General features: G+C 70.5%; 50 protein-coding genes. 32 read left to right on the top strand and 18 right to left on the bottom strand.

The annotated features are described in order from the left end of the window. Positions 1–62 precede the first annotated feature (62 nt). Both KI385_RS20940 and KI385_RS20935 read right to left on the bottom strand, forming a co-directional pair. Positions 63–374 carry a hypothetical protein gene (locus KI385_RS20940; RefSeq protein ID WP_238573730.1) on the bottom strand — a complete coding sequence of 104 codons (312 nt, stop codon included), beginning with the start codon at positions 372–374 and terminating at the stop codon, positions 63–65. An 11-nt stretch (positions 375–385) separates the two neighbouring features. Next, positions 386–523 carry a hypothetical protein gene (locus tag KI385_RS20935; protein WP_238573729.1) on the bottom strand — a complete coding sequence of 46 codons (138 nt, stop codon included), beginning with the start codon at positions 521–523 and terminating at the stop codon, positions 386–388. A 197-nt stretch (positions 524–720) separates the two neighbouring features. On the opposite strand from KI385_RS20935, the gene KI385_RS20930 reads away from it, so the two are divergent. Further along, complete coding sequence (locus KI385_RS20930; RefSeq protein WP_238573728.1) at positions 721–1,164, top strand: hypothetical protein; 444 nt, start codon at positions 721–723, stop codon at positions 1,162–1,164. 367 nt (positions 1,165–1,531) lie between these two features. On the opposite strand, the gene KI385_RS20925 is transcribed toward KI385_RS20930, so the two are convergent. Continuing rightward, entirely contained in the window at positions 1,532–1,735 is a 204-nt protein-coding gene (locus KI385_RS20925; RefSeq protein WP_003984261.1) for a cold-shock protein, read from the bottom strand. A gap of 249 nt (positions 1,736–1,984) precedes the next feature. Between KI385_RS20925 and KI385_RS20920 the strand changes: the two genes are divergently transcribed. Further along, a complete protein-coding gene (locus KI385_RS20920; RefSeq protein ID WP_238573727.1) occupies positions 1,985–2,884 on the top strand; it encodes a menaquinone biosynthetic enzyme MqnA/MqnD family protein in 900 nt (299 codons plus the stop codon). A gap of 61 nt (positions 2,885–2,945) precedes the next feature. On the opposite strand, the gene KI385_RS20915 is transcribed toward KI385_RS20920, so the two are convergent. Further along, entirely contained in the window at positions 2,946–4,079 is a 1,134-nt protein-coding gene (locus tag KI385_RS20915) for an alpha/beta hydrolase (protein WP_238573726.1), read from the bottom strand. Between the two features lie 163 nt (positions 4,080–4,242). Here KI385_RS20915 and KI385_RS20910 point away from each other — a divergent pair, with 163 nt between their 5' ends. The 4 genes from KI385_RS20910 to KI385_RS20895 all read left to right on the top strand — a co-directional run bounded on the left by KI385_RS20910 (position 4,243) and on the right by KI385_RS20895 (position 8,929). Then, positions 4,243–6,156, top strand: coding sequence for a serine/threonine-protein kinase (locus KI385_RS20910; protein WP_238573725.1), 1,914 nt, complete (start codon positions 4,243–4,245; stop codon positions 6,154–6,156). A gap of 166 nt (positions 6,157–6,322) precedes the next feature. Continuing rightward, on the top strand, positions 6,323–7,522 hold the full coding sequence (gene mqnC, locus KI385_RS20905) for a cyclic dehypoxanthinyl futalosine synthase (RefSeq protein WP_238573724.1): 1,200 nt from the start codon (positions 6,323–6,325) through the stop codon (positions 7,520–7,522). A 7-nt stretch (positions 7,523–7,529) separates the two neighbouring features. After that, positions 7,530–8,081, top strand: coding sequence for a hypothetical protein (locus KI385_RS20900; protein WP_238573723.1), 552 nt, complete (start codon positions 7,530–7,532; stop codon positions 8,079–8,081). A 149-nt stretch (positions 8,082–8,230) separates the two neighbouring features. After that, the gene (locus tag KI385_RS20895) at positions 8,231–8,929 is read left to right on the top strand and encodes a demethylmenaquinone methyltransferase (protein ID WP_128508889.1); all 699 of its coding nucleotides are present in this window, start codon (positions 8,231–8,233) and stop codon (positions 8,927–8,929) included. A gap of 85 nt (positions 8,930–9,014) precedes the next feature. On the opposite strand, the gene KI385_RS20890 is transcribed toward KI385_RS20895, so the two are convergent. Next, a complete protein-coding gene (locus tag KI385_RS20890; RefSeq protein ID WP_238573722.1) occupies positions 9,015–10,364 on the bottom strand; it encodes an erythromycin esterase family protein in 1,350 nt (449 codons plus the stop codon). Positions 10,365–10,557: 193 nt separating this feature from the next. Here KI385_RS20890 and KI385_RS20885 point away from each other — a divergent pair, with 193 nt between their 5' ends. Then, the gene (locus KI385_RS20885; protein ID WP_238573721.1) at positions 10,558–13,080 is read left to right on the top strand and encodes a hypothetical protein; all 2,523 of its coding nucleotides are present in this window, start codon (positions 10,558–10,560) and stop codon (positions 13,078–13,080) included. A 43-nt stretch (positions 13,081–13,123) separates the two neighbouring features. Here KI385_RS20885 and KI385_RS20880 read toward each other — a convergent pair whose 3' ends face one another. Further along, positions 13,124–13,642 carry a GNAT family N-acetyltransferase gene (locus tag KI385_RS20880; RefSeq protein WP_238573720.1) on the bottom strand — a complete coding sequence of 173 codons (519 nt, stop codon included), beginning with the start codon at positions 13,640–13,642 and terminating at the stop codon, positions 13,124–13,126. Positions 13,643–13,714: 72 nt separating this feature from the next. Between KI385_RS20880 and KI385_RS20875 the strand changes: the two genes are divergently transcribed. From KI385_RS20875 to KI385_RS20860, 4 genes are all read left to right on the top strand, one after another. Beyond that, complete coding sequence (locus tag KI385_RS20875) at positions 13,715–15,079, top strand: geranylgeranyl reductase family protein (RefSeq protein WP_342593524.1); 1,365 nt, start codon at positions 13,715–13,717, stop codon at positions 15,077–15,079. 95 nt (positions 15,080–15,174) lie between these two features. After that, positions 15,175–15,630, top strand: a complete 456-nt coding sequence (locus KI385_RS20870) for a carboxymuconolactone decarboxylase family protein (RefSeq protein ID WP_238573719.1) — start codon at positions 15,175–15,177, stop codon at positions 15,628–15,630. 122 nt (positions 15,631–15,752) lie between these two features. Continuing rightward, positions 15,753–16,094: an alpha/beta fold hydrolase gene (locus KI385_RS20865; RefSeq protein WP_238573718.1), complete on the top strand. Its 342-nt coding sequence runs from the start codon at positions 15,753–15,755 to the stop codon at positions 16,092–16,094. Next, positions 16,091–16,573 (top strand): alpha/beta fold hydrolase, encoded by a 483-nt coding sequence (locus KI385_RS20860; RefSeq protein ID WP_238573717.1) that lies wholly within the window; start codon positions 16,091–16,093, stop codon positions 16,571–16,573. Before KI385_RS20865 ends, KI385_RS20860 begins: the two co-directional genes overlap by 4 nt. A 28-nt stretch (positions 16,574–16,601) precedes the next feature. Here the strand turns inward: KI385_RS20860 and KI385_RS20855 are convergent, their stop codons facing one another. Further along, positions 16,602–17,438, bottom strand: a complete 837-nt coding sequence (locus KI385_RS20855) for an ATP nucleotide 3'-pyrophosphokinase (protein WP_238573716.1) — start codon at positions 17,436–17,438, stop codon at positions 16,602–16,604. A 254-nt stretch (positions 17,439–17,692) separates the two neighbouring features. After that, complete coding sequence (locus KI385_RS20850) at positions 17,693–18,502, bottom strand: C40 family peptidase (protein ID WP_238573715.1); 810 nt, start codon at positions 18,500–18,502, stop codon at positions 17,693–17,695. Between the two features lie 727 nt (positions 18,503–19,229). On the opposite strand from KI385_RS20850, the gene KI385_RS20845 reads away from it, so the two are divergent. The 14 genes from KI385_RS20845 to nuoN are packed head-to-tail and all read left to right on the top strand — an operon-like array spanning position 19,230 to position 35,425. Beyond that, positions 19,230–19,589, top strand: coding sequence for an NADH-quinone oxidoreductase subunit A (locus KI385_RS20845; protein ID WP_128511492.1), 360 nt, complete (start codon positions 19,230–19,232; stop codon positions 19,587–19,589). Positions 19,590–19,598: 9 nt separating this feature from the next. After that, positions 19,599–20,171, top strand: coding sequence for a NuoB/complex I 20 kDa subunit family protein (locus tag KI385_RS20840; RefSeq protein ID WP_238573714.1), 573 nt, complete (start codon positions 19,599–19,601; stop codon positions 20,169–20,171). Beyond that, positions 20,168–20,932: an NADH-quinone oxidoreductase subunit C gene (locus KI385_RS20835; protein WP_238573713.1), complete on the top strand. Its 765-nt coding sequence runs from the start codon at positions 20,168–20,170 to the stop codon at positions 20,930–20,932. The genes KI385_RS20840 and KI385_RS20835 overlap by 4 nt, the downstream gene beginning before the upstream one ends. Next, on the top strand, positions 20,932–22,308 hold the full coding sequence (locus KI385_RS20830) for an NADH-quinone oxidoreductase subunit D (protein WP_238573712.1): 1,377 nt from the start codon (positions 20,932–20,934) through the stop codon (positions 22,306–22,308). Before KI385_RS20835 ends, KI385_RS20830 begins: the two co-directional genes overlap by 1 nt. Before the next feature lie 35 nt (positions 22,309–22,343). Beyond that, complete coding sequence (gene nuoE / locus KI385_RS20825; protein WP_238577772.1) at positions 22,344–23,195, top strand: NADH-quinone oxidoreductase subunit NuoE; 852 nt, start codon at positions 22,344–22,346, stop codon at positions 23,193–23,195. Beyond that, positions 23,195–24,577 (top strand): NADH-quinone oxidoreductase subunit NuoF, encoded by a 1,383-nt coding sequence (nuoF, locus tag KI385_RS20820; protein WP_238573711.1) that lies wholly within the window; start codon positions 23,195–23,197, stop codon positions 24,575–24,577. The genes nuoE and nuoF overlap by 1 nt, the downstream gene beginning before the upstream one ends. Then, entirely contained in the window at positions 24,574–27,078 is a 2,505-nt protein-coding gene (locus KI385_RS20815; RefSeq protein WP_238573710.1) for an NADH-quinone oxidoreductase subunit G, read from the top strand. Before nuoF ends, KI385_RS20815 begins: the two co-directional genes overlap by 4 nt. Then, entirely contained in the window at positions 27,078–28,469 is a 1,392-nt protein-coding gene (nuoH, locus tag KI385_RS20810; RefSeq protein ID WP_425357084.1) for an NADH-quinone oxidoreductase subunit NuoH, read from the top strand. The genes KI385_RS20815 and nuoH overlap by 1 nt, the downstream gene beginning before the upstream one ends. Then, positions 28,435–29,052, top strand: coding sequence for an NADH-quinone oxidoreductase subunit NuoI (gene nuoI, locus KI385_RS20805; protein WP_425356936.1), 618 nt, complete (start codon positions 28,435–28,437; stop codon positions 29,050–29,052). The genes nuoH and nuoI overlap by 35 nt, the downstream gene beginning before the upstream one ends. After that, positions 29,049–29,921 carry an NADH-quinone oxidoreductase subunit J gene (locus KI385_RS20800; protein WP_238573707.1) on the top strand — a complete coding sequence of 291 codons (873 nt, stop codon included), beginning with the start codon at positions 29,049–29,051 and terminating at the stop codon, positions 29,919–29,921. Before nuoI ends, KI385_RS20800 begins: the two co-directional genes overlap by 4 nt. Continuing rightward, entirely contained in the window at positions 29,918–30,217 is a 300-nt protein-coding gene (gene nuoK, locus KI385_RS20795; protein ID WP_227046425.1) for an NADH-quinone oxidoreductase subunit NuoK, read from the top strand. Before KI385_RS20800 ends, nuoK begins: the two co-directional genes overlap by 4 nt. A 13-nt stretch (positions 30,218–30,230) precedes the next feature. Then, on the top strand, positions 30,231–32,114 hold the full coding sequence (gene nuoL, locus KI385_RS20790) for an NADH-quinone oxidoreductase subunit L (protein WP_238573706.1): 1,884 nt from the start codon (positions 30,231–30,233) through the stop codon (positions 32,112–32,114). A 3-nt stretch (positions 32,115–32,117) separates the two neighbouring features. Then, entirely contained in the window at positions 32,118–33,776 is a 1,659-nt protein-coding gene (locus KI385_RS20785) for an NADH-quinone oxidoreductase subunit M (protein WP_238573705.1), read from the top strand. Next, on the top strand, positions 33,773–35,425 hold the full coding sequence (gene nuoN / locus KI385_RS20780) for an NADH-quinone oxidoreductase subunit NuoN (RefSeq protein ID WP_238573704.1): 1,653 nt from the start codon (positions 33,773–33,775) through the stop codon (positions 35,423–35,425). The genes KI385_RS20785 and nuoN overlap by 4 nt, the downstream gene beginning before the upstream one ends. An 85-nt stretch (positions 35,426–35,510) precedes the next feature. Here nuoN and KI385_RS20775 read toward each other — a convergent pair whose 3' ends face one another. From KI385_RS20775 to fahA, 3 genes are all read right to left on the bottom strand, one after another. Next, positions 35,511–35,996, bottom strand: a complete 486-nt coding sequence (locus tag KI385_RS20775) for a hypothetical protein (RefSeq protein WP_238573703.1) — start codon at positions 35,994–35,996, stop codon at positions 35,511–35,513. A 288-nt stretch (positions 35,997–36,284) separates the two neighbouring features. Next, complete coding sequence (locus tag KI385_RS20770) at positions 36,285–36,932, bottom strand: GOLPH3/VPS74 family protein (protein WP_238573702.1); 648 nt, start codon at positions 36,930–36,932, stop codon at positions 36,285–36,287. Then, positions 36,929–38,131, bottom strand: a complete 1,203-nt coding sequence (fahA, locus tag KI385_RS20765; protein ID WP_238573701.1) for a fumarylacetoacetase — start codon at positions 38,129–38,131, stop codon at positions 36,929–36,931. Before fahA ends, KI385_RS20770 begins: the two co-directional genes overlap by 4 nt. A gap of 400 nt (positions 38,132–38,531) precedes the next feature. Here fahA and KI385_RS20760 point away from each other — a divergent pair, with 400 nt between their 5' ends. From KI385_RS20760 to KI385_RS20735, 6 genes are all read left to right on the top strand, one after another. Then, the gene (locus KI385_RS20760) at positions 38,532–39,764 is read left to right on the top strand and encodes a carboxylate--amine ligase (RefSeq protein ID WP_425357083.1); all 1,233 of its coding nucleotides are present in this window, start codon (positions 38,532–38,534) and stop codon (positions 39,762–39,764) included. After that, positions 39,761–40,963 (top strand): FAD-dependent oxidoreductase, encoded by a 1,203-nt coding sequence (locus KI385_RS20755; protein WP_238573699.1) that lies wholly within the window; start codon positions 39,761–39,763, stop codon positions 40,961–40,963. The genes KI385_RS20760 and KI385_RS20755 overlap by 4 nt, the downstream gene beginning before the upstream one ends. Before the next feature lie 769 nt (positions 40,964–41,732). Then, positions 41,733–42,746, top strand: coding sequence for a polyprenyl synthetase family protein (locus KI385_RS20750; protein ID WP_238573698.1), 1,014 nt, complete (start codon positions 41,733–41,735; stop codon positions 42,744–42,746). 307 nt (positions 42,747–43,053) lie between these two features. Next, complete coding sequence (locus KI385_RS20745) at positions 43,054–44,319, top strand: LolA family protein (RefSeq protein ID WP_238573697.1); 1,266 nt, start codon at positions 43,054–43,056, stop codon at positions 44,317–44,319. 95 nt (positions 44,320–44,414) lie between these two features. After that, positions 44,415–45,443, top strand: a complete 1,029-nt coding sequence (locus KI385_RS20740; protein ID WP_238573696.1) for an ABC transporter ATP-binding protein — start codon at positions 44,415–44,417, stop codon at positions 45,441–45,443. Further along, positions 45,430–46,305 carry an ABC transporter permease gene (locus KI385_RS20735; RefSeq protein ID WP_238573695.1) on the top strand — a complete coding sequence of 292 codons (876 nt, stop codon included), beginning with the start codon at positions 45,430–45,432 and terminating at the stop codon, positions 46,303–46,305. Before KI385_RS20740 ends, KI385_RS20735 begins: the two co-directional genes overlap by 14 nt. Here KI385_RS20735 and rarD read toward each other — a convergent pair. The 7 genes from rarD to KI385_RS20700 all read right to left on the bottom strand — a co-directional run bounded on the left by rarD (position 46,295) and on the right by KI385_RS20700 (position 55,805). Then, positions 46,295–47,278, bottom strand: a complete 984-nt coding sequence (gene rarD / locus KI385_RS20730; RefSeq protein WP_238573694.1) for an EamA family transporter RarD — start codon at positions 47,276–47,278, stop codon at positions 46,295–46,297. The two genes, KI385_RS20735 and rarD, sit on opposite strands and share 11 nt — an antisense overlap. A gap of 165 nt (positions 47,279–47,443) precedes the next feature. Then, positions 47,444–48,310 carry an SDR family oxidoreductase gene (locus tag KI385_RS20725; RefSeq protein ID WP_238573693.1) on the bottom strand — a complete coding sequence of 289 codons (867 nt, stop codon included), beginning with the start codon at positions 48,308–48,310 and terminating at the stop codon, positions 47,444–47,446. A 265-nt stretch (positions 48,311–48,575) separates the two neighbouring features. Next, complete coding sequence (locus KI385_RS20720) at positions 48,576–49,670, bottom strand: 2-oxoacid:ferredoxin oxidoreductase subunit beta (protein ID WP_238573692.1); 1,095 nt, start codon at positions 49,668–49,670, stop codon at positions 48,576–48,578. Next, the gene (locus KI385_RS20715) at positions 49,663–51,615 is read right to left on the bottom strand and encodes a 2-oxoacid:acceptor oxidoreductase subunit alpha (protein WP_238573691.1); all 1,953 of its coding nucleotides are present in this window, start codon (positions 51,613–51,615) and stop codon (positions 49,663–49,665) included. Before KI385_RS20715 ends, KI385_RS20720 begins: the two co-directional genes overlap by 8 nt. Positions 51,616–51,909: 294 nt before the next feature. Continuing rightward, positions 51,910–52,569, bottom strand: a complete 660-nt coding sequence (locus tag KI385_RS20710) for a response regulator transcription factor (protein ID WP_128509981.1) — start codon at positions 52,567–52,569, stop codon at positions 51,910–51,912. A 453-nt stretch (positions 52,570–53,022) separates the two neighbouring features. Further along, complete coding sequence (locus KI385_RS20705) at positions 53,023–54,336, bottom strand: sensor histidine kinase (RefSeq protein ID WP_238573689.1); 1,314 nt, start codon at positions 54,334–54,336, stop codon at positions 53,023–53,025. Between the two features lie 236 nt (positions 54,337–54,572). Next, the gene (locus KI385_RS20700; protein WP_238573687.1) at positions 54,573–55,805 is read right to left on the bottom strand and encodes a sensor histidine kinase; all 1,233 of its coding nucleotides are present in this window, start codon (positions 55,803–55,805) and stop codon (positions 54,573–54,575) included. 230 nt (positions 55,806–56,035) lie between these two features. On the opposite strand from KI385_RS20700, the gene KI385_RS20695 reads away from it, so the two are divergent. Continuing rightward, a complete protein-coding gene (locus tag KI385_RS20695; protein ID WP_238573685.1) occupies positions 56,036–57,157 on the top strand; it encodes a ubiquitin family protein in 1,122 nt (373 codons plus the stop codon). The last annotated feature ends 347 nt before the right edge of the window (positions 57,158–57,504 follow it).

The following is a 57,504-nucleotide window of genomic DNA, read 5'->3' as shown; positions in this document are numbered from 1 at the left end:
GCTACGCATCAAGGCCGTTGTAGACAGGGCAACCAACTGCCGCACCCGTCACCGCGGTGGGCTCACCTCGGCGGCAGCGCCACCGCCGTCTGCATATCGCAGGAGTTGCACCAGAACGCCCAGCCATTGGCGTCGACGGACCTCGACCCGCATGCCAGACACGGGTCGCCCACGAAACTCGCCGCGACCCACGCACCGGCCATCGCCGCCCGTCGCCCCGCGGCCGCGCACTCCTCGGCATAGCAGGGGATGCACACGCCGCCCTGCCTCCCGGGCAGCTTCATCGACCGTATCCCGCAGGTCGAGCACGGCAGCTTGCCGACGTACTGCGCGTCCAGGCCGACCGGCTTGCCGTTCCTACTAAAGGCCGCCACGTCTGCCTCCTCTACGCCAGGACGGTTCCGGTGCCGCCGCATCCGGAGCACTGTGTGGTGACCTTGTCGCCGGTCGGCGTCTCCCAGTCCACGGTTCCTCTGCCACCGCAGTCGGGGCAGGGCTTCTGTGGGGGCATGTTCTCGCTCATCTTGCCCACCGTAGGCCGCGTCATGTTCCGATGTGACCACTTTCCGTGATCAGTTCGATACGCGTGATCCGCACACCTGCTCGATGCGCGTGCTCGGTGCCCGATCCTTGCTGTCTGCCGCGGGGTGAGTACGTGTCCGCACCTGGCTGAGTACGTGTCCTGATGGCACTCCGCGCCCTGGAGGGTTGACTGCCGCCATGACCCATGCGCCTGCTCGGCCGCCGCAGCCCGTCCCGTACGACCATGTGTCACGGCCTGTCGGCGCGAACCACGTTACGACCGCCACCGCGCCCCGGATTCCGGCCGTTCACCCGCCGGCGCAGAAGGCCCGTGACCGTGAGTGGTGGTGTCCGCCGCTGATCGCACTTTCCGTTGTCGCGAGCCTCTATCTGCCCGCCTTCTTCCTCTTGGGCTTCGCGACCATGGCTACGGACTCCTGTGGCCCCGACAGCTGCCCGGACAGTGTCATGGTCCCCCTGAAGAGCGCGCCCTACCTCTACCTGACCGGTATCGGCTTGGCCCTGCTCTCCTGCGTTTTCCCATGGAATCTGCGCTGGCGTACACCGCGTATCGCCCTGGCCATCGCCGGTGCCGCGGTCTCGGCCTCGGTTGTGCCCTTGCTGCTCACGGTCTTCTTCTGAGTCGCCGGCCTGTCCTCGCTCCGCAACTGGTGCGATTTCGTAAGCCGGAAGCGGGCGACCGCCACGGCAGCCCGGCGGCCGGATCTGTCATTGAGCGTCGTCATTGACCGTCATCGAGCGTGGCCCGATTGATTGCCTGGGCCCGCAAGGCCGCGCGGTGAACCGCCGGGTGGGCAATTCGGTGCCGAGTTACGCGTTACGCGCTGCGCAATGCGCCGGACGGTAAAAGTTCATGCAGTGGCCATTTATATGGTCGGTAAATCAGGCCGCAATCAAAAGGCAGGAGCCCCGCTCGCCACCGAAGTGGCGGAGCGGGGCTCCTTGGGTACTGCTTGGGGCGACCTGGAATTATTCCGGGCCGGGCAACTTAGACCGGCGTAACGTTCTCCGCCTGCGGACCCTTCGGGCCCTGCGTGACGTCGAAGTTCACCTGCTGGTTCTCCTCCAGGGAGCGGAAACCAGAGGCGTTGATCGCCGAGTAGTGGACGAAGACATCCGGGCCGCCGCCGTCCTGGGCGATGAAGCCGAAGCCCTTTTCAGCGTTGAACCACTTGACGGTTCCGGTAGCCATAAGCCCTCCTTGGGCCAAAGGGTTGCCCTGCTCCAGAACCTGCAAAGAAGTCTGAAACTACAAGAGCCTGCGGGGTCACATGCTCCGCAGGCTCTGTACTGCAAGGGAAACCAAACTGCAACTTGCGCTGAGCGTAGCATGGTGCGCTCGTGAGGCGGAAGAGCCAAAGATCACGTTTAACGGACCGCACTGACGTCCATACGCCGCCCCGCCGCGCCACCCCATGGGAGACGGGTCTAGCCTCCGCATGTGGACAATTCAACCTTCGGAGACGCACCCGCAGGAGCCGACGCCGATCAACGTCGCACCCGGCCGCGAGTGGGCCACATCCAGTTCCTGAACTGCCTGCCCCTTTACTGGGGCCTCGCCCGTACGGGCACCCTGCTCGATCTGGACCTCAGCAAGGACACGCCGGAGAAGCTCAGCGAGCAGCTGGTCCGCGGGGATCTCGACATCGCGCCGGTCACGCTCGTCGAGTTCCTGCGCGCCGCCGATGATCTTGTCGCCTTCCCCGACCTCGCGGTCGGCTGCGACGGGCCGGTGATGTCCTGTGTGATCGTCTCGCAGAAGCCGCTGGACCAGCTGGACGGCGCCCGGGTGGCCCTGGGCTCGACCTCGCGTACCTCCGTACGGCTGGCGCAGCTGCTGCTCGCCGAGAAGATCGGGGTGCAGCCCGAGTACTACACCTGTCCGCCGGACCTCGGCCTGATGATGCAGGAGGCGGACGCGGCGGTGCTGATCGGTGACGCCGCGCTGCGCGCCAATCTGCACGACGGGCCGCGGCTCGGCCTGGAGGTGCACGACCTCGGCCAGATGTGGAAGGACTGGACGGGGCTGCCGTTCGTCTTCGCCGTATGGGCGACCCGGCGCGACTACCTGGAGCGCGAGCCGGCCGTGGTGCAGAAGGTGCATGAGGCGTTTCTCGCCTCGCGTGATCTGTCGCTGGAGGAGGTCGGCAAGGTCGCCGAGCAGGCGGCGCGCTGGGAGACCTTCGACGAGCCGGTGCTGGAGCGCTACTTCACCACGCTGGACTTCCGCTTCGGGGCGGAGCAGCTGCGGGGCGTCACGGAATTCGCGCGGCGGGTCGGGGCGACGACCGGATTCCCGGCGGATGTGAAGGTGAAGCTGCTGGGCGCGGGCACCTGCTAGCGGCTTCCGCGGCCCGGTCGCTAAAGCGGCGGCCGCCGGGATGGCGTCAAAGCGGCGGCCACTAGGACGGCGTCGGGCCGCGCAGTACCTTGCTGATCGCCTCCAGGCTCGCGTCCCGCATACCGCGGACGTAGCCCTTGGCGTTGTGGCCGCCGTCCTGGATGACATGCAGTTCGGCCTTGACCGGGCCCTTGGCGTAGGTGCGTATGAAGCGCTCCAGGTTGGCCCGGCCGCCTTCCTTCGTGCCTATCTGGAACTGCAGGTGCACGTCCGGGGCGCCGGGGCGGGCCGCGAGGCGGGCGGCAAGCCGCTCGGGGTCGTTCGCCCGCATCTCCTTCTCGTGGCCGCGCCACAACGGGGAGTCCGGGCGGGTGTCGGGGCCGCTGGCGATCACCGCCTTGAAGCGGTCCGGATGCTGGAGCACCTGCTTGAGGCCGGCGAAGCCGCCGGACGAGGAGCCCATGAAGGCCCAGCCGTCGCGGCTGGTGTATGTCCGGAAGTTGGCCTTGACCAGGTCGGGGACGTCGTCGGACAGCCAGGTGCCCATCTTCGGCTGTCCCGGTATGTCGCTGCCGTCGTAGTAGTGGGCCTTGTCGGGGTTGAGCACCGGCATGACGAGGAGGAAGGGCTTGCCGCGGCCGAGTGCGGTGAGGTCGGCGAGGGTGCGCTGCAGTTTGAGGTCGGGGCGCGTCCAGTAGTTCACGGGGTAGCCGTGGCCTCCGGGCAGCGCGATCAGCACCGGGAAGGCGCTGTTGCGGTACCGCTCCTCGTAGTACTCCTCGGGCGCCCACACCCACACCTTGCCGGTGAACCCGGACTTCGTCCCCTTGAGCGTGGTCACGCCGATCTTGGTGCCGTCGCCGAGGGTGTCGGCCGTGCGGAAATCCGCCCGCGGGCCGGTCGGCATCCGTACGGACGGGTCGGCGGAGAGGGCTGTGTGGGCTGTGTGCCTCCCGGCGCCGCCGTCGCGGGCCGGCTGGTTGAACGACATGGGCTCGCCGATGCCGGAGCCCACGTCTCCGTATTTCAGGACGGGGTAGGCGAGTAGGGCCAGGGTCGTGAAGAGCGCCCCGGTGATCAGCGTCCGCCTTGTCGGCCTACGGCGTCCGGCGCGGGGCTCCTGGCGTGCGCCGGACGGGGGGTCGGTGAGGAGCCGGCCGGGGCGCGGGGGTGCTTCCTGGGGAGGGTGGTGCACGGACGCTTCTCCGGACGGTGACGCTGCCGCGGGGGCAGGGCTGCCGCGAGGGCAGGATGGTCGAGTTGCGCACTGTTTGAGGGCAAAGGCGGGGTGAAGGGTTCAACGGGCCGGGCATGACATGGGTCATAAGCTGGGTGCGCCGTATCGAGGGGGAGGCGCCATGGAGCCGCTGGCAGCGGACGATCCACGGGTTCTGGGCGGATACCGGCTGCTGGGGCGGCTCGGCGCGGGCGGGATGGGCCGGGTCTACCTCGGGCGCAGTGCGGGCGGGCGGACCGTCGCGGTGAAGGTCGTCCATGCGCACTTCGCCGTCGACGACCAGTTCCGGGCCCGTTTCCGGCGTGAGATCGAGTCCGCGCGGCGGGTGGGCGGGGTCTGGACCGCGCCGGTGCTGGACGCCGATCCGGACGCCGCCGTCCCCTGGATCGCCACCGGCTATGTCGCCGGCCCCTCGCTCGCCCAGGCCGTCGCCGAAGTCGGGCCGCTGGCCGAGCACTCCGTACGGGCGCTGGGCGCGGGGCTGGCCGAGGCGCTGGCCGCGGTGCACGGTCTCGGGCTGGTGCACCGGGACGTCAAGCCGTCCAATGTGCTGTTGACGCTCGACGGGCCGTTGCTGATCGACTTCGGGATCGCGCGGGCCACGGAGGGCACCGCGTCGCTCACCTCGACCGGCGTCTCCGTGGGGTCGCCCGGCTATATGGCGCCCGAACAGATCCTGGGCAAGGGGGCGGCGGGCGCCGCCGATGTCTTCTCGCTCGGCGCGGTGCTGGCCTTCGCGGCGACCGGCGCCGGCCCGTTCCCGGGTGACTCCTCGGCCGCCCTGCTCTACAAGGTCGTCCATGAGGAGCCGGAGCTGGGCTCCCAACTCACGGGTGAGCTACGGGAGTTGATCGCCGGCTGCCTCGTCAAGGACCCTGCGGACCGCCCCGCCCCCAAGGCGCTGGCGGCCCGCCTCGCGGGTGCGGAGAGCGGCGGCGCGGCGGGGCTGGTGCGGGCCGGGTGGCTGCCCGCCGCGCTGGTGGAGCGGGTCAGCCGGCAGGCGGTGGAGCTGCTGAACCTTGATGCGGGGCTTGAAGAGGGGGCCGGTGCGGGGCGCGATGCGGGGGAGCGGGCGGACACCGGGGCAGGGACGGAAGCGGGGGCGGGAGGCTGGGGCCCGGCTCCGGGCGGTGGCTCGGCGGGCGCGGGCCCGGTAGGCGCGGGCCCGGTGGACGCAGCCGGTGCGGGCGCGTCGCCCGGTGGGGCGTTCGGGCCGCCGGATCCCTCGTACGGGGCGGTGTCCGGGCTGGTGCCGTTCGATGCCCAGGCGCAGGTTCCGGGTGCCTCCGGAACCACCGGCAGCCCTGCCCGGCCGCCCGTCCCTCCGCCGCAGTCCCCGTCCTGGCCGGTCGCCGGCGGCCCGTCGGTCTCCCCGGCAACCGGGCCCGCGCACCCGCCGACCGCCCCCGCAATCGCCGACCTGCCGACCGGGGCGGCGCCGCCCACGGCCAGGGAACGGCGGATCGCGCTGTCCGGCGCGGTCGGTGGCAGGGACCGGCCGCGACGGGTGAGCTGCACGCTGGTGTTGTCGGTGGCCGGTGCGCTGGCCGCCGCGACGACCGCGGCGTTCGTCCTCCAGCTGATGCCGGGGGTGGGCGGCGACGCCGACAGCGGCGCGCAGGCCGGCGCCAAGCCGCCGTCCACGTCGGCCGAGCCGTCCGACCGGGGCGACGGCAGTGCGGGCGGGCCCACCGTGGCCAAGGCCTTCCTCGGCACCTGGACCGGCAGCATCACCACCTCGCACGGAATCCCCAACGGCACGTTGACCAGCGTCATCAAGGCCGGCGGTAAGGGCGATTACGTCATCCACACCACCTACGACGCGGTGCTGGTGCGCTGCGAGGCCAAGGCCAAGCTGGAGTCGGCCACCGACACCAAGCTGGTGCTCAAGGAGCGCTCGGACGGCAAACAGGGCCCCGGCTGCACGGGCAACACGTCCCGGGTGACGTACACGCTCGGCAAGGGCGGCACGATCGAGTTCACCTCGGACGACGTGGCGGGCGGGACGCCCAAGGCGACGCTGACGAAGCGGTAGAGGCGGCGCCGGGAGGTGGTGAAGGCGGCATCGGCGGACCGGTCTGCGGGGCGGTAACGGGAGCGGCTGGATCGCGTCGGCCGGTGGCCCGGCCGCCAGCGAGGCTGTCGGACCCCTGACGTACGCTGGTTCAGTCGTGATGCCCGCCTGCGAAAGGGACGCCCCGGTGACCGAGAACGCCGACCTCCAGTCCGTACTCGACCGTGCCGCCCAGGGCGGTCGCATCACGCCGGAGGAAGCGCTCGACCTGTACCGCTCCGCTCCGCTGCATGCGCTGGGCAAGGCCGCCGACGCCGTGCGCCGCCGCCGCTACGCCGGCACCGAGCACATCGCGACGTACATCATCGAGCGCAACATCAACTACACCAATGTGTGCGTGACGGCCTGCAAGTTCTGCGCCTTCTACGCCGCGCCCAAGGACACCGCCAAGGGCTGGACCCGCGACCTCGACGACATCCTGCGCCGCTGCGCGGAGACCGTCGAACTGGGCGGCACCCAGATCATGTTCCAGGGCGGCCACCACCCGGACTACGGCGTCGAGTACTACGAGAAGCACTTCTCGGCCATCAAGAAGGCGTTCCCGCAGCTGGTCATCCACTCCCTCGGTGCCTCCGAGGTCGAGCACATGGCCCGGATCTCCAAGGTCTCCGTCGAAGAGGCGATCTCGCGTATCCACGCCGCGGGGCTCGACTCCTTCGCGGGCGCCGGTGCCGAGCTGCTGCCGGCGCGGCCGCGCAAGGCGATCGCGCCGCTGAAGGAGTCCGGCGAGCGCTGGCTGGAGATCATGGAGGCGGCCCACAAGCTGGGCGTGGAGTCGACGTCCACGATGCTGATGGGCACCGGCGAGACCAACGCCGAGCGGATCGAGCATCTGCGGATGATCCGCGACGTCCAGGACCGTACGGGCGGCTTCCGCGCCTTCATCCCGTACACCTACCAGCCGGAGAACAACCACCTGAAGGGCCAGACGCAGGCCACCCTCTTCGAGTACCTGCGCATGATCGCCATCGCCCGGATCTTCCTCGACAACGTCGCGCACATCCAGGGCTCGTGGCTGACCACCGGCAAGGAGGTCGGCCAGCTGTCGCTGCACTACGGCGCGGACGACCTCGGCTCGATCATGCTGGAGGAGAACGTGGTCTCCTCGGCCGGTGCCAAGCACCGCTCCAACCGCATGGAGATCATCGACCTGATCCGCAAGGCGGGCCGGGTCCCGGCGCAGCGCGCGACGACGTACGAGCACCTGCTCGTGCACGACGACCCGGCCAACGACCCGGTCGACGACAAGGTCGTCTCGCATCTGTCCTCGACGGCGATCGAGGGCGGTACGGCACATCCGGAGCTGAAGCTCATCGAGGCCAAGTAGGCGACGGGTGCTGACCCTTCACCGTGTGCGCGGTGTCCGGCTGGTCCATGACGGCCGGCTGGATCCCGGGCATGCGGTCGTCGTCGACGGTGCCCGCCTCGCCGCCATCGGCCCGTACGAGGAGCTGTGGGCGGCCTACGGGGGGAAGGCGCGCGTCCGGGAGTGGGACGGCGTACTGACCCCCGGCCGCCAGGAAACCGAGGGCGCCGCGCTGTTGGAAGCCGCCTACCACCCCGACCCGCGCGAGGCCGATGAGCTCGGCGGCGAGCCGATCACGGGCGAGGCGCTCGCCGCCCTGGAGATGACCGAGACCCGCTGGGGCGCCAGCGCCCGCCGTGGTCTGCAGCGCCTCCTGGCCACCGGGACGACGGCGCTGACCGGGCCGTTCACCCGGCCCGCGGTCCGTACGGCCGTCCAGCGGTCCGGCCTCGTGGAGCTGCCCGCCGGCGGCCCGCGCGCACTGACCGTCGGGGGCGCGGCCCACTTCGCCGTCTTCGCCGACGACGGCAGCTGTCTGGCCACCGTCCTCGCCGGCCGCCTGGTCCACCGCCGCCGCTGAGCTCGCCCGCCGCGCCAGGGCCCGTAGGCCGCCGTTCCAGGGGCCCGTCCGAGGGGAACATACGGCCGTCCCGACCAACCTTCCGCCACTTCCGCCGCTGGGCCGTGCCCGGTGCGGGAGGCCGGCGCCGCACGGTGGACAATGGCCGGGTGACCCGAGCATCCCTGGACAAGCAGCCGCACGAAGTCGCCGCGATGTTCGACGACGTGGCGGCGCGGTACGACCTCACCAACGACGTGCTCTCCCTGGGGCAGGCGCGGCTGTGGCGCAAGGAGGTGGAGCGCGCGGTGGCCGCCCGGCCCGCCGAGCGGGTGCTCGACCTCGCGGCCGGCACCGGCACCTCCTCGCTGCCGTTCGCCAGGTCCGGTGCGTACGTCGTGCCGTGCGACTTCTCCGTCGGCATGCTCCAGGAAGGCAAGAAGCGGCACCCGTGGCTGCCGTTCGCGGCCGGTGACGGCACCCGGCTGCCGTTCGCGGACGAGGTGTTCGACGCCGTCACCATCTCCTTCGGGCTCCGCAACATCCAGGACACGGACGCCGCGCTGGCGGAGCTCTACCGCGTCACCAAGCCCGGCGGCCGGGTGGTGATCTGCGAGTTCAGCGAGCCGACCTGGGCGCCGTTCCGGACCGTCTACACCGAGTACCTGATGCGCGCACTGCCGCCGGTCGCCCGTGCGGTCAGCAGCAACCCGGACGCGTACGTCTATCTCGCCGAGTCCATCCGCACCTGGCCCAACCAGCCGGAACTCGCCGCCCGGCTCCAGGGCGTGGGCTGGACGAAGGTGGCCTGGCGCAATCTGACGGGCGGCGTCGTGGCGCTGCACCGGGGGACCAGGCCGGCCGGCTGAGCAGGGCTGGACGGGTAAGCCCGAAGTCCCGCCGTCTCCCCACGGGCGGGACTTCGGAGTCAAAGGTCCCGACAAGGTCCTGCCGTCACGGCTTCAGCTTGTCGGCCTCCCGGACGTCGTTGAGGTGGATGAGGACGTCGAAGGACTTGGCGAGCGCGACGTCGCGCGGCTCCACGGGGAACTGCGTGCCGATGTTGAGCGTGGGCCGGGCGGCGTTCAGCCAGTCGCGGGCGGGGGCCGGGGCGTTGCGGACGTCGAGGTAGAAGTCCCGGTAGCGGACCTGGTCGAGGGTGTGCTCGTTGCTGCCGGGCTTGGCGGCGCCCACGGTGAACTTCTTCCAGTCGCCGCCGAGGGCGGTGTCCTTCGACAGGAAGGAGCCCTGGTTGAAGGTGAAGCCGATGGGGAGGTAGTTCTTGCCCATCGTGTCGCGCAGGAACGACCCCTGCGTCTTGGGATACACCTCGGGATTGCTGGCGGCGTGGCCGACGTGGTCGTTGTGCGCCGACAGCAGGATCTTCTGGCCGGTGTGCTGCTGCCACCAGGCGACGTTCTGGGCCATTGCCTCGTCGCGGAAGCGCTGGAAGGTGGGCAGCGTGGCCGGGTCCTCGGGGTTCATGGTGAGGAACTTGGCGGTCTGGGCGATGGAGCGGGCGTTCTGCTCGGCCCAGTCGAACGCCTCGCCGGAGCCCTTCTGGCTGCTGACCAGTTCCAGGGCCTGCTGTGCCTTGGCGGCGAGCTGCTGCCGTTCCGCGAGCGGCTTGCGCAGGTAGGCGAAGGCATCGTCGATCGGGCGCAGGCCGGTGTAGAGCTCGTTGAGCTTCGGCAGCGCCTGCGGGTGGTTCTGTTGCACGTAGTCGGTCACCCGGCCGAAGAACGCGTCGTTCATCGAGGGGGCGCCGAGGTCGTCGCCCATGAAGTGGACGGTGCGGTCGGGGTGGCGGCTGTTGTAGTCGCGCATCCACTCGATGAGGCTGACGAACTCCTCGCGTTCCCAAGGGGAGTTGGTCAGCGTCTCCTTGGCGATCTTGCGGGCGTCGCCCTTGCCGGTCTGGAGGTAGTCGTCGACCTGGAGCCCGGCGGACCAGCTCAGTTCGAGGGCGAAGGTGGTGAAGCCCTTCTTCTCGACGAGGTAGCGGAACACCCGCTCCTTCATGGCGAAGAACTCGTGGGAGCCGTGGGTGGCCTCGCCGAGGCCGACCACCTTGGCGTCGCCGATCATCGAGCCCAGGGCTCCCAGGTCGGCCGTGTTCTTCCCCGGCTCGGTCGAGCGCAGCGGGTGGGCCGCCTGCTCCAGTGCGCGGACCGGGTCCTGCTTCCCGTCGGCCGCGTCGGCCGTGGCCGCCTGGACAGCCACAGGAGTGAGGATCGCTCCTATCGCGGCCACCGCCGTGACCAGCAGCCCCCGCCGGCCGATGCGCTTCCGGTGTCTCACCATGTTCGTAACCCCTCAACTTGCGTACGGCGACTTGAGAGAGATCATCGCCAGCGATGCCCCTGCCGGGCGCTGGAGGCAGCCACCGAACTCTTCCGGGGGTTACCCCCCCCCGGAGGGCATCCGGCACTTGGACTCGCTTGGGTAACGTCCCTTCACGGGGCGTCAACTACCGGGAACCATGCGTGCGACAGCGATGTCTGTACGTTCGTTCGCCCGCGGCAGCTGCGCGTGCTGCCCCTCGATCCTCCCGGAGTCCGCCTTGTCGTCGTTCTGCCCGGACTGTGGTTCTGCCTCGCCGCCGGAGGCGCGCTTCTGTATGGGCTGTGGCCGGGAGCGGCGGGCCGCTGCGCCTCCCGCTCCGGACGGACCGCCGCCCCCGGTTCCGGCGCAGCCTCCGGTCCCGGCCGCGCCGCCCGCTCCGTCGTACGCCGTGCCCGCCCGGCCCTCGCCCGTGGGCGCCCTGCTCACCCGTACGGCGAAGGGCGACTGGCCGGCGGCGCTGAAGGTCGCCGCCGGGCCGACGCTGATGCTGCTGGTGCTGGCGGGTGTGCTGGCGCTGTTCGGCTCGGACAAGACGGACGCGTCCGGGCTCGGCTGGGGCGTACGGATGCGGATCGCGCTGGCGCTGCTGCTGCAGAGCGTCGGGGGCGGGGTCAGCCTGTCCGGCAATGCCTCGGCATCCCTGGAGTCGTTCGGGGTGGGTATCGCGGGTGAGGCGACGCTGTCGTTGGTGCCGCTGGTGGTCACGGTGGCGTGGGCGGGTGTGCTGGCGTTCGCGGCCCGGCGGACTGCCGTGCGTTCAACTACTCTGACTCAGCCGGGAGTTCAGGGGGTGGTCGGTGCTCGGACCGCCGTGCTGGAGGCCGTGCTGCGGATCGCCGCGCTCTGCGGCGTCGGCACCTTCGCCCTCGGTCTGCTGGCCCAGCCGTCCTACGACGGCATCGAGTTGTCGTCCGCGCCGTTCCTCACGCTGCTGTGGTCCTTCCTGCTGGCGGCCGCGGTGTGCGGTGTGGTGCTGGGGCGCGGCGAGGCCGGGGCCTGGCTCACCGCCCGGCCCGGGTGGCAGATCGCGGTCGGGGCGCTGCGTACGGCGCTGATCGCGCTGCTGACCGTCGTCACACTGGCCGGTGTCGTCACCGTCGTTACGGTGCTCGCCACGGCGAAGGAGGCTTTCAGCGGCGGCGCGGTGGTCGCGATGCTGGTGCTGCTGCCCAACATCGGCGCGATGGCGCTCGCGATGGCCTGGGGCGCACCGGTGAACGCCGAGTGGAACCTGCCGAACATTCCGTTCCTGGACTCCGGCCGGCAGTCGATCGGCTATGGCGAACTGGGCCATCTCGGCGATGGCTGGGGGCTGTTCGGCGTGATCGTCGGCGGTCTGGTCTGTGCGCTGCTGGTCGGCTTCCTGGCCGTACGGCGCAGCGCCGACCGCCGCGAACAGCTGCTGTCCGCGGGCTTCTTCGTCGGCTCGCTGGTGTTCCTGGTGCTGGTCGCGGGCGCGAGCGTGAGCGCGACGTTCCATGGCGGGAGCGGCGGCGGATACGGCTACGGCGACGGCTACGGTGACGGATACGGCAGCGGCTACGGCGATGGCTATGGCGGCCGGCTCGCCGGTGCCCACGGTGAAGTCGCCGCCGGCGGCGCGGAGACGCTGCTGTTCGCGCTGCTGTGGACCTTCGGGGCGGTGCTGGTGGTGCCGTATCTGCTGAGGATGGTGGGGCGCGGTGGTGGGCCGGCCGGGCCGGTGGCTCCGGTCTTCCCCTACGGGGCCGCGGCTGCTGCGCCGTTCGCTCCTGTTGCTCCGGCCGCTCCTCCCGCCGCGCCGGTCGCCTCTCCCGTTGCCCCGGACGTCGCCCCGTCCGCCACCCCGGAGGTCGGCCCGGACGTCACCCCGCCCACCCCCACCGCCGCCGACCTGCCGCCCGTGCAGCTCGGTCAGCATCCGGTACCGGCGCCGCAGGTGGGCGCCGCCCCGCCCGGGGCGCCGTCCGAAGCGCCGCCCGCGCCGCGGCGTCGTGCCGTGAAGTGGCTGGCGCTGGCGCTGGCCGCGTTCCTGGTCGGCGGCGGTGCGACGGCCGGTGCGCTGTACTTCAAGAACCACCGGGGCGGCAGCGACACCAAGGCCGACAGCAAGGCCGACAGGCCGGCCGCGGTCAAGAGCGGACAGCCCACCCACGGCCCCACCCCGTCCGTGCCCCCGTCCCCCACGGTGACCCCGAGCGGCGAGCCGACCGGCACCCCTACGGGTGAGCCCACCGCGGGCCTTCCCGACGGCTTCGTCCAGAAGCACGACCCCTACGGGTTCTCACTCGCCGTGCAGCACGACTGGAAGCGTTCGACCAAGGGCACCCAGACCGACTACAAGGCGCCGGTCGGCAAGTCCTACCTGCGCATCGGCGTCATCGCCAACGCCCCGCAGTCCTCGTACGACAACTTCCTGAGCATGGAGAAGGGCGCCGAGAAGCGGACGAACTACCAGCGGATGGAGCTGCGGAAGAACACCTTCCAGAACAGCGCGGGCGCACGCTGGGAGTTCACCTACGTCAATGACACGGGGAACACCGTGCACGCCATCGACCAGGCGTATGTCGCCGCCGACGGCACCGAATACAGCATCTATTACGAGTGCCTGGAAGCCCTCTACGACCCGGAGAACGACAAGGTGTTCAGCACGGCGCTGAGCAGCTGGTCGGTCAGCGACGTGGACGTGGACTAGCGGGTCTGTCGGGCCCTCATGCCGCGCACGAGGGCCCGACGGCTCATACCTCCAGACGGTGGCAGTACGCCTCCCGCTGCCCCTTCGGCGTGATCACCGTCTCCGCCCGCCGCATCCCCAGTCGCCGGGTCACCGCGAGCGACCGCTCATTGCGTGCGTCCACCATCGCGACGACCTGCCGGACGCCGGCCGCCCGTACCGACTCCAGCGCGGCCTGCGCCGCCGCCGTCGCATACCCCTTGCCCCAGTACGCGCGGCCGAGCCGCCAGCCGATCTCGATCTCGCCGGCCGGGCCCCACTCCCACGGCCACGGCTGTGCGCCGGTGAACCCCATGACCGCGCCGTCCGCCGGATCCAGCAGTGTGTAGAGGCAGAAGCCCAGCTCCGCGTGGTGCCTGCGCTGGCGCGCGGTGAGCTCGTCGTACACCGAGAGTTCGGCGGGGGCGCCGCCGTGGAATTCCATGACATCCGGGTCGTTGAAGACCCGGTGCCAGTTCAGTGCGTCCTCCTCGGTGGGCACGCGCAGCTCGACGGCGGGGAGCGGTGTGGTCACAGGCTTCATGGGACAACCCTTCAGGTTCTGATCACCAAGGCCCCCATAGACTGCACATGCCCAGTGCCGGTCGGCACCCAGATATCCAGATATCGACTTCCGGGAGACACCGCCGTGACCGAGTCCGCGTCCGTGACCGATTCCGTGACCACAGCCCGCTCGGAGCACAGCGCGGACGTGATCGTCGTCGGTGCCGGGCCCGCCGGCTCGGCCACCGCCTACCACCTCGCCAAGTCCGGTCTGGATGTCCTCCTGTTGGAGAAGACCGCGTTCCCCCGCGAGAAGGTCTGCGGCGACGGGCTGACCCCGCGCGCCACCAAGCAGCTGGTCGCGATGGGCATCGACATCTCCGAGGAAGCGGGCTGGCTGCGCAACAAGGGCCTGCGGATCATCGGCGGCGGCTCCCGGCTCCAGCTCGACTGGCCGGAGCTGGCCTCGTACCCGGACTACGGACTGGTCCGTAAGCGCGACGACTTCGACGAGCAGCTGGCCCGGCAGGCGCAGAAGGCCGGCGCGCGACTCTACGAGCGCTGCAATGTGGGCGCGCCCATCATCAACGAGCTGACCGGCCACATCACGGGTGTCCACGCCAAGCTCGGCGAGCCCGGATCCGATTCCAAGGACACCACCCCGGTCACCTTCCACGCCCCGCTCGTCGTCGCCGCCGACGGCAACTCCACCCGGCTCTCGCTGGCCATGGGTCTGCACCGGCGCGAGGACCGCCCCATGGGCGTGGCCGTGCGGACGTACTTCACCTCGCCCCGGCACGACGACGACTACCTGGAGTCCTGGCTGGAGCTGTGGGACCGGCGCGGCGCCCAGGACCGGCTGCTGCCCGGCTACGGCTGGATCTTCGGCATGGGCGACGGCACGAGCAATGTCGGCCTCGGCATCCTCAACTCCAGTTCCGCGTTCCGGGAGCTGGACTGGCGCGAGATCCTCAAGGCGTGGTGCGCCTCGATGCCCGCCGACTGGGGCTACACACCGGAGAACATGACCGGCCCGATCCGCGGTGCCGCCCTCCCGATGGCCTTCAACCGGCAGCCGCACTACACCAAGGGCCTGCTGCTGGTGGGTGACGCGGGCGGTCTGGTCAACCCGTTCAACGGTGAGGGCATCGCGTACGCCATGGAGTCCGGCGCGATCGCCGCCGAGGTCATCGTGCAGGCGCAGGCCCGCGCCACCTACGCCCAGCGCGAGCTGGCGCTGCAGCGCTACCCGAAGATCCTCAAGGACACCTACGGCGGCTACTACTCGCTCGGCCGCGCCTTTGTGAAGCTCATCGGCAACCCCAAGGTCATGAAGATCGCCACCCAGCGCGGTCTGACCCATCCGCTGCTGATGCGCTTCACCCTCAAGATGCTCGCCAACCTCACCGACCCCACGGGCGGCGACGCGATGGACCGCATCATCAACGGCCTGAGCAAGGTCGCCCCGAAGGCGTGAAACCGCGGGCGAAAAAATTCTTGGCCGCTCCTGTCACATCCTCCGGCCGGGATCCGTCAGTGCAGTGACGACGAGATTTCCTAAGGAGCGCAGTGATGGAAGCACGCATGAAGAACCCCGCGGTGGTCATCCCCGAGGCCATGCAGCCCCTCCTCGACGTGGCCAAGGCGACGCGGAAGGGCGGGGTGCCGGAGTCGACGCTGGAGCTGGTGCATCAGCGCGCCAGCCAGATCAACGGCTGCAGCTTCTGCGTCGACGGGGGCGTCAAGAGCGCCCGGAAGAACGGCGTGAGCGATGAGCAGCTGTTCGCGGTCGCGGCCTGGCGCGAGGCGCCGTACTTCTCGGACGCCGAACGTGCCGCTCTCGCGCTCACCGAAGCCGTCACCCGGCTCGCCGACCGCTCCGACCCGGTGCCGGACGACGTCTGGGACGAGGCGGCCGACCACTTCGACGAGAAGCAGCTGTCGGCGATCATCCTGACGATCGGCCTCACCAACCTCTTCAACCGGCTCAACGTCACCACCAAGCAGCCGGCGGGCGCGGGCTGGTAACCGAGGCGGACCCCACTCGCCGGCCATGACCCGAGAGGTAATGGAGTCCTCCTCCGCCCGCCGCGAATCCTGTGAACGTCACGGACACCAGGTGGCACACGACCGGAACGGGAGGATGCGGCATGTTCTTCGAGACGCATGACGGGACGCGGCTGTTCTACGAGGACTACGGCCAGGGCGAGACGATCGTGTTCGTGGCCGGCGCCATGCTCAACACCGACATGTGGGAGTACCAGATCCCGTTCTTCGCGGAGCGCGGCTTCCGCTGCGTCGCGTTCGACCGGCGGGGCCACGGCCGCTCGGACCGCTCCTCGGCCGGATACGACGTCGACTCGACCGCCGACGATCTTGCCGCCCTGATGGCGCACCTCGCTCTGCGGGACGTCACCCTCGTCGGGCACTCCCTGGGCGGCGCCGAGATCGCGCGCTACCTGGCGCGGCACGGCTCGGCTCGGAGCGGGTGACCCGTGCGGTGTTCATCGCGGCGATGCTGCCGTTCCTGAAGCAGACGGACGACAATCCGCACGGCCTGCCGGAGGCCGCCCTGGCGGCGGCGATGGCGGAGATCGGGGCCGACCGGCCCAAGTGGCTGGCCCGCCAGGCGCAGGCGTTCTTCGCCACCCACCTCGGCAACGAGGTCTCGCCGGCCCTGATGGATCACACCATGGCGCAGTGTCTGTCCGCCTCGCCGTGGGCGACATTCCAGGTGCAGCGGGAGGCGCTGCACGCCGACCACCGGGCCGGGCTGCGCGAGATCGGCATCCCGACCCTCGTCGTCCACGGCGCGGCCGACTTCTCCGCACCGGTCGAGGTCACCGGCCGGCGCACCGCCGAGCTGATCCCGGGCACCACGTACAAGGAGTACCCGACGGCCGGCCACGGCATCTACGCCAGCCATCACGCCCAGTTCAACGCCGATCTGCTGGAGTTCATCAAGGCATGAGCCGCGGCCGGCAGGTGTCCCGGGTCCGTCAGCCCACGGGGACGGGGGCCGGAGCGGGGAGGTGGCGGGCCGGGTCCGGTGCCGGGAGGTGGCGGGCCGGAGCGGTCAGCCGCTCGGCGCCCGGCGGGACCGGCACCGCCGCGAAGATCGCGTTCTGCTGCTCCTGGAGCTCGCGCACCCTCTCGGGCGGAGTGCCGGGCAGCCGCTGCTCCTCGTACAGCTTGTGCGTCTCCAGCTGCGCCGCCTTGCTCTGGGGGGTGTGGAACTGGACCTCGAAGAGCTGGTGGGAGCGGGGCGCGCGCCAGGCGGAGTTGACCGCCTTGTAGCCGGCGGTCCGGTTCCAGGTGTTGGACCAGCGGGTGCTGTCGTTGCCCCAGGAGGACAGCAGCCCGGCCGCGGAGTCGACGCCCTGGCTGTACCTCCCGGCGGGCCACTGGAGGGTGAAGCGGACCGCGTCATTGATCTTGCCGAGCGAGGCGTCCACGGTCTGCCCCGGCGACTCCCGCATCGAGGTGGCGACCTTGCGCTTGAGCGAGTCCGGGGACTTCAGCCGCTGGTCGAAGCCGATCAGATCGGCGTGGCTGAGCCGGGCGGCCGCGCGGATCTGCGGCGTGATGGAGCGCTCGGCCCGCCGGGCGCGGGCGACGAACGCGTCCACCTTCTTGTTGTCCGCGGCGTTCAGCGCCAGCCCGTCCTGGTGCCAGCCGCCGTCGGGGTCGGTGTCGGCGAACGGGGCGAGGACCGGGGCGGCGGACGGCGCCGATGCCGTCGCGGTGTGGACCGCGCCCAGGCCGAGTGCGGTGGCCAGGGCGGCGGCCGTCGCGGCCCTGGTGACGATCCGGTGGGCGGTGCGATGGGTGTTCATCGGAGCGCGGAGTCCCTCTCTCTACGGGCGCCGCACGGGGCCCGATCGGCAGATGTGCGGCATATGGCGAGAGATGCAACGGCGCGCACCGGTCATCGGTGGCTCCACGGGCGGCCTTCGGCCCGTACCTGGCTTGATCGTGGCGCTGGACGGCGCGAATCGGCCGCCGGAGAGACCGGCCACTACGGCGAAGGACCGCCTCTCCCGGGCGGCGGGAGGGGCGGTCCTTCAGGGGTACCGGATGCGCGGCGGTCTCAGAGGACGCGCACCGCGCCGGTCGGCATGTCGTAGCTGAGCGGGCGCTCGACGATGCCGGTGCTCGGGTTCTGGGCGCCGATGAAGTTGCCGTTACCGACGTAGACACCGACGTGGTAGGCGCTGCCCGCGCTGCCCCAGTACAGGATGTCGCCGACCTGGAGGTTGTCCAGACCGACCTGGGTGCCGGCGGTGGACTGGTCCTGCGAGACGCGCGGCAGGTCGATACCGATCTGGCTGAACGCGGCCTGGGTCAGGCCGGAGCAGTCGTACGACGAGGGGCCGCTGGCGCCGAGCACGTAGGCCTTGCCCAGCTGCGCCTTGAGGAAGGCGACGAGCGTGGCGGTGCTGCCGGTGCCGGTGGAGGCGGACGCCGGGGCGGACAGGGTCGTCCGCTCGGAGGAGCGCGAGGCACGGGCCTGCGCGGCCTCCTTGGCCTCCTTGGCCTTGCGGGCCTCCTCGGCCTTCTTCTTGGCCTCGGCCTTGGCCTTCTTCACGGCCTCGGCCTTGTGCTTCTCCGCGGCCTTGGCGGCCTTGGTGAATGCGCTGTCCTGGAGCGCCTGACGCTCGTAGTTGAACGCGACCTGCTCGGCGGTGTCGGCGCTCCTGGCGGCGCTGGTTGCCAGCGCCGTCGTGATCGTCGGCATCTCCTGGGTCTCAGCGACGGGCTTTTCCGCGGCGTTGGCCGGCACGGTCGCGCCGGTCACCGCGAGGGTGAGGAAGCCACCGGTCACGCCCGCACGCAGGGCCCGCGAGGACGCGGAACGGCGGGGCTTCCGGTGGCTGGGTATGAGTGCGTTCGTGGACATGGCAATAACGGCTATCAGGAGCCAGAGGTTGCTGCCAAGAAAGGTGCAGTGCGCCACACTTGACGTGTACACGGCGAACAAAACGGACTTTTGTCCGCCCGTCGAGCCGACGGCGTGATGTCCGAATTTCGCGATCATGTTCCTACGCATGGCATTTGGCGCTCCATGCGGCCTCGGCGGGGGCCTATCACTTCCGCATCCGCCACGCCAAGGCTTCCCGGGCGTCAAGGGTCTAGTGCATGAAATCGCGTGACATAGGTCACTCTTGAGTGTCCGTTATGTTCCCGTGACCCGGCGCGGGCCATCCGCTCGTGAATCGGGGCACGCGCCGACGATCACGGTCGGGTCACGAGCGGATCGCATCTACGGCGTGCGCCTCATATAGCAGTTGGGCGCGTCCAGCGCCAATTTGCCTGTAGCGGCAATGACTTGGTATTGGCAACCCCGCCCTGACCAGCGGTAACCCGTGTGAATGTCACCTCTCGTGATCACTCGCGTGCTTCGCGTATGAAGATCACCGCTCATCCGACTTCATGATCCTTCGCCGGGTGGTGGAGATCACAAAGGCGTTGTTCGACCCCGTGTCGCAGATCACAGACCGGCGGGCATAAGATGCAGGCGGTTCGGGCTTGTGAACTGCCTCACATATGCACGATCTCTACGGGGGCAGTCACCGGGCCCGAGCGGACCGCCATCCAGTCATCGTCGACTGAAGGGAGCGAGGACGGTGAACGCTTACGCGCCCATCCTCGTACTGGGAGCCCTCGGGGCAGGCTTTGCGATCTTCTCCGTCGTCATGGCCACCCTCGTCGGACCCAGGCGCTACAACCGGGCCAAGCTCGAGGCGTACGAGTGCGGAATCGAGCCGACGCCACATCCAGCCGGTGGCGGTCGCTTCCCGATCAAGTACTACCTGACGGCGATGCTCTTCATCGTCTTCGACATCGAGATCGTCTTCCTCTATCCCTGGGCCGTCACCTTCGACGCCCTGGGGCTTTTCGGGCTCGTCGAGATGCTTCTCTTCGCGCTCACCGTCTTCGTCGCCTACGCCTATGTATGGCGTCGTGGCGGCCTGGAATGGGACTAGGGGTCACACATGGGACTTGAAGAGAAGCTGCCGAGCGGCTTTTTGCTGACCACTGTCGAGCAGGCCGCGGGCTGGGTGCGCAAATCATCGGTCTTCCCGGCGACCTTCGGGCTGGCCTGCTGCGCCATCGAGATGATGACGACCGGCGCCGGGCGCTATGACCTGGCCCGCTTCGGCATGGAGGTCTTCCGTGGTTCGCCGCGGCAGGCGGACCTGATGATCGTGGCCGGCCGGGTGAGCCAGAAGATGGCGCCCGTTCTGCGGCAGGTCTACGACCAGATGCCGAACCCGAAGTGGGTGATTTCCATGGGGGTTTGCGCCTCATCGGGCGGAATGTTCAATAACTACGCGATTGTGCAGGGTGTCGACCACATCGTCCCCGTCGACATCTATTTGCCGGGCTGCCCGCCACGTCCCGAGATGCTGATGGACGCGATTCTCAAGCTCCACCAGAAGATCCAGAACACCAAGCTCGGGGTCAATCAGCAGCAGGCCGCCCGCGAGGCGGAGGAAGCGGCGCTCAAGGCGCTCCCGCTGATCGAGATGCCCCTCTCGCCTGGAAAGAAAGGGCTGCTGCGGTGAGTGAGCAGAAGAACCCCGAGCGTCCCGGCGAGCCGAACGGCCAGGAGGAGGCCGTTCCGGCGCAGCGCGACGACACCGGCGAGGTGATCGGCACCCGCCGCGGCATGTTCGGCGCCAACAACGGCGGCGACACCACCGGCTACGGCGGCCTCGTACGGACCGTCCGGCTGCCCGGCGCGAGCCTGCGCCCGTATGGCGGGCCACGCGCCGAAGGAGCCTACGGAGAGTTCGACGAGATCGCCGACGAGCTGGAGGGCGCCCTCGACGAACAGGGCCTGATCCCCGAGAACGTCATCACCAAGACCGTCGTCGACCGCGACGAGCTGACGTTCCACATCGAGCGCGCGTATCTGCCGACCGTCGCCAAGACGCTGCGCGACGACCCCGCGCTGCGCTTCGAACTGTGTACGGGCGTCAGCGGGGTGCACTTCCCCGGCGACAAGGGCCGCGAGCTGCACGCCGTCTACCACCTGCGCTCGATCACCCACAACCGGCTCATCCGGCTGGAGGTCTCCGCCCCGGACGCCGACCGGCACATCCCCTCGCTCGTCGATGTCTATCCGACCAACGACTGGCACGAGCGCGAGACCTACGACTTCTTCGGAATCGTTTTCGACGGCCACCCGGCGCTGACCCGGATCATGATGCCGGACGACTGGCAGGGCTTCCCGCAGCGCAAGGACTACCCGCTCGGCGGCATCCCCGTCGAGTACAAGGGCGCCCAGATTCCGGCTCCCGACCAGCGGAGGTCGTACAGCTGATGACTACTGCACCGCACTCCCACTCCCCGAACGGCCACCGCACGTCGAGCGACTTCGACACGCAGGAGTCCCTCGCCCGCGAGACCACCGAGGGCACCGTCTACAACGTCTCCGGTGGTGACTGGGACGAGATCGCGGCCGCCGCCGTCAAGTCCGACGACGAGCGGATCATCGTCAACATGGGGCCGCAGCACCCCTCCACGCACGGCGTGCTCCGGCTGATCCTGGAGATCGACGGCGAGACCGTCACCGAGGCCCGCTGCGGCATCGGCTATCTGCACACCGGCATCGAGAAGAACCTCGAATACCGGACCTGGACGCAGGGCACCACCTTCGTGACGCGGATGGACTACCTCACGCCGTTCTTCAACGAGACGGCCTACTGCCTGGCCGTGGAGAAGCTGCTCGGCATCACCGACGACATCCCCGACCGGGCCACAATCATCCGCGTGCTGCTGATGGAGCTCAACCGGCTCTCCTCCCACCTGGTGTGCATCGCCACCGGCGGTATGGAGCTGGGCGCCACCACGATCATGATCTACGGCTTCCGTGACCGTGAGCTCATCCTCGACATCTACGAGCTGATCACCGGCCTGCGGATGAACCACGCCTACATCCGGCCCGGCGGCCTCGCCCAGGACCTGCCCCCCGGCGCCGTCGACCAGGTGCGCGCCTTCGTCAAGAAGATGCGCAAGAACCTCCCCGAGTACGACAAGCTCGCCACCGGCAACCCCGTCTTCAAGGGCCGCATGGAGGGCATCGGCTATCTCGACCTGGCCGGCTGTATGGCCACCGGCGCCACCGGGCCGATCTTGCGCGCCGCCGGACTGCCGCACGACCTGCGCAAGACGCAGCCGTACTGCGGCTACGAGAACTACGACTTCGAGGTGCCGACCGCCGACACCTGCGACTCCTACGGCCGGTTCCTGATCCGGCTGGAGGAGATGCGCCAGTCGCTGCGGATCGTCGAACAGTGCCTGGACCGGCTGGAGCCCGGCCCGGTGATGGTCGCGGACAAGAAGATCGCCTGGCCCGCGCAGCTGGCCCTCGGCCCGGACGGCCTGGGCAACTCCCTCGACCACATCAAGAAGATCATGGGCACCTCGATGGAGGCCCTGATCCACCACTTCAAGCTGGTGACCGAGGGCTTCCGGGTCCCGCCGGGACAGGCCTACGCCGCCGTCGAGTCACCCAAGGGCGAACTGGGCGTGCATGTGGTCAGCGACGGCGGCACCCGCCCCTACCGGGTGCACTTCCGCGACCCGTCCTTCACCAACCTGCAGGCCATGGCGGCGATGTGTGAAGGCGGCCAGGTCGCCGACGTCATCGTCGCCGTCGCGTCCATCGACCCCGTGATGGGAGGCGTCGACCGGTGAACGCCACTCCGGCAAACCACGACGTGCAGCTGGGGATGCCCGCACTCCCCGCCCCGGACTACCCGGCGGACGTACGGGCCCGGCTGGTAGCGGACGCCAAGGAGGTGATCGCCCGCTACCCCGACTCGCGCTCGGCGCTGCTGCCGCTGCTGCACCTCGTCCAGGCCGAGGAAGGGCATGTCACCCGCACCGGCATCCGCTTCTGCGCCGAGCTGCTCGACCTCACCACCGCCGAGGTCACCGCCGTCTCGACCTTCTACTCCATGTACCGCCGCAAGGCCGGCGGCGACTACCAGGTCGGGGTCTGCACCAACACGCTGTGCGCGGTGATGGGCGGCGACGCCATCTTCGAGGAGCTCAAGGAGCACCTCGGCGTCGGCAACGGCGAGACCACCGAGGACGGCACCGTCACCCTCGAACACATCGAGTGCAACGCCGCCTGCGACTTCGCCCCGGTCGTGATGGTCAACTGGGAGTTCTTCGACAACCAGACGCCCGGGTCCGCCCGGCAGCTCGTCGACGATCTGCGGGCCGGCCGGATCGTCGAGCCCACCCGCGGCGCACCGCTGTGCACCTTCAAGCAGACCGCCCGGATGCTCGCCGGATTCCCGGACGAGCGGCCGGGCGCCGTCGAGGCCACCGGCGGCGCCGGGCCCGCCTCGCTGATCGGGCTGCGGCTCGCCAGGGGCGAGGGCGCCCCCGGCCGCGGCGCCGACCACGTCATCGCGCCGCGCACCACCGCCGACGGCCCGACCGAAGAACCCCCCTCCGGCCACCCCTCCGGTCAGGCACCCCCGGGCCACCCGAGCTCACACGACGCACCACACGAAACCTCGGCCTCCGACGAGCAGCACCCGGCCGGCCCGAGCGCAGAGGAGGGGGAGTGATGACCGTGGCAGCCGAATATGGGGGTACCCCCCGGCCGGAGACCGGTGGAGAGTCGAGCCCCGAAAAGCTCCTCGTGCCCGTCCTGTCCGCCTTCTGGGACCAGCCCGAATCCTGGACGCTGGAGACCTACCGCCGGCACGAGGGCTACGAGGGCCTGCGCAAGGCGCTCGCGATGCCCCCCGACGACGTCATCGCCTACGTCAAGGACGCCGGGCTGCGCGGCCGCGGCGGCGCGGGCTTCCCGACCGGCATGAAGTGGCAGTTCATCCCGCAGGGCGACGGCAAACCGCACTATCTCGTGGTCAACGCCGACGAATCCGAGCCCGGGACCTGCAAGGACATCCCCCTCCTCTTCGCGAACCCGCACTCCCTCATCGAGGGGATCGTGATCGCCTGTCATGCGATCCGATCGAACCACGCCTTCATCTATCTGCGCGGTGAGGTCGTGCCCGTCCTGCGGCGGCTGCACGAAGCCGTACGCGAGGCGTACGCGGCGGGCTACCTCGGCAAGAACATCCTCGGCTCGGGACTCGACCTGGATGTGATCGTGCACGCGGGCGCCGGCGCGTACATCTGCGGTGAGGAAACCGCGCTGCTCGATTCCCTGGAGGGCCGTCGCGGACAGCCCCGGCTGCGTCCCCCCTTCCCGGCGGTGGCCGGCCTCTACGCCTGCCCCACTGTCGTGAACAACGTCGAATCCATCGCGTCGGTTCCCGCGATCATGAACAAGGGCAAGGACTGGTTCAGGTCGATGGGCAGCGAGAAGTCCCCGGGCTTCACGCTCTACTCGCTCAGCGGCCATGTCACCAACCCCGGCCAGTACGAAGCCCCGTTGGGCATCACCCTGCGCCAGCTGCTGGACATGAGCGGCGGCATCCGCCGCGGCCACCGGCTGAAGTTCTGGACGCCGGGCGGCTCCTCGACGCCGATGTTCACCGAGGAGCACCTCGATGTCCCCCTCGACTACGAGGGCGTCGGCGCGGCCGGCTCGATGCTCGGCACCAAGGCGCTCCAGTGCTTCGACGAGACCACCTGCGTCGTACGGGCGGTCACCCGCTGGACCGAGTTCTATGCGCACGAGTCCTGCGGCAAGTGCACGCCCTGCCGCGAAGGGACCTATTGGCTGGTGCAGTTGCTGCGCGACATCGAGGCCGGCAAGGGGCGGATGGACGACCTCGACAAGATCGACGACATCGCCGACAACATCAACGGCAAGTCCTTCTGCGCCCTCGGCGACGGCGCCGCCTCGCCGATCTTCTCCTCGCTCAAGTACTTCCGCGAGGAGTACGAGCAGCACATCACCGGCAAGGGCTGCCCCTTCGACCCCGCCAAGTCGACCCTCTGGGCCGACAACGACGCTCACCTGGGGGTGAACGCATGACCGTCACCACAACGGGGTCGAACAGCGGCTCCGCCGCGGTCCCCCCGGAGGACCTCGTCACCCTGACGATCGACGGCATCGAGATCTCGGTCCCCAAGGGGACGCTGGTCATCCGCGCCGCCGAACTCCTCGGCATCGAGATCCCGCGCTTCTGTGACCACCCGCTGCTGGACCCGGCGGGCGCCTGCCGGCAGTGCATCGTCGAGGTCGAGGGCCAGCGCAAGCCGATGGCCTCCTGCACCATCACCTGCACCGACGGCATGGTCGTCAAGTCGCAGCTCACCTCCCCGGTGGCCGAGAAGGCCCAGCGCGGGGTGATGGAGCTGCTGCTGATCAACCACCCGCTGGACTGCCCGGTCTGCGACAAGGGCGGCGAGTGCCCGCTGCAGAACCAGGCGATGCAGGTCGGCGACCCGGAGTCGCGCTTTGAGGGTAAGAAGCGCACCTTCGCCAAGCCGGTACCGATCTCCACCCAGGTGCTGCTGGACCGCGAGCGGTGCGTGCTGTGCGCACGCTGCACCCGCTTCAGCAACCAGATCGCCGGCGACCCGATGATCGAGCTGGTCGAGCGCGGCGCCCTCCAGCAGGTCGGCACCGGAGAGGGCGACCCCTTCCAGTCGTACTTCTCCGGCAACACCATCCAGATCTGCCCGGTCGGCGCGCTCACCTCCGCCGCGTACCGCTTCCGCTCCCGCCCCTTCGACCTGGTCTCCTCGCCGTCGGTGTGCGAGCACTGCGCGGGCGGCTGCGCGACCCGTACGGACCACCGGCGCGGCAAGGTCCTGCGGCGGCTGGCGGCCAACGACCCCGAGGTCAACGAGGAGTGGATCTGCGACAAGGGGCGGTTCGCCTTCCGCTACGCGCAGCAGCGCGACCGGCTGGAGCACCCCCTGGTACGCAACCGGGAGTCCGGTGAACTGGAGCCGGCGAGCTGGCCCGCGGCCCTGGAGGCGGCGGCCCGCGGACTGGCCGCGGCCAAGGGCCGCACCGGCGTGCTGACCGGCGGCCGGCTGACCGTCGAGGACTCCTACGCGTACGCCAAGTTCGCCCGGATCGCCCTGAACACCAACGACATCGACTTCCGGGCGCGGGTGCACAGCGCCGAGGAGGCCGACTTCCTGGCGGCCCGGGTCGCCGGCCGCGGCCGGGACCTGGACGGCCAGGGCATCACGTACACCGCGCTGGAGAAGGCGCCGGCCGTCCTGCTGGCCGGCATCGAGGCCGAGGAGGAGGCCCCCGGTGTCTTCCTGCGGCTGCGCAAGGCGCACCGCAAGGGCGGACAGCGCACCTACGGGCTGGCCGGTTACGCCTCCCGCGGGCTGATCAAGGCCGGCGGCACGCTGCTGCCGGCCGCGCCCGGCACCGAGACCGAATGGCTCGACGCGCTCGCGGGCGGCGTCGGCCTGGAGGGCGAGGGGCTCGCGGCGGCCGAGGCGCTGCGGGCGGACGGCTCGGTGATCATCGTCGGTGAGCGGCTGGCGTCGGTGCCCGGCGCGCTGACCGCCGCGCTCCGCGCCGCCACCGCCACCGGCGCCCAGCTGGTGTGGATCCCGCGGCGGGCGGGTGAACGCGGCGCCGTCGAGGCCGGCGCGCTGCCCGGTCTGCTGCCCGGTGGCCGGCCGGCCACCGACCCGCGGGCCCGCGACGAGGTCGCCGCCGCCTGGGGCGTGGCCGCGCTGCCGCACCAGCACGGCCGGGACACCGGACAGATCATCGAGGCCGCGGCGACCGGTGAGCTCAGCGCGCTCCTGGTGGCGGGCGTCGAGGTCGCGGACCTCCCGGACCCGGCCCGTGCGCTGACCGCCCTGGACGAGGTCGGGTTCCTGGTCAGCCTGGAGCTGCGGCCCTCGCAGGTCACCGACCGGGCGGATGTGGTCCTCCCGGTGGCGGCCGTGGTCGAGAAGGCCGGCACGTTCCTCAACTGGGAGGGCCGGGCCCGGCTGTTCGAGGCCGCGCTCAAACCGGACCAGATGACCCGCCGGAATCTGCTGCCGGACTCCCGGGTGCTGCACATGCTCGCCGACGCCCTCGATGTGCACCTTGCGCTGCCGGACATCCGCTCCGTACGCCGCGAACTGGACCGGCTCGGCGGCTGGCGGGGCCCGTACGCCGGCGAGCCCGCGGAGACCGGGCGCCCGCTGCCCCGCCCCGACACCGGCGAGTCCGTACTCGCCGGACACCGGCTCCTCCTGGACCAGGGCCTGCTCCAGGAAGGCGACGAGGCGCTGGCCGGCACCCGGCACGCCGCCGTCGCCCGGCTGTCGCAGGCCACCGCGCAGGAGACCGGCGTCAAGGACGGTGACCTGCTGGCGGTCACCGGACCGGCCGGCTCGGTCCACCTGCCGCTTCAGGTCACGCCGATGCCCGACCGGGTGGTGTGGCTGCCGCTCAACTCCACGGGCGGTGGCGTCGCCGCCGACACCGGGGCACACCCCGGTGACCTGGTGAAGATCTCCGCCGTCCCGGGCACGCCGGAGCCGGCCAAGGAGGTGGACGCATGATGCAGCAGCTCGATCAACTGGCCGCTGCCGGAAGCGCGCTGGCCCAGGAAGACCTGTCGATGTTCGGCCGCGACCCGTGGTGGCTCGTCGTCATCAAGGCCGTCTTCTGCTTCGCGTTCCTGATGCTGACGGTGCTGTTCTCGATCGTCTGGGAACGCAAGGTCGTCGCCTGGATGCAGCTGCGCATCGGCCCCAACCGGCACGGTCCCTGGGGGATGCTGCAGTCCCTCGCCGACGGCATCAAGCTGATGCTGAAGGAGGACCTGATCGTCAAACGGGCCGACAAGGTGGTCTACGTCCTCGCGCCGATCGTGGCGGCCATCCCGGCCTTCATGGCGATCGCGGTGATCCCCTTCGGCCCGGCCGGCAACGAGATCTCGATCTTCGGCGTCCGCACCCCGATGCAGCTGACCGACCTGCCGATCGGCGTCCTCTACATCCTGGCCACGGCCTCGGTCGGCATCTACGGCATCGTGCTGGCGGGCTGGTCCTCCGGCTCGACCTATCCGCTGCTCGGCGGTCTGCGCTCGTGCGCACAGATGATCTCGTACGAGATCGCGATGGGCATGTCGTTCGCGGCGGTGTTCCTCTACTCCGGATCGATGTCGACCTCGACGATCGTGGAGTCGCAGCAGAACAGGTGGTACATCCTGCTGCTGCCGGTGTCCTTCATCATCTACATCGTCGCGATGGTGGGCGAGACCAACCGCGCGCCGTTCGACATGCCGGAGTCCGAGGGCGACCTCGTCGGCGGCTTCAACACCGAGTACTCGTCGATCAAGTTCGCGATGTTCATGCTCGCCGAGTACATCAACATGGTCACCGTCTCGGCGGTCGCGGTCACCCTCTTCCTGGGCGGCTGGAAGGCACCCTGGCCCGTCTCCACGTTCTGGGAGGGCGCGAACCACGGCTGGTGGCCGATGCTCTGGTTCGTCATCAAGGTGCAGCTGCTGCTGTTCTTCTTCATCTGGCTGCGCGGCACCCTTCCGCGGGTGCGCTACGACCAGTTCATGAAGCTGGGCTGGAAGGTCCTCATCCCGGTCTCGATGGTCTGGCTGATGCTGGTCGCCACCGTCCGGGCGCTGAAGAACGAGGGTTTCAACTTCTCCCAGATCGTGCTGTACGTCGCCGGCGGCGCCGTCGCACTGCTGCTGATCTCCCTGGTCGTGGACTTCTTCCGGCGCGCCGAGCCGGAGGAGGAGACGGACGGTGACGGGGCCTTCGACCCGATGGCCGGCGGCTTCCCCGTACCGCCGCTGCCCGGGCAGAGCCTGCCACCGGTGCCGCGACGGCGCCCGCGCGGGGGAGACCGAGAGTTGATTGTCAGTGGTCGGGTGGACACTGTCAGTGACGGAAATGAGACCGACGGAAAGGGGGGCGACGGTGCCTGAGTTCCAGAACCCCGTGGCCGGCTTCGGCGTGACCTTCAAGGCCATGTTCAAGAAGCGGCTGACCGAGCAGTACCCGGAGGAGAAGAAGCCGACGGCGCCGCGTTTCCATGGCCGGCACCAGCTCAACCGCCATCCGGACGGGCTGGAGAAGTGCATCGGCTGCGAGCTGTGCGCCTGGGCCTGCCCGGCGGACGCGATCTATGTCGAGGGCGCGGACAACACCGACGAGGAGCGCTACTCCCCGGGGGAGCGTTACGGCCGCGTCTACCAGATCAACTATCTGCGCTGCATTCTGTGCGGCCTGTGTGTGGAGGCCTGCCCCACCCGCGCGCTGACCATGACCAATGAGTACGAACTCGCCGACAGCTCCCGTGAATCGCTCATCTACACCAAGGAAGAGCTGCTCACGGGCCTGCAGGACACCATGGTCGACAGCCCGCACGCGATCTACCCCGGCATGACGGAGAAGGACTACTACAACGGGCTGGTCACCGAGGCCGCGCCCGGCACGGCCCGTCAGGTCGCGGTCTCCAAGGGCGAGGAGCCCGACGAGAAGGCTCAGGGAAAGGAGGCGAACGCATGACCGGCCTCGCCGCCGCGGCCTCAGTGACCTCCTCGGGGGAGGCCGTGCAGTTCTGGATCCTGGGCATCGTCGCCGTCGTCGGCGCACTGTGCACGATTCTGATGAAGCGGGCCGTGCACAGCGCCCTCTCGCTCGCCGGGACCATGATCGTCCTGGCGGTCTTCTACCTCGCCAACGGCGCCTACTTCCTCGGCGTCGTACAGATCGTGGTCTACACGGGCGCGATCATGATGCTCTTCCTGTTCGTCGTCATGCTGGTCGGCGTCACCGCGGCGGACTCCCTCAAGGAGACGCTCAAGGGCCAGCGCTGGCTCGCCGCCGGCCTGGGCATCGGCTTCGGCATCCTGCTGATCGCCGGCATCGGCAACGCCTCGCTCAAGGAGTTCAACGGCCTGGGCGAGGCCAACGCCGGCGGCAATGTGCAGGGCCTGGCCGCGCTGATCTTCACCAAGTACGTCTTCGCCTTCGAAATCACCGGCGCGCTGCTGATCACGGCGGCCGTCGGCGCGATGGTGCTCACCCACCGGGAGCGTACGGAGCGCGCCAAGTCGCAGCGTGAGCAGTCCGAGGCGCGCATCCGCGAGGGCAAGCAGGTACCGCCGCTGCCGGCCCCGGGTGTCTACGCCCGGCACAACGCCGTGGACATCCCCGGTCTGCTGCCCGACGGCACCCCGTCCGAGCTGACCGTCAATCCGACGCTGCGGGAGCGCGGCCAGATCCGTGATGTCTCCGGCGAGTCGCTCGCCGAGCTCAAGGCGCTGGAACAGCGCTCCGAGGACTGGCTGGGCCGGGGCGCCGAGGACGAGCCCAAACCCCCGGCGTCCGGTGGCGCGGCGCCGAAGGAGCACAAGGAGGGGGCCAAGAAATGAACCCGGTCTACTACCTCTATCTCGCCGCCCTGTTGTTCACCATCGGCGCGGCCGGGGTGCTGATCAGGCGGAACGCCATCGTGGTGTTCATGTGCATCGAGCTGATGCTCAACGCCTGCAATCTCGCCTTCGTCACCTTCTCGCGGATGCACGGGAATCTGGACGGCCAGATCATCGCCTTCTTCACGATGGTCGTCGCCGCGGCCGAGGTCGTCGTCGGCCTGGCGATCATCGTGACGATCTTCCGCACCCGTCATACGGCCTCGGTCGACGACGCCAGCCTGATGAAGCTGTAAGGGGTCGCACAAAGTGGAGAACTTGATCGCGCTGCTTGTCGCGGCACCGCTGGTCGGTGCGGCCCTGCTGTTGTGCGGCGGCAAACGACTCGACCGCACCGGCCACTGGATCGGCTCGCTCCTCGCGGTGGCGTCGTTCGCCGTCGGGGTGGCGCTCTTCGCCGACATGCTCGGCAAGAGCGCCGAGCACCGCGCCCTGCATCAGCACCTGTTCAGCTGGATCCCGGTCGGCGGCTTCCGCGCCGATGTCGCCTTCCAGCTCGACCAGCTGTCGATGACGTTCGTGCTGCTGATCACCGGTGTCGGCTCACTGATCCACATCTACTCGATCGGCTACATGGAGCACGACGAGCGGCGCCGCCGCTTCTTCGGCTACCTCAATCTCTTCCTCGCGGCGATGCTGCTGCTCGTCATCGCCGACAACTACCTTCTGCTGTACGTCGGCTGGGAGGGCGTCGGCCTCGCCTCGTACCTCCTCATCGGCTTCTGGCAGCACAAGCCCAGTGCGGCCACCGCCGCCAAGAAGGCGTTCCTCGTCAACCGCGTCGGTGACATGGGCCTGTCCATCGCGATCATGCTGATGTTCACGACGTTCGGGACCTTCGCCTTCGGTCCGGTGCTCGCCTCCACCGGCGACACTTCCGAGGGCAAGCTGACCGCCATCGGGCTGATGCTGCTGCTGGCCGCCTGCGGTAAGTCGGCGCAGGTGCCGCTGCAGTCCTGGCTCGGCGATGCGATGGAGGGCCCGACCCCGGTCTCGGCCCTGATCCACGCCGCCACCATGGTCACCGCCGGCGTGTATCTGATCACCCGCTCCGGGGCGATCTTCAATGCCGCACCGGACGCGCAGACCGCTGTCGTCGTGGTCGGCGCGGTCACCCTCCTCTTCGGTGCGATCGTCGGTTGCGCCAAGGACGACATCAAGAAGGCGCTGGCCGGCTCGACGATGTCGCAGATCGGCTACATGATCCTGGCCGCCGGCCTGGGCCCGATCGGCTACGCCTTCGCGATCATGCACCTGGTCACCCACGGCTTCTTCAAGGCGGGCCTCTTCCTCGGCGCCGGCTCGGTGATGCACGGGATGAACGACGAGGTGGACATGCGCCGTTACGGCGGTCTGCGGAAGTACATGCCGGTCACCTTCATCACCTTCGGCCTCGGCTATCTGGCGATCATCGGCTTCCCCGGTCTGTCCGGCTTCTTCTCCAAGGACAAGATCATCGAGGCGGCGTTCGCCAAGGGCGGCACCGAGGGCTGGATCCTCGGCGGCGCGGCTCTGCTGGGCGCCGCGATCACCGCGTTCTACATGACACGGGTGATGCTGATGACGTTCTTCGGCGAGAAGCGCTGGGACCCGAGCGAGGTGCATCCGCACGAGTCGCCGAAGGTCATGACGATCCCGATGATCGTGCTGGCCGTCGGATCGGTCTTCGCGGGCGGACTGTTCAGCGTCAACGAGGCCTTTGTGAAGTGGCTGGAGCCGGTCACCTCGTTCGCGCACGGCCACTCCCCGGTCAGCGCGACCGTCGTCACCGCCTCGACCATCGTGGTGCTGCTCATCGGGGTCGGCATCGCCTGGCTGATGTACGGCCGCAAGCCCGTTCCGTCGCTCGCCCCGCGCGGCTCGCTGCTGACCCGGGCCGCCCGCCGCGATCTGCTCCAGGACGACTTCAACCACATCGTCTTCGTGCGCGGCGGCGACCACGTCACCAGCACACTCGTCCAACTCGACCGCTCCCTGGTGGACGGCGCGGTCAACGGTACGGCGGCCTGTATGGGCGGACTCTCCGGCCTGCTGCGCCAGTTGCAGAGCGGGTTCGTCCGCTCGTACGCGGTCCAGATGCTGGGCGGGGCCGCCGTTCTCGTCGCCGCGACCCTGCTGATGAGGGGTGTCTGAGCCATGTCGTTTCCCCTGCTGACGGCGACAGCCGTGGTGCCGGCGATCGGCGCGATCGCCACCGCCGCGCTGCCCGCCGCCAAGCGCACCGCGGCCAAATGGCTCGCGCTGCTCTTCTCGCTGGCCACCTTCGCACTGGCCCTGGTGATCGCGTTCCGCTTCGAGCCCGGCGCCAAGGGCCCGTACCAACTCACCGAATCACACGCCTGGATCCGGGACTTCGGGGTCCGCTACGAACTCGGCGTGGACGGCATCGCGGTCGCCCTGATCGCGCTGACCGCCCTGCTGATCCCGTTCGTCATCCTGGCGGGCTGGCACGACGCCGACCCCCTCGAAGAGGTCACGCCCAACCGGCGCTGGCGGCCCACCCAGGGCTTCTTCGCGCTGATCCTGGCCGTCGAGGCGATGGTGGTCATCTCCTTCGAGGCCACCGATGTGTTCCTCTTCTACATCTTCTTCGAAGCCATGCTGATCCCGATGTACTTCCTCATCGGCGGCTTCGGGGACGGTGCCGGACAGGGCGGCGAGGAGCGGGCGGCCGGCCGGCGGTCGTACGCCGCGGTGAAGTTCCTGCTCTACAACCTCGCCGGCGGTCTGATCATGCTGGCCGCGGTGATCGGGCTGTACGCCGTCACCGCCGACCAGCTGGGCACCGGCACCTTCTCGCTCCAGCAGATCGTCGAGGCGCGGGCCGCCGGCAAACTGGACATCGCCACCGGCACCGAACGGCTGCTCTTCCTCGGCTTCTTCTTCGCCTTCGCGGTGAAGGCGCCACTGTGGCCGCTGCACACCTGGCTGCCGGGCGCCATGGGCGAGTCGACCTCGCCGGTCGCGGTGCTGATCACCGCGGTGGTCGACAAGGTCGGCACGTTCGCCATGCTCCGCTTCTGCCTCCAGCTCTTCCCGGAGGCCAGCAGCTGGGCCACCCCGGTCATCCTGGTGCTCGCGCTGATCAGCATCGTCTACGGCGCACTGCTCGCGGTCGCCCAGCGGGACATCAAGCGGCTGATCGCCTACGCCTCGATCTCCCACTTCGGCTTCATCATCATGGGCATCTTCGCGATGACGTCCCAGGGCCAGGGCGGCGCGACGCTCTACATGGTCAACCACGGCATCTCGACCGCCGCGCTGATGCTGGTGGCCGGCTTCCTGATCAGCCGCCGCGGCTCGCGGCTGATCGCGGACTTCGGCGGCGTCCAGAAGGTCGCCCCGATCCTCGCCGGTACGTTCCTCATCGGCGGCCTGGCCACCCTCTCGCTGCCCGGCCTGGCACCGTTCATCAGCGAATTCCTGGTCCTGGTCGGCACGTTCAGCCGCTATCCGGTGATCGGCATCCTCGCCACCCTCGGCATCGTCCTCGCCGCCCTCTACGTCCTGGTCCTCTACCAGCGGACCATGACCGGGCCGGTGAAGGCCGAGGTGAAGAGCATGCCCGACCTCAGGGTCCGGGAACTGGTGGTGGTGGCGCCGCTGATCGCGCTGCTGATCTTCCTCGGGGTGTATCCGAAACCGCTCACCGACATCGTCAATCCGGCGGTCGACCACACCCTGTCCGTCGTGGACAAGAAGGATCCCAAGCCCACTGTGCAGGTGAACGCCGTGCCCGGTGGAGGCCGGCACGGCCACGCCGCGCCTGATCAAGACGTGGAGGCCGCGAAGTGACTTCCGTGGCAAGTGTCCACAGCCTGTGGACGGTGGCGGCCGGCGCACCGGGCAAGATCCCGGGGCCGCACATCGAGTACGCCCAGCTGTCGCCGACCCTGATCGTTCTCGGCGCGGCGGTGATCGGCATCCTGATCGAGGCGTTCGTGCCGCGCCGCAGCCGCTACTACTCCCAGCTGCTGCTGTCCGTGGTGTCGCTGGCCGCCGCGTTCGCCGCGGTGATCGGCCTGGCGGCCGGCGGCTTCGGCTCGTCCAAGGCGCATATCGCCGCGATGGGCGCCATCGCCGTCGACGGCCCCGCGCTGTTCCTACAGGGCACGATCTTGCTGGTGTCCCTGATCGCCGTCTTCACCTTCGCCGAGCGCCGGCTCGACCCGGCAGCGCACGGCAACCGTGTGGACTCCTTCGCCGCGCAGCCCGCGGCCGTGCCCGGCGGCGCGGCCGAACAGGCCGCGGTCAAGGCCGGGTTCACCACCACCGAGGTCTTCCCGATCGTGCTGTTCGCGGTCGGCGGCATGCTGGTGTTCCCGGCGGCCAACGACCTGCTGACGCTCTTCGTCGCGCTGGAGGTCTTCTCCCTCCCGCTGTACATCCTGTGTGCGCTGGCCCGCCGCCAGCGGCTGCTGTCGCAGGAGTCCGCGGTGAAGTACTTCCTGCTCGGCGCGTTCTCGTCGGCCTTCCTGCTGTTCGGCGTGGCCCTGCTGTACGGCTACGCGGGCACGGTGACGTACGCCGGGATCGCCGAGGTGGTCTCGGACGGCGCCAAGCAGATCGATCCGGCGCTGGCCGGCACGATGGGCAATGACGCGCTGCTGCTGATCGGCGCGGCGCTGGTGCTGATGGGGCTGCTGTTCAAGGTTGGCGCGGTCCCGTTCCACATGTGGACCCCGGACGTCTACCAAGGCGCCCCCACCCCGGTCACCGGCTTCATGGCGGCCGCCACCAAGGTCGCGGCCTTCGGCGCGCTGCTGCGTCTGTTGTATGTCGTCCTGCCGGGTATGCGCTGGGACTGGCGGCCGGTGATGTGGGGCGTCGCGATCATCACGATGCTGGGCGGTGCGATCGTCGCCATCACCCAGACCGACATCAAGCGGCTGCTGGCCTACTCCTCCATCGCGCACGCCGGATTCATCCTCGCCGGTGTGATCGCCACCAGTGAGGACGGCATCTCCTCGGTGCTCTTCTACCTCGGCGCCTACTCCTTCGTGACGCTCGGCGCCTTCGCCGTCGTCACCCTGGTGCGGGACGCCGGCGGCGAGGCCACCGCGCTGTCCAAGTGGGCGGGCCTCGGGCGGCGTTCTCCGCTGGTGGCCGCGGTCTTCGCGATCTTCCTGCTGGCCTTCGCCGGCATCCCGCTGACCTCCGGGTTCGCCGGAAAGTTCGCGGTGTTCAAGGCGGCGGCGCAGAGCGGCGCGGGGTGGCTGGTGGTGGTCGGTGTCATCTCGTCGGCCATCGCCGCCTTCTTCTACATCCGCGTCATCGTGCTGATGTTCTTCAACGAGCCCAAGGCCGACGGCCCGACCGTCGCGGTGCCCAGCCCGCTGACGAGCACGGCCATCGCCATCGGCGTCACGGCCACGCTGGTGCTGGGCCTGGCGCCGCAGTACTTCCTCGACCTGGCAGGCCAGGCAGGGGTCTTTGTGCGCTGAGGACCGGCATCCGCGTACGCCAACGGCCGCCGCCCGGCATCCCCCGAGGGTGCCGGGCGGCGGCCGTTGGCGCGCGGGCGCGCGGTCAGCTGTTGGGCATGCCGCTCGGCAGCTGCGGCATGTCGGGGATCTTGACGCCGCCGTCGCTGGACTTGGTGTACTTCTCGGTGGGGCCGCTCTTCCAGTCGACCGTCAGGCTCTTGCCGTCCGAGCCGGGCTTGAGGGTGCCCATGGTGCGGGTGGTGTCCCCGTCGGTGCACTTGAGGACCGCCATGGACACCCCGGCCATCTCCTGGACCTTGCCCAGACAGGCGGCCTTGTGACCGTTGCTGAACGCGACGGTGCCCTTGGTGATCACGAGGATCAGCGGGCTCTTGTCCGAGCCGGCCTTCCAAGCGCCCTCGACCGACGTGGGGCCCGCGGGCTTGTCGGCGTCCGACGGAGTCGACGGCGCGGCCTCCGGCGTCTTGCTCGGCTTGCTGTCGTTGCCGTTGTTGCCGCTGCTTCCGCAACCGCTGAGCAGCATCGCGGCGATGGCTGCCGCCCCGGCGATCTGCGCTGCCTTGCGCACGTACGTCTCCTCCGTTGTGGGACAGGGAGACGTGAGGCTAGCAAGCGGGCCCGGCGGCCTCCGAGCCCTCGCCCGGATTGCGGCAGCGCCGGTACGGAGTTGATGTGGGGCTGTGACGCGAAATCCGGATAGGGCGGGTGAAGAGGGGCGAGGCGGGCATATGGGGTGAGGGTGTGGGCTGGGGGCTGCGGCAGGGGCACCCGACTTCACTGCCTTCGGGGCCCTCCCCCCCCGCCCCCACCCCTCCCCACCCCCTCCGGCCGTTCTCGCTTTCCCCCGCCCCGCGACCTACCCCCCACCCCCCGCCGCGCTCTTGTCGTGCTCCACGGCGCGGTGTGCGGCCTGCGCGGTCCACTCCTCCTTGGTGAGGCGTTTGAGGTCGCGGCGCAGCGGGCGGTAGGCGCTGCCCGGCAGGAGCTTGGTGTCCAGGTCGGTCGCCGCGACGTACGCCGCCAGCAGACGGGCGCGCCGGTCGGGCAACCGGGCGTCCACGGCCGCCTTGAAGCGGGCCCTGGCCGGGCCCACCAGGTCCACCGGCCCCGCAGGAAAGCGCTCGTACGGGAAGAGGCCCAGGGCGCGATGGGCCTCCCTGCGCAGCGCGCCGCGCTCCTCCAGCCGGCGCAGGCACAGCTCCTGAACGGCACGGCCGGCGCCGCGCACCCAGCGGTGGGCCCTGGTGCTGCCGGCGCCCTTGGCTGGCCCGGGCAGCGTCGCCAGCGCGCCGTCGAGTATCGGGTCGCCGAGCGGCAGCGGATTGGCCACCCGGAACCGGTCGCCACGCTCGACGGCGATCCGCCCGGCCTCCTCCAGATCGGCCAGCGCCGCGCCGGCCAGCCCGTACCGCAGGTACTTGGGGTTGTTCAGGGGCCGGCCGCGGACCGGGTCGAGGGCGAGCAGCAGCAGCTCCTCCGGGAGGGTGAGCGGCGGGCCGGTCATGTCGCGGGCAGGACGCGGCCGGTGACCTCGCCCAGGCCGATCCGGGCGCCCTCGGGACCCGGCGCCCAGGCGGTGAGGGTGACCTCGTCGCCATCCTGGAGGTAGGGGCCCTTGCCCTGGGTGAGTTCGAGCAGGCAGCCGAGCTGGTCGGGGTCGGGCCCGGAGACCGTGCCGGAGGCGAACAGATCGCCGGTGCGCAGCGAGGCGCCGTTGACGGTCATATGGGCCAGCTGCTGGGCAGCCGTCCAGTACATGGTGGAGAACGGCGGCCGGGAGACCACCTCACCGTTGATGCGCACCTCGATCCGGATGTCGATGGCGCCGGGCTCCGCGGCCGCGTCGTCGAGGTAGGGCAGCAGCGGGAAGTCCCGCGCGGGCGGCGTCGTACGGGCCTCGTCGAGGGCGTCGAGCGGGGTGATCCAGGCGGAGACGGAGGTGGCGAAGGACTTGCCGAGGAACGGGCCGAGCGGCACATACTCCCAGGCTTGGATGTCGCGTGCGGACCAGTCGTTGACGAGGCAGACGCCGAAGACATGGTCGCGGAAGGCGCCGAGCGCGACGGGTTCATGGAGCGTGGAGGGCGCGCCGACGACAAAGCCGACCTCGGCCTCGATGTCGAGGCGGGTGGTCGGGCCGAAGGTGGGCGTCTCGTCCGCGGGGGCCTTGCGCTGGCCGTTGGGCCGGACCACCGGGGTGCCGGTGACGACGACGGTGCCCGCCCGTCCGTGGTAACCGATCGGCAGATGCTTCCAGTTCGGGGGCAGCGCCGCGTCGTTGGGGCGGAAGATTCGGCCGACGTTGGTGGCGTGGTGCTCGCTGGCGTAGAAGTCGACATAGTCGGCGACCTCGAAGGGGAGGTGCAGTGTGATGTCGGCCAACGGGTGGAGCAGCGGCGCCACTTCGTCGCGGTGTGTCGGGTCGGTCACGGCGCTGTGGACGGCCGCGCGGATCTGCTGCCAGACGGTGCGGCCGGCGGCCAGCAGCGGGTTGAGGTTCGGCGCAGCGAGCAGCTCGGCGTGCGGGTGGATCGCGGCCGGCAGGGCGCTGGGCAGAGCGCTCAGATCGAGGACGTGCGCGCCGTAGCGGACACCGATCCGGCGCTGTTCGGGCGCTTCGGTCGTGCTGAAGACGCCGTAGGGGAGGTTGTGCGGGCCGAAGGGATCGCCTTCCGCCAGGTCGAACGGGCTCTGCTCGGGCATGGACAGCTCCTCGCGTTCGTCGTCGCCGGTGGGCGGCCGGGCCGGCCGGGGCCTGCTGGTCCCCGGGCCGGTGGCTCTGTCGATCAGAGTACGGCCGGGCACGTCACGGCGAAGTGGCCTGTGGATAACTCTGCCGACGCGGTCGGCCGGACGAGTGCGTGCCGGCACATGACGAGCAGTCGGCGGCCCCGGAGCGCGAACAGGGCGGAGACGTACGAAGACGGTGGACGCCGCTCCGGCAGTACGCCCCAAGTCTGGGCAATGTCCGGAAAAGCCTTGCCGCACTACGCAATTCGGGCCTAGCTTCCTTTCCTGGCACGGGCCGGGGTGGGGCTGTCCATTGGGGGGACACGTGGCTCGCAATGGCGCACTTCTTGCTGTCGACCGGAGCGTTCCGGGGCTGATCGTGAAGATCGGGGCTTACCCCCTGCATCACGGCGGCGTGGGGGCGATCCGCAGCCTGGGACGGCTCGGCGTGCCCATGTACGCCGTCACGGAGGACCGTTTCACGCCCGCGGCGGCCTCCCGCTATCTCCGCGGCCGCTTCGTCTGGCCGACGACCGGGCGCGAGGAGCCGGGCCGGCTGGTGACGGGGCTGCTGCGGATCGGCCGGCGGATCGGCCGGCCGACGGTGCTGATCCCCACCGACGAGGAGGCCGCCGTGCTGATAGCCGAGCACGCCGAGGCGCTCGCCGGAGCGTTCCTCTTCCCCCGGGTGGCGGCCGGCCTGCCCCGCAGGCTGGCCAGCAAACAGGGGCTGCACGAACTCTGCGTCGAGCACGGCGTGCCCTCGCCGGCCGCCGCGTTCCCCACCTCGTACGAGGACATCGAGGCGTACGCCCGCAAGGCGCGCTTCCCGGTGGTCGCCAAGAACCGCGAGGCGTTCGTGCGGCGCAGACGGCCCGCGGTCGCCGGTACGACCCGGATAGAGGGACCGGACCAGCTGCTGGATCTGGCGCGCGACTGGGGCCCGCGGCCGGGCGTGATACTGCAGGAATATCTGCCGCGGGAGCAGGCCGAGGACTGGATCGTGCATGCCTGCTTCGGTGCGGGCAGTGCGCCGCTGGCGCTGTTCACCGGCGTCAAGGTGCGCTCCTGGCCGCCGCACGCCGGCATGACGGCCTGCGCGTATGTCGTCGACAACCCCGAACTCGCGGCCATGACCGCGCAGTTCATCAAGCAGATCGGGTTCACCGGGGTCGCCGACCTGGACTGGCGGTTCGACCGCCGCGACGGCCGCTACAAGCTGCTGGACTTCAACCCGCGGATGGGCGCGCAGTTCCGGCTCTTCGAGACCGCCGCCGGGGTGGATGTCGTCCGCGCCCAGCATCTGGACCTCACCGGGCGCGCCGTCCCCGAGGGCGCCCAGCGGGCCGGCCACCGCTTCGTCGTCGAGAACGTCGATCTGCCCGCACTGCTCGCCTACCGGCGCAGCGGCTCTCGCGCACCGCACGCTCCGGCGCGGGCTTCCGGCACCGAGCTGGCGTGGTTCGCCGGCGACGACCCGCTGCCGTTCTTCACGATGCTCGCGCGGTCCGTCGGGCCGGGCGCCAGACACCTGATGCAGCTACGCCGTACGGGTCGCCGTGCAGGCGCCGAGGCACCACACAAGCAGGGGGAGGAACCGAAGTGAGCACTCCGGTAGCGGTCATCGGGGCCGGCCCGTACGGCCTGTCGACGGCCGCGCATCTACGGGCCCGCGGCCTGCCGGTGCGGGTCTTCGGCCGGCCGATGGTGAGCTGGCAGGCGCAGATGCCCGCGGGCATGCTGCTCAAATCGACGCCCGCGGCCTCCCATATCGACACCCCGCGGGCCGGGCACACCCTGGGCGACTTCTGCGCGGCCACGGGGGAGCGGCGCTACGAGTCGGACTGGGACATCATCCCCGTCGAGACCTTTGTGCGGTACGGGCAGTGGGTGCAGCAGCAACTGGTCCCCGACCTGGAGCAGGTCCGGGTGGTCTCGGTCGACCGGCGGGCCGACGGCTTCGAGCTGAAACTGGACAGCGGTGAGCAGTTCGGCGCGCGGGCCGTGGTCGTCGCCACGGGCCTGAGCGGGCTGGCCCATCTGCCGCCCGAACTGGCCGCCGCTGTCCCGGACGGCCCGTCCGTCACCGGTCCCGTCTCGCACAGCTCGCAGCACCACGATCTGTCGGCGCTGGCCGGCCGGGACATCGTCGTGATCGGCGCCGGGCAGTCGGCGCTGGAGAGCGCGGTGCTGCTTGCCGAGGCGGGCGCGGCATCCGTACGGGTGGTGGCGCGCGGGCCCGCGGCGGTCGGCTTCGGGGCGCCGCCGGACCGGCAGCCCCGCCTGCGGCCGCCGTCGCCGTTCGGCAACGCCTGGTCGCTGTATGCGCTGAGCCACCACGCCGGGGCGTTCCGCCATCTGCCGGTGCCCGCGCGGCGGTATCTGGTGCGGCGGGTGCTCGGCCCGCTGGGCGCGTGGTGGCTGCGGGACCGTTTCGCCGGCCGGGTGCAGGTCACGCAGGGCCGGCGGATCGTACGGGCGAAGGTCCGTGACGGCCGTCCCGTACTGGCGCTGCGCGGCGCCGACGGGCAGGGCGGTGAGCTCGCCGCCGACCATGTGCTGGCCGCGACCGGCTACCGGATGGATCTGGCGGCGCTGGACTTCCTGGGCCAGGGGCTGCGCACCGAGCTCGTGGCGCGGGCCGGCGGGCCGCTGCTGGACGCCGGCTTCGGCTCCTCCGTACCGGGGCTCTACTTCACGGGGCTGACGGCGGCCGCCTCGTTCGGCCCGGTGATGCGCTTTGTGTGCGGCACGGAATTCGCCTCGCCGCGGCTGGCGCGGGCGGTGGCGCGGGCGTACGGGTGAGGCCGGGGGCGCCCGCGAAGGGCGCCCCCGCCCGTGGTCCGGTGCCTTGGCACATGGAAGTTGCCCTGGTCCGCGGCGATTTCGGCGGAGGCGGCTCCGTACGCACCGGTCCGGACCGGACCAGGCCGGACCGACCGGACCGGACCAGGCCGGGCGTCAAGCCGCCCACCGGACCCGACCGAGCGCCGTACCGACCGCTGCGGCCGAAAGCCTCGGGTGCCGGACCGGTTTCCGGCCGAGCCGGCCGATGACCGGTGGGGCGGGGAGGGCGCCGACGGTGGTCCCCATGTAGGGGAGGGCGCAACCGGCGTCGCGGCGCTCGTCGTCGGCGGCGTGGAGCCTGCCGACCCACCGGCCAACGTGGGCACATCCGGCCTGAGCGGGCCCGTACCGGCGATGAATCAGCCCCGAGCCGTCAGCCCCGGGCTGCCGTGGGCCACCTTGTCGGCGCAGAAGGCCAGAATGGCCTGAGCGGCCCGCATGGATGGCCGAAGAGTGAGTGGTCCGCGCGGATATTCAGCTCTCCGGTCACAACTGTGGATCCAGGAGCGTCCGGGGATTAGCTTGCCTCTGCTGTGCCCGCTCTCCCACGTCAACCCGCGTCAACAGGTGATCCGCAACATATCGGCCGGGGGGTCGCAGTGCTTCCCGGGTGGTTCGGGGGGCGGGCGCTCATGTTGATCGAACTGCGACCGGATACGCTGGCCAATGGTGGAGACAGCGACAGATCGACATTCCGTTTGATCGTCAGCAGACAGGAGTACCCCTCGTGACCGTCGTCGGGCCCTTTGGGCTGAGCGTGCGGGACCAGGCTCTTGAGGCCGATGTCCAGGCCGGGTTGGCGGCTGTCGAGGAGGGCCTGCTGGAGGCCACCAAGAGCGACGTGCCGTTCATCACCGAAGCCGCGCAGCACCTCGTGCGCGCGGGCGGCAAGCGGTTCCGCCCGCTGCTGGCCATGCTGGCAGCCCAATTCGGTGACCCCTACAGCCCGGGCGTGGTGCCCTCCGCCGTCGTCGTGGAGCTGACGCATCTGGCGACGCTCTACCACGACGACGTGATGGACGAGGCCGATGTGCGCCGTGGCGTGGCCAGCGCCAACGCCCGCTGGGGCAACTCCGTCGCGGTGCTGACCGGCGACTTCCTGTTCGCCCGTGCCTCGCACATCCTCGCCGACCTCGGGCCCGAGGCGGTCCGGATCCAGGCCGAGGCGTTCGAACGCCTGGTGACCGGCCAGATCCTGGAGACCGCGGGCCCGCGCGACGGCCGTGACCCCGTCGACCACTACCTGGACGTCCTCGCCGGCAAGACCGGCTCGCTGGTCGCCGTCGCGTGCCGCTTCGGCGCGATGATGTCGGGCGCCGAGGAGTCGACGGTCAACATCCTCACCCAGTACGGCGAGCGGCTGGGCACCGCCTTCCAGCTGGCCGACGACGTCCTGGACATCGCCAGCGACTCGCACGAATCGGGCAAGACGCCCGGTACGGACCTGCGTGAGGGCATCCCGACGCTGCCGGTGCTGCGTCTGCGGGCGCGGGCCGAGAGCAGCGCCGGCACGCCCGAGGACCGTGCGCTGTGCGAGCTGCTGGCCGGTGACCTCACCGATGACGGCCGGCACGCCGAGGCGCTGGCCGGGCTGCGCGCCCACCCCGCGCTCGAAGAGGCCCGCCGGGACACCGTGCGCTATGCGGAGGAGGCACGCACGACGCTGGCGCCGCTGCCGTCGTGCATGGCCAAGGAGGCCCTTGAGGGGCTCTGCGACGCCGTGGTGCACCGGGCGGGCTGAGCCGGGCGAGAGAGCCGGGCGGGCCGTTCCGCGGCCGGCCGGCGCCCAGGGTCTGTCCCCTTGTCCCCTAGGGCGCGCCCCCGTGTCCCCTAGGGAGTGATCAGACTCCCGTCGTACGGGGATCGTCCTGAGGTGACCCGGCGTCATCCCTCAGCAGTAGGACGAGTTGCTCCCGCGGGCTGACGTGATGTGCCGGGCAATTTGGTGAGATGGAAGGCACCAGAGCGCGGCGGACAGGTCACCATGAACCCCAGGGGTGGGCAAGTGGACAGCGCAGCAGCCGCCGCATACGACGGAGGTAGGGCAGATGCCACGGAACGAACCGACAGAGGGCACCGGCGAATGGGACGGGGGGCGCTCCCCGGGGCGCCGTAAAGCGGTGCGGTACGCCGTGCCGGTCGCGGTGGCAGGGGTGGCGGCGGCGACGATCGGGCTGGTCCCGGCGTTCGCCGGATCCGGTTCTCCGGACCTGCCGAAGATCTCGGCACAGGACCTGATAGCCAAGATCGCCAAGTCGGATGTCCAGCAGCTCTCCGGCACGGTCCGGGTCAGCACCGATCTCGGACTGCCGTCCCTGCCGGGCATCGGCGGCGGAGCCGGCGGCTTCGGCGGCGGCCCGGGCGGCGGCGAGAAGAGCAAGGACGGCGCCTCCGCGGAGCCCCAGAGCAAGCTGATGGAGCTGGCGTCCGGTGCGCACACGCTGCGCGTCGCCGCCGACGGCCCCGAAAAGCAGCGGGTGTCGATCGTCGACAAGACCGCCGAGTACAGCCTCATCCACAACGGCAACGAGGTCTGGGCGTACGACAGCGGCAGCAACACCGCCGTCCACAACACCGCGCCCGAGGGCCGGCACGGCAAGCAGCACCGGGCCCCCAAGGACCTGCCCGAGGACCTGAAGAACGCCACCCCGCAGGACCTGGCGAAGCAGGCCCTGAAGGCGGCCGGCGACACGACCTCGGTCACCGTCGACGGCACCGCCAGGGTCGCCGGACGGGACGCCTACCAGCTGCTGATCAAGCCCAAGCAGACCGCCTCGACGGTCGGCTCGATCCGGATCGCGGTGGACGCCGCCAACGGCGTCCCGCTGAAGTTCACCCTGACCCCCAAGAGCGGTGGCGCGGCCGCCATCGACGCCGGCTTCACCGCGGTCGACTTCGCCAAGCCCGCAGCGAACACCTTCTCCTTCACCCCGCCCAAGGGCGCCAAGGTCGTCGACGGCGACAAGGAGCGGGCGAAGGCGCAGCGCGAACACGGCAAGGACTTCACGTCCCGCAAGGACGTGAAGGACTTCAAGAAGGACATGGGCGGGCTGAACGTCCTCGGCAAGGGCTGGACGTCCATCGCCACGATCAAGGGCGCCGGCTCCGGCCTGCCCTCCGGCAAGGACCAGGGCCCCGGCGGCGACGCCGGCAAGTTCCTGGACAGCCTCGGCGACAAGGTGAACGGCTCCTTCGGCTCCGGCCGGATCTTCAGCACCCGCCTGGTCAACGCCCTGATCACGGACAACGGCACGATCTACGTCGGTGCCGTCGACAAGCAGGCCCTGATCGACGCGGCCTCCGCCGCCAAGTAACGGGCCACCGCAGTAAGCGAGGGACCGCCGCGCCACCCGATCCGCGGGTGGCGCGGCGCGGCCCGCAGGCCATCCGTACGACCTTGGGGGAGCCGATGCCACAGCCGCCCGCCACGGCGCCCGAGCGCCCACCGTCCGGGGAGCGGGCGATCGAGACGCGTGGGCTGACCAAGGCGTACCGCGGCGGCCAGCTCGCCGTCGACGGCCTGGACCTGGTCGTACCGCGCGGCAGCGTCTTCGGCTTCCTCGGCCCCAACGGCTCCGGCAAGACCACCACCATCCGCATGCTGATGGGTCTGATCGACGCGACCGCCGGCAGCGCCCGGGTGCTCGGGCAGCCGATGCCCGCCGCGAGCCGCCGGGTGCTCCCCAAGGTCGGCGCGCTCATCGAGGGCCCGGCGCTCTACGGCTACCTCAGCGGCCGCGACAATCTCCGGCGCTTCGACGCCGCCGACCCCGTAGCCGATCCCCGTACGCGCGGTGAACGGGTCGGCCGCGCACTGGAGCGGGTGGGCCTGGGGGCGGCGGCCGGCAAGAAGGCGCGCGCCTACTCCCTCGGCATGAAACAGCGCCTCGGGCTCGCCGCCGCGCTGCTCCAGCCCCGTGAGCTGCTGGTGCTCGACGAGCCGACCAACGGCCTGGACCCGCAGGGCATGCGGGAGATCCGCGCCCTGGTCCGCGAGTTGGCGGCGGACGGCACCACCGTCTTCCTCTCCTCCCACCTCCTCGACGAGATCGAGCAGGTCTGCACCCATGCCGCGGTGATGGCCCGCGGCCGGCTGATCACCCAGGGCACGGTCGCCGACCTCTCCGCCACGGTCCTCGACTCGCGCGGCCACGGCAGGCTGACGGTGACCACCCCCGACGCGGCGGACGCCGTCCGCGTGCTGAAGGAGCACGGTGTGACCGACCTTCAGGTCACCGACGACCGGGTGACGGGCGAGCTGCCGGCCCGCGCCGCGCCACCGGGTGGGCCGGACGACCAGGCGCCGCTGGAGCTGGCCGATCTCAACGCCGCGCTGGTGCACGCCGGCGTCCGGGTCCGCGCCTTCGGCACCGCGCGCGCCTCGCTGGAGGACGTCTTTGTGCAACTGACCGGGGAGGGCTTCGATGTCGCAGGCTGAGGCGGTGCCGCGCCGGCCCCGACCGCTGTGGTCGCTGGGTCTGCTGCGCAGCGAGATCGGCATGACCTTCCGGCGCTGGCGCACCCTCGCGCTGCTGGCGGTGCTCGCGGGCGTACCGATCCTGGTCGGTATCGCCGTCAAGATCGAGACCGGCGACGGCGGGCCGGGCGGCGGCGGTGGCGGCGGGGGCGGCCCGGCGTTCATCTCCCAGGTCACCAACAACGGCCTCTTCCTGGTCTTCACCTCGCTCGCGGTGACGCTGCCGTTCTTCCTCCCGATGTCCATCGGCGTGATCGCCGGCGACGCCATCGCCGGTGAGGCGCACGGCGGGACGCTGCGCTATCTCCTCGTCGCCCCCGCGGGCCGCACCCGTCTGCTGCTGGTCAAATACGCCACCACCCTGACGTTCTGCCTGGTGGGCACCCTGGTCGTGGCGCTCTCCGCCTTGGCGACCGGCGCGCTGCTCTTCCCCTTGGGCGATGTCACCCTGCTCTCGGGCACATCCATATCCTTCGGCGAGGGGCTGCTGCGGGCGCTGGCCATCGCCTGCGCGGTGGCGCTGTCCCTCGTCGGGGTGGCCGCCGTCGGCCTGTTCATCTCGACGCTCACCAGCAGCGGTATCGCGGCCATGGCGACCACGGTCGGGCTGCTGATCACCGTGCAGATCCTGGACACCATCCCGCAGCTGGACGCCATCCAGCCGTATCTCTTCCCGCACTACTGGCTGTCCTTCGCGGACCTGCTCCGCGACCCCGTCTACTGGGACCAGTTGCAGAAGAACTTCGGCCTGCAGGCGCTGTACGCGGTGGTGTTCGGCTCGGCGGCCTGGGCGCGGTTCACCACCCGCGACATCACGGCTTGAGGCCGGGAGCCTCCGGCGCCGCGAGCTGCGCCGCCTCTGCCGCGGCCACCTCGGCCGCGCGGGCACCGGCGGCGGCCAGCTCGGTCCGCGCCCGCCGTGCGGTCCGCAGCGCGTCCCAGGTCAGCACGGTCAGAGCCACCCACACCAGCGCGAACCCGGCCCAGCGCTCCGGCGGCATCGCCTCGTGGAAGACCGTGAGCCCCAGCACGAACTGAAAGGTCGGCGCCAGATACTGCATCATCCCGATCGTGGTCAGCGGCAGCCGTACCGCCGAGGCGCCGAAGCAGATCAGCGGTATCGCCGTCGCGATACCGCAGGCAGAGAGCAGCAGTGCCTGGCCCACCCCGCCGGTGGTGAAGTTGGACTCGCCGTGCACCCCGAGATAGATCAGGAAGCCCAGCGCGGGCAGTACCTGCATGGCCGTCTCGGCGCTGAAGCCCTCGATGCCGTCGAGCTTGATGCCCTTCTTGACCAGCCCGTACGTCGCGAACGAGAAGGCCAGCCCGAGCGCGATCCAGGGCACCTTGCCGTAGGCGACGGTCATCACGAGGACGGCAAGGGCGCCGACGGCCACCGCCGTCCACTGCAGCGGCCGCAGCCGCTCGCGCAGTACGAGTACGCCGAAGGCGATGCTGACCAGCGGGTTGATGAAGTAGCCGAGCGAGGCCTCCAGGACGTGCCCGGCGTTGACCGCCCAGATGTAGAGAAACCAGTTCGTCGAGATGACCACGGCGCAGACCAGGATCAGCCCGAGCCGCTTGGGCTGCCGCAGCAGCGGGCCTATCCAGGCCCAGCGGCGCAGCACGGCCAGGATGACGACGGCGACGGGCAGTGACCACGCCATGCGGTGGGCCAGGATTTCGGACGGCGTGGCGGCGCCCAGCAGATGCCAGTAGAGCGGCAGCAGCCCCCACATGGTGTAGGCGGCGAAGCCATAGGCGAGTCCGGCGCGCTGATCGCTTCGAGGCTGCAAGGGGACCCTCCTGATGATGCTTCGCCGACCCTGTGCAAGGTAGCGCCGTACGGCCCCCCTGTCATGCCCGTTCCGAAATACGGTCATGACAGGGGCTGCGCGACGGGTATCGCCTCGGGCCGGGAGCCGCTTCAAGCCGGGAGCCGCTGCAGGCCAGGAGCAGTCTCAGGCCGGCAGCTGTTTCAGCGCGTCCGCGATCGACTCGGCGATCGGTGTGGTCGGGCGGCCGAGGAGCCGGGACAGATCGCCGGGCGTCGCGGCCAGCTCGCCGCGGGCGATCCCCGCGTCCGCATCGGCGACCATCTGCGCACCCAGCGCCGGTACGCCCGCCTCGACCATCAGCGCCACATACCGCTCCGGCGGTAGATCGTTGTACGGGATCTTCCGGCCGGTCTGCCGGGACACCTCGGCGGCGTACTCGGCCATCGTCCAGGCGGTGTCGCCGCTCAGCTCGTACACCGCGTTCTCATGGCCGCTGCCGGTGAGAACGATCGCGGCCGCCTCGGCATAGTCCCGGCGCGCGGCGGTGGCCACCCGGCCCTCGCCCGCGCTGCCGACCACCGCGCCGATCTTGAGGGTGGTGGCGAGCGCCCCGGTGTAGTTCTCGTGGTACCAGCCGTTGCGCAGCAGGCAGTACGGCACCCCGGACGCGAGCAGCGCCTGCTCGGTGGCGATGTGCTCCTCGGCGATGGAGAAGGTGGCGGTCGGCCCGCCCAGCACGCTGGTGTATGCCAGCAGCCCCACGCCCGCCTCCCGCGCGGCATCGATGACGGCGCGGTGCTGGGTGAGGCGCTGCCCGGCCTCGTTGCCGGAGATGAACAGCACCCGGTCGCCGGCCGCGAAGACCCCCTGCAGCGTCTCGGGCCTGCCATAGTCCGCGATCTTGATTTCGACCCCGCGGGCGGCGAGGTCGGCGGCCTTGGCCCGGTCCCGTGCGACCGCGACGAGGTCGCCCGGAGCGGTGCGCTTCAGCAGTTCCTCGATGACGAGCCGGCCGAGCGCCCCGGTGGCGCCGGTGACGACGATGCGCATGTCCTGCCCCCTGGCGGTTGGATGGCCGCCAGCATGGCACTCGCACCTGACGCGCAGAAGAGACGCGCCGTGCATCAGATGAACACGACGTACGACGTACGACGACCGAGGACGGCTCACGACGACGAAGCACGCCGGCCCGGTCGGCTCGGGTCGGCCCGCGGGTGCCCGGAACGCCGAAGCGGGTGCCCGTACGGGGACGCCATGAGACGTTCCTTCCGTACGGACACCCGCAGGGACACCCTTAGGGCAGGCGGACCGGTCGTCAGCCGACGACCGTCCAGGTGTCATTGCCGGTCAGCAGGGTGGCGAGGTCGCCCTTGCCCTTCTGCTCGATGGCCTCGTCCAGCTGGTCGGACATCAGGGTGTCGTAGACCGGCCGGTCGACACTGCGCAGCACACCGATGGGGGTGTGGTGGAGGGTGTCGGGGTCGGCGAGCCGGGAGAGCGCGAAGGCCGTGGTGGGCGAGGGGCTGTGCGCGTCATGCACCAGCACTCCGTCCGTGCCCTCCTCCTGTACGTCGATGACCTTGAGGTCGCCGGTGGCCGGGTCGCGGACCACGCCCTTGGAGCCGAGGCCGTCGGGGGCCAGGGCGCCGAAGCGGATCGGCTGCCCGTGCTCCAGGCGGATGACGGCCTCCTCGGCCTTCTCCTTGTCCTTGAGGACCTCGAAGGCGCCGTCGTTGAAGATGTTGCAGTTCTGGTAGATCTCCACCAGCGCCGTGCCGGGGTGGGCGGCGGCCTCGCGCAGCACCGAAGTGAGGTGCTTGCGGTCGGAGTCCACCGTGCGGGCCACGAACGACGCCTCGGCGCCGAGCGCCAGCGAGACCGGGTTGAACGGCGCGTCCAGCGAGCCCATCGGCGTCGACTTGGTGATCTTGCCGACCTCTGAGGTGGGGCTGTACTGGCCCTTGGTCAGACCGTAGATCCGGTTGTTGAACAGCAGGATCTTGAGGTTGACGTTGCGCCGCAGGGCGTGGATGAGGTGGTTGCCGCCGATGGACAGCGCATCGCCGTCGCCTGTGACGACCCATACGGACAGATCGCGCCGGGAGGAGGCCAGGCCGGTGGCGATGGCCGGGGCGCGGCCGTGGATGGAGTGCATCCCGTAGGTGTTCATGTAGTACGGGAAGCGGGAGGAGCAGCCGATGCCGGAGACGAAGACGATGTTCTCCTTCGCCAGGCCGAGCTCGGGCATGAAGCCCTGCACGGCGGCGAGGACGGCGTAGTCACCGCAGCCGGGGCACCAGCGCACTTCCTGATCGGACTTGAAGTCCTTCATGGACTGCTTGGCGTCGGCCTTGGGCACCAGGGAGAGCGCCTCGATCTGTGAGGAGCTCTCCGAGATCGTCTCAGTCATTGATGGCCTCCTTAAAGACCTCCGCGAGCTGCTCGGCCTTGAACGGCATTCCGCTGACCTGGGTGTGCGAGCGCGCGTCCACGAGGTACTTGGCACGCAGCAGAGTGGCGAGCTGTCCGAGGTTCATCTCCGGCACGATCACCTTGTCGTAACGCGCCAGCACCTCGCCGAGATTCCGCGGGAGGGGATTGAGGTGGCGCAGATGGACCTGTGCGATGCGCTCCCCTGCGCCCCTGACGCGCCGTACCGCCGCGGTGATCGGTCCGTACGTCGAACCCCACCCCAGGACAAGGGTGCCCGCGCCCTGACCGTTCTCGTCGGCGGGGTCGTCGACCTCGATGTCGGGGACATCGATGCCGTCGATCTTCGCCTGGCGGGTGCGCACCATGAAGTCGTGGTTGGCGGGGTCGTAGGAGATGTTGCCGGTGCCGTCCTGCTTCTCGATGCCGCCGATGCGGTGCTCCAGGCCCGGCGTGCCCGGCACCGCCCAGGGGCGGGCCAGCGTCTGCTCATCGCGCTTGTAGGGCCAGAAGACCTCGGTGCCGTCCGCCAGCTGGTGGTTGGGGCCGGAGGCGAACTGCACGCGCAGATCGGGGAGTTCATCGGTGTCGGGGATCCGCCACGGCTCGGAGCCGTTGGCCAGATAGCCGTCGGAGAGCAGGAAGACGGGGGTGCGGTACGTGAGCGCGATACGGGCCGCGTCCAGCGCCGCGTCGAAGCAGTCGGCGGGAGTCTTGGGCGCCACGATCGGCACCGGCGCCTCGCCGTTGCGCCCGAACATCGCCTGGAGCAGATCGGCCTGTTCGGTCTTCGTCGGCAGACCCGTCGAGGGCCCGCCGCGCTGGATGTCCACGACCAGCAGCGGCAGTTCGAGGCTGACCGCGAGACCGATGGTCTCCGACTTCAGCGCCACGCCCGGGCCGGACGTCGTCGTCACCGCAAGGGCGCCGCCGAACGCCGCGCCCAGCGCCGCGCCGATACCGGCGATCTCGTCCTCCGCCTGGAACGTCCGCACACCGAAGTTCTTGTGCTTGGACAGCTCGTGCAGGATGTCGGAGGCCGGGGTGATGGGGTACGAGCCCAGGTACAGCGGCAGATCGGCCTGCTTCGATGCGGCGATCAGCCCGTAGGACAGCGCGAGGTTCCCGGAGATGTTGCGGTACGTGCCGGTCGGGAAGGCCTTCGTCGCCGGCGCGACCTCGTACGAGACCGCGAAGTCCTCGGTCGTCTCACCGAAGTTCCAGCCGGCCCGGAACGCCGTGACGTTCGCCTCCGCGATGTCCGGCTTCTTGGCGAACTTCGCGCGCAGGAACTTCTCGGTGCCCTCGGTCGGCCGGTGGTACATCCACGACAGCAGACCCAGCGCGAACATGTTCTTGCTGCGCTCGGCCTCCTTGCGGGAGAGCCCGAAGTCCTTGAGCGCCTCGATCGTCAGCGTCGTCAGCGGCACCGGATGGACGTTGTAGGCCGCCAGCGAGCCGTCCTCCAGCGGACTGGTCGCATAGCCGACCTTGGCCATCGGCCGCTTGGTGAACTCATCGGTGTTGACGATGATCTCCGCACCGCGCGGCACATCCGCGAGATTCGCCCTCAGGGCGGCCGGGTTCATCGCGACCAGCACATTCGGTGCGTCACCGGGCGTGAGGATGTCGTGGTCGGCGAAGTGCAGCTGGAAGCTGGAGACGCCCGGCAGGGTCCCGGCGGGGGCCCGGATCTCGGCGGGGAAGTTCGGCAGCGTCGACAGGTCGTTACCGAACGAAGCCGTCTCGGACGTGAACCGGTCACCGGTGAGCTGCATTCCGTCACCGGAGTCACCGGCGAACCGGATGATCACGCGGTCCAGGCGTCGGACTTCTTTGCCTTCGCCGCCGTTACCGGAAGCGCGCTGTTCCCCGACAAGCGCTGCGTCGGTCTGCTCGGCTGGGCTACTGACCTGGCTGGTCACTGCTTCGGACCTCCCTCGAGGGGTGCGGCTTCCCCGCCGGAGGCAGGGCTCGGGACGTGTCGTACCGACCGGTTGTCCCATAACCATCGTACGTGGGTAAGGGTGACCTTCCCTGGGTTGATCGGATGATGGACGTCTGGATGCGACACCAATCTGGTGTGTTTTGTCATGAAATCACCACCCCCGTGACCGCTTGTTCATGACGCTCCGGACTCCTCCATTGGTTCTACGCCCAAAGTCCTGAGTCCTGGTCGATATCCCCTCAACCTGCCCATCTGACAGGGTGTCAGATTCTCAGGAGTTGAGATAGGTGAGCACGGCAAGTACCCGACGGTGATCCCCGTCACTCTGTGACAGGCCCAGCTTCAGGAAGATATTGCTGACGTGCTTCTCGACCGCACCGTCGCTGACCACCAGCTGCCGGGCGACCGCGGAGTTCGTCCGGCCCTCGGCCATCAGCCCCAGCACCTCCCGCTCCCGGGGCGTCAGATTGGCCAGCACATCCTGCTTACGGCTGCGGCCCAGCAGCTGCGCCACCACCTCCGGGTCCAGCGCGGTCCCGCCCTCGGCGACCCGGACCACCGCGTCGACGAACTCCCGCACCTCGGCCACCCGGTCCTTGAGCAGATAACCGATGCCCCGGCTCGAACCGGCCAGCAGCTCCGTGGCGTACTGCTCCTCGACGTACTGCGAGAGCACCAGTACCCCCAGGTCGGGGTGGTCCCGGCGCAGCCGGATCGCGGCCCGCACCCCCTCGTCGGTGTGGGTCGGCGGCATCCGTACGTCCGCCACCACCACATCCGGCAGCGCGCCCTCGTCCGCCAGCTCCCCGATCGCCTTGATCAGCGCCTCGGCGTCCCCCACGCCTGCCACGACCTCGTGTCCCCGGTCCGTGAGCAGCCGGGTCAGGCCCTCCCGAAGCAGCACCGAATCCTCGGCGATGACCACCCGCACCTTGTCCTCCACGACTCAGATTCCCTCAGGCCTCTTCAGACCCACCCTGCCAGCCCCAGCATCCCAGCATCCGGACTGGTCCGGAGCGGGTGACGGGGATTAGCCGGTGATGAGAGGTGGGGACAGGGGGCGGGGTGGGTCTGGGGGTGGTGTCGGGGTCGGGGCTGGTGTGGGGGCCGATGAGCGGAGGGTGGGAGCGATGAGGGGGCAGGAGCGGCGGGAGTGGTGGCGGTCGCCAGGTAGGGGAGGTACGGCCGCGTACGGGAAGTGCGGCCGGGGCCGGACCCCCGTCCCGGCCCCGGCCGCCGGCTCAGGGGATCCGAGCGGCGCTGCGGTCTCCTGGCGTCCCGGTGGCCCGCCGGTCACCTGCTGCCCGGCCTCCCGTTCGCCGGCCTCCCGTGCCCAGGCCTCCCAATCCCCGGCCCCTGCTTTGCGGCCTCCGCCGCGCCGCCGTCACGCCCGCCACGGCAGCTCGGCGGTGATGGAGGTCGGGCCGCCGACGGGGGAGTCCACTATCAGGAGGCCGTCGACGGCATCGAGTCGTTCGGTGAGGCCGGCCAGACCGGTGCCGTTACCGGTGTGCGCGCCACCGCGGCCGTTGTCCGTGACCAGGACCATGACCCGGTCGGCGGTGTGCCAGACGTCCAGCGTCGCGCTGGTGGCCCGGGCGTGCTTGGAGACGTTCTGCAGCAGCTCGGAGGCGGTGAAGTACGCGATGCCCTCGATCGCCGCGGCCGGCCGGCGGTCCAGGTCCACGGACACCTTCACCGGAACCGTGCAGCGCGCGGAGAGCGCCGACAGCGCCGGGCCGAGACCCCGGTCGGTCAGGATCGCCGGATGGATCCCGCGGGCCAGGTCGCGCAGCTCCTGGAGCGCGATCTTCACCTCGCCGTGCGCCTCGTCCACCATCTTCGCGGCGGCCTGCGGATCCTCCGCCAGCTTCTCCTTGGCCAGGCCCAGGTCCATGGCGAGCGAGACCAGCCGGGCTTGTGCGCCGTCGTGCAGATCGCGCTCGATACGCCGCAGGTCGGCCGCCGCGGTGTCCACGACCACCCCGCGGTCCGACTCCAGCTGCGAGACCCGGGTGGCCAGGGGGGAGGGGCCCAGCAGGCCATGGACCATGACCCGGTCCACCTGCGTCAGCCCGTGGACCACCCACGGCCCGGCCAGCACGAGCAGCAGCCCGACCCCGCTGACGAACCCGATCTCGGCCGGGGTGTCGAGATAGAAGCCGTTGCCGCTGCCGTCGCCCCACATCTGGATGCCCGGCTGGTCGAGGTACGCGGGGAACGTCCAACGCCACAGCGGATAGGCCAGAAGCCCCCAGCCGAGGGACCAGAACGTCAGGGAGAAGACGAAGGAGAAGACCGCCCACGGGAAGTGCAGGAGGGAGTAGAGGAGGTGCCGCCAGGAGACCCCGCTCTTCAGCACGGCCCCGACCCACGCCATCAGGCCCGGCTTCGACGCGCGGATGGGCTCCGGCTCGTCCACGGTCTGCCCCAGCAGGCCGCGGGCCCGCGCACGCTCCAGGCTGCCCAGCGCACGGCTGCCGGCCAGACCGCCCGCCAGCACCGGAATGCCCAGGAACGTGACCAGCAGGCCGGCGCCGAGCGAGATCACCGTTACGGCGTACGCGAACATCACGATGGACACCGGGAGGCTGAGGAAGAGGTACAGGAACTCCCGCCAGGCGCGCCCGGAGAACGGGGCACGCAGCCCCACGGGCACACGGGAGCCGCGGGGGTGCGGTGCGTATGCGGTATCCATCGTCTCGTCGTCCGTTCTGCTCTGCCGTATGCCGTCCTGAGGCCCGTCCGGCGGATCACGGCCGGGCCCGAGGGCCCGGCCGGCGCCGCGCCTGATCTGCAGGCCCGCGGCTTTTCCGCTAGGACAAGCCTCCGCGACCGAGGCCTCCCGCACCATGAGGGTCTTCGCAGTCTTCTCCTGGGGTTTTCCCCACCCCCGGACCTGAGGTTGAGCACAAACGGCCGCCCCCGGGCCCGTCAGCGGCCCCGCGACCCGGGGCCGGACCCCGAACCCGCCTCCGCCGCCGTCCGCGCCCGCCACGGCAGCTCCGCCGTCACCCGCGTAGGCCCGCCGACCGGCGAATCCAGCACGAACAGTCCGTCCACCGACCCCAGCCGCTCCGCGAGCCCGGCCATCCCGCTGCCGCCGTCCAGCCGCGCCCCGCCCTTCCCGTCGTCCTCCACCTGGATCAGCAGCCGGTCCTCGGCCCGCCACACCTCGACGGACGCCTGCCGCGCCGCACTGTGCTTGGAGACGTTCTGCAGCAGCTCGGAGACCGTGAAATAGGCGATGCCCTCGATGGCCGGGGCGGGGCGCTCGGTCAGGTCCACCGCGGTCGTCGTCGGCACCGTGCAGCGCCCGGCCAGCGAGGCCAGGGCGGGCCCCAGCCCGCGGTCCGTGAGGATCGCCGGATGGATGCCCCGGGCGAGATCCCGCAGCTCCTGCAGCGCCAGCTTCACCTCGCCGTGCGCCTCGTCCACCATCGCCGCCACGCTTTCGTCGGCCTGGCCCTCCAGCAGCTTCTCCTTCGCCAGGCCGAGCCCCATGGCGAGCGCCACGAGCCGGGCCTGTGCGCCGTCGTGCAGATCCCGCTCGATACGCCGCAGGTCGGCGGCGGCCGTGTCGGTGACCGTCACCCGGTCCGACTCCAGCTCGGCGATCCGCCGCTCCAGCTCGTCGGACGGCGAGAGCAGGCCGCGCACCATCGCCCGGTCCACGTTCGACAGCCAACGCGCCACCCACGGCAGCACCGGCCACCCTACGAAGAGCGAGACAAAGGTGAGCGTGAAGGTGAGGAGGGCCCACGGCAGCCGGATGAAGGTGAAGAGTGCGTGCCGCCAGGCGACCGGATCCTTCAGCCCCGTCCACAACCACGGGAAGAACCCTCCGTCCCGCGGCCGCAACGGGCTCGGCTCCTCGACCCGCACCCCCAGCCACGCCCGCGCCCGGGCCCGCTCCAGCTTCCCGTACCGGCGGCACACCGTCAGCCCCGCCGCCAGCAACGGCAGTCCGATCGCGGTGACGGACAGCCCGAGCCCCATCGCGAGCCACACCACCAGCACCAAGAACGCCACTACGCCCAACGGCAAGTTGGCCAGCAGGTAAGCGATCTCCCGCCACGTCGCGGCGGTGAAAGGCGCTCTGGGCGGCGGTGGTGAGACGTCGTCAAGGGCGTCATCAGCGGCACTGGGTCGGGAACTTTCCGTCATATGCCCAGCCTGCCCGGCCGCGGCCCCGCGTGCCATGGGGTGGCTGGGGTGGTGGAGGTGGGGTTTGCCCTACCCCCTCCGCCCGGCGTACGTCCCGTCGCAGGTCAAGGTCCCGGCCCGGGACGGGGCATTGGTGCAGGTTGGTGGCTGTCTCGTTATCGGCGTGGTGGACACGGCGCGCAGGCGGGACCGTATTGTGTGGCGATGCACAACGGGAGAGGCGAGGGGCGATGGCGCGGGGTTACGACGGCCAGTTGCTGAAGCCGGATTTCGCCGCGCGACAGCCGGACTCCGCCGCACGGGACCTCATCGACGCATTGGCCGGCCCCCTCGACGTCCGCGGCTGGGGATGGGGCGAGCGCAGCCGGACCTGGACGGCGGTGACGGCGAGTGTGCTGCTCGCGGCGGTCGCCGGGTTCTGCGCACACAACTGGTACGCGGGCGAGGCCGCCGCTCTCTGGCTCGGAATCGTCGCCGTCGTCCTCACCGGCGCCGGAGCGGGCGTCGGCACGCGCGCCGCACGCAGCGGGCAGCGCGCCCCAGGAACCGCCCTGTTGCTGCTCGGCGGCATCCTCGACGTGGCCGCCGCTTGGGAGGCGGTCCAGGGCGGCAGCGCCAGGCTCGCCGCCGTCGGACTCACCGCCGCGGCCGTGCTCGCGCTCCTCGGACTCTGTACGGGGCTGGGGCGCGGCGGCCTGATCGGTGCGGCGTCGGTCGCGCTCGCGGTGGGCGCGTGGGAACTGGGGCTGGCGCTGACCACCCCCGCACGTACGGGAGTTGCGCTCGGCTTCGTCTCCCTCCTCGTCCTCGGCGCTCTGCCCCGGATCGCGTTGATGGCGGCCGGGCTGACCCGGCTCGACGACCAGCGCTCCGGCGGTACGCCGGTCAGCCGGCACCAGGTGGCGGCCGCGCTGGGCGCCACCCACCGGGATCTGGCCCCGGCCACGGTGGTGATGGCGGCCTCGGCGGGCGCGGCGGGGGTGCTCGCGGTGCACACGCCCGGCCTCTGGTCGGTGCTCGCCGCGCTGCTGCTGTGCGTCGTCCTGTGCTCGCGGGCACGGGCGTATCCGCTGGCCGTGGAGGTCGTCGCGTTGCTGGCGGCCGGCCTGGCGGTATGCGTACGGGTGGTGCTGCTCTGGGCGACCGACGGCGGGGCACGGGTGCTCGCGCTGGTCGCGCTGGGTGTGCTGGCGGGGCTGCCGGTCGCGGTGCTCGCGGTGCGGGTACCGGAGCCGCTGCGGGCCCGGCTGCGACGGTGGCTGGACCTGGTCGAGTCGGTGAGCGTGGTCGTCCTGATTCCGGTGGCCCTAGGGGCCTTCGGGCTCTACAGCCTGCTGTTCGGCGCAGCCTGACCCGGAGGGGTGGTGGAGGGGTCATGTCATCGTCGGAGGCCCGTGCGGAAGTTCATGGGGGAGTCCACGGGGGAGTCCGTGGGGAAGCCCGCGCGGAAGAGGCGGAAGAGGCGAAAGAGGTCGGAGTGGGAGGGGGTGCGGATGCGGTGAGTGCGATGGATGTGGCGGGGGCCCCGGGGGCTCTTCCTGTGGCCGAGCCGATGTCGGAGGCCGGAGCGATGTCGGAGGCCGGAGCGATGCCGGAGGCCGGGGCGAGGCCTGCGGCCGGGCTGGGGCCTGTGGTCGGGGCGACGCCCCCGGCCGGGTCGCCCGCGCCCGGGCCGAGGCCTGCCGCTGGTGCGCTGCCC

This window comes from Streptomyces inhibens, assembly GCF_022221585.1.
Lineage (GTDB): Bacteria > Actinomycetota > Actinomycetes > Streptomycetales > Streptomycetaceae > Streptomyces > Streptomyces inhibens.
The sequence above is the reverse complement of the archived record's forward strand: the minus strand, read 5'-3'. Positions and strand labels throughout refer to the sequence as shown.

What these genes read in the sequence shown, in the direction of transcription:
- KI385_RS20935 (WP_238573729.1), bottom strand. Translation starts at nt 523, where the DNA reads ATGAGCGAGAACATGCCCCCACAGAAGCCCTGCCCCGACTGCGGTGGC.
- KI385_RS20930 (WP_238573728.1), top strand. Translation starts at nt 721, where the DNA reads ATGACCCATGCGCCTGCTCGGCCGCCGCAGCCCGTCCCGTACGACCAT.
- KI385_RS20925 (WP_003984261.1), bottom strand. Translation starts at nt 1,735, where the DNA reads ATGGCTACCGGAACCGTCAAGTGGTTCAACGCTGAAAAGGGCTTCGGC.
- KI385_RS20910 (WP_238573725.1), top strand. Translation starts at nt 4,243, where the DNA reads ATGGAGCCGCTGGCAGCGGACGATCCACGGGTTCTGGGCGGATACCGG.
- KI385_RS20890 (WP_238573722.1), bottom strand. Translation starts at nt 10,364, where the DNA reads ATGGTGAGACACCGGAAGCGCATCGGCCGGCGGGGGCTGCTGGTCACG.
- KI385_RS20885 (WP_238573721.1), top strand. Translation starts at nt 10,558, where the DNA reads ATGTCTGTACGTTCGTTCGCCCGCGGCAGCTGCGCGTGCTGCCCCTCG.
- KI385_RS20880 (WP_238573720.1), bottom strand. Translation starts at nt 13,642, where the DNA reads ATGAAGCCTGTGACCACACCGCTCCCCGCCGTCGAGCTGCGCGTGCCC.
- KI385_RS20870 (WP_238573719.1), top strand. Translation starts at nt 15,175, where the DNA reads ATGGAAGCACGCATGAAGAACCCCGCGGTGGTCATCCCCGAGGCCATG.
- KI385_RS20865 (WP_238573718.1), top strand. Translation starts at nt 15,753, where the DNA reads ATGTTCTTCGAGACGCATGACGGGACGCGGCTGTTCTACGAGGACTAC.
- KI385_RS20855 (WP_238573716.1), bottom strand. Translation starts at nt 17,438, where the DNA reads ATGAACACCCATCGCACCGCCCACCGGATCGTCACCAGGGCCGCGACG.
- KI385_RS20850 (WP_238573715.1), bottom strand. Translation starts at nt 18,502, where the DNA reads ATGTCCACGAACGCACTCATACCCAGCCACCGGAAGCCCCGCCGTTCC.
- KI385_RS20840 (WP_238573714.1), top strand. Translation starts at nt 19,599, where the DNA reads ATGGGACTTGAAGAGAAGCTGCCGAGCGGCTTTTTGCTGACCACTGTC.
- KI385_RS20830 (WP_238573712.1), top strand. Translation starts at nt 20,932, where the DNA reads ATGACTACTGCACCGCACTCCCACTCCCCGAACGGCCACCGCACGTCG.
- nuoE (WP_238577772.1), top strand. Translation starts at nt 22,344, where the DNA reads ATGCCCGCACTCCCCGCCCCGGACTACCCGGCGGACGTACGGGCCCGG.
- nuoF (WP_238573711.1), top strand. Translation starts at nt 23,195, where the DNA reads ATGACCGTGGCAGCCGAATATGGGGGTACCCCCCGGCCGGAGACCGGT.
- KI385_RS20815 (WP_238573710.1), top strand. Translation starts at nt 24,574, where the DNA reads ATGACCGTCACCACAACGGGGTCGAACAGCGGCTCCGCCGCGGTCCCC.
- nuoH (WP_425357084.1), top strand. Translation starts at nt 27,078, where the DNA reads ATGCAGCAGCTCGATCAACTGGCCGCTGCCGGAAGCGCGCTGGCCCAG.
- nuoI (WP_425356936.1), top strand. Translation starts at nt 28,435, where the DNA reads ATGAGACCGACGGAAAGGGGGGCGACGGTGCCTGAGTTCCAGAACCCC.
- KI385_RS20800 (WP_238573707.1), top strand. Translation starts at nt 29,049, where the DNA reads ATGACCGGCCTCGCCGCCGCGGCCTCAGTGACCTCCTCGGGGGAGGCC.
- nuoK (WP_227046425.1), top strand. Translation starts at nt 29,918, where the DNA reads ATGAACCCGGTCTACTACCTCTATCTCGCCGCCCTGTTGTTCACCATC.
- KI385_RS20785 (WP_238573705.1), top strand. Translation starts at nt 32,118, where the DNA reads ATGTCGTTTCCCCTGCTGACGGCGACAGCCGTGGTGCCGGCGATCGGC.
- KI385_RS20770 (WP_238573702.1), bottom strand. Translation starts at nt 36,932, where the DNA reads ATGACCGGCCCGCCGCTCACCCTCCCGGAGGAGCTGCTGCTGCTCGCC.
- fahA (WP_238573701.1), bottom strand. Translation starts at nt 38,131, where the DNA reads ATGCCCGAGCAGAGCCCGTTCGACCTGGCGGAAGGCGATCCCTTCGGC.
- KI385_RS20745 (WP_238573697.1), top strand. Translation starts at nt 43,054, where the DNA reads ATGCCACGGAACGAACCGACAGAGGGCACCGGCGAATGGGACGGGGGG.
- KI385_RS20740 (WP_238573696.1), top strand. Translation starts at nt 44,415, where the DNA reads ATGCCACAGCCGCCCGCCACGGCGCCCGAGCGCCCACCGTCCGGGGAG.
- KI385_RS20735 (WP_238573695.1), top strand. Translation starts at nt 45,430, where the DNA reads ATGTCGCAGGCTGAGGCGGTGCCGCGCCGGCCCCGACCGCTGTGGTCG.
- KI385_RS20725 (WP_238573693.1), bottom strand. Translation starts at nt 48,310, where the DNA reads ATGCGCATCGTCGTCACCGGCGCCACCGGGGCGCTCGGCCGGCTCGTC.
- KI385_RS20720 (WP_238573692.1), bottom strand. Translation starts at nt 49,670, where the DNA reads ATGACTGAGACGATCTCGGAGAGCTCCTCACAGATCGAGGCGCTCTCC.
- KI385_RS20705 (WP_238573689.1), bottom strand. Translation starts at nt 54,336, where the DNA reads ATGGATACCGCATACGCACCGCACCCCCGCGGCTCCCGTGTGCCCGTG.
- KI385_RS20700 (WP_238573687.1), bottom strand. Translation starts at nt 55,805, where the DNA reads ATGACGGAAAGTTCCCGACCCAGTGCCGCTGATGACGCCCTTGACGAC.
- KI385_RS20695 (WP_238573685.1), top strand. Translation starts at nt 56,036, where the DNA reads ATGGCGCGGGGTTACGACGGCCAGTTGCTGAAGCCGGATTTCGCCGCG.